General features: G+C 71.4%; 53 protein-coding genes, 1 tRNA gene and 1 pseudogene (2 of these 55 cut by a window edge). 26 read left to right on the forward strand and 29 right to left on the reverse strand.

Annotated features, from left to right (window positions below; translation table 11 throughout):
- The 3 genes from HCU73_RS16425 to HCU73_RS16435 form a co-directional block, all read right to left on the reverse strand.
- Positions 1-145: the 5' portion of a carboxypeptidase M32 gene (locus tag HCU73_RS16425; protein ID WP_168624564.1), read on the reverse strand. Its footprint begins 1,325 nt before the window's first position; 145 of the gene's 1,470 nt are visible here — the first part of the coding sequence; the start codon lies at positions 143-145; its stop codon lies beyond the left edge, outside the window.
- Positions 142-1,284, reverse strand: coding sequence for a heme A synthase (ctaA, locus tag HCU73_RS16430; RefSeq protein WP_168624565.1), 1,143 nt, complete (start codon positions 1,282-1,284; stop codon positions 142-144). The genes HCU73_RS16425 and ctaA overlap by 4 nt, the downstream gene beginning before the upstream one ends.
- Before the next feature lie 256 nt (positions 1,285-1,540).
- Complete coding sequence (locus HCU73_RS16435) at positions 1,541-2,302, reverse strand: RNA methyltransferase (protein ID WP_168624566.1); 762 nt, start codon at positions 2,300-2,302, stop codon at positions 1,541-1,543.
- A gap of 161 nt (positions 2,303-2,463) precedes the next feature.
- On the opposite strand from HCU73_RS16435, the gene HCU73_RS16440 reads away from it, so the two are divergent.
- Both HCU73_RS16440 and HCU73_RS16445 read left to right on the forward strand, forming a co-directional pair.
- Positions 2,464-3,084 carry a thiamine phosphate synthase gene (locus HCU73_RS16440; protein ID WP_168624567.1) on the forward strand — a complete coding sequence of 207 codons (621 nt, stop codon included), beginning with the start codon at positions 2,464-2,466 and terminating at the stop codon, positions 3,082-3,084.
- Between the two features lie 60 nt (positions 3,085-3,144).
- Positions 3,145-4,179, forward strand: coding sequence for a patatin-like phospholipase family protein (locus tag HCU73_RS16445; RefSeq protein WP_168624568.1), 1,035 nt, complete (start codon positions 3,145-3,147; stop codon positions 4,177-4,179).
- A gap of 12 nt (positions 4,180-4,191) precedes the next feature.
- Here HCU73_RS16445 and HCU73_RS16450 read toward each other — a convergent pair whose 3' ends face one another.
- Both HCU73_RS16450 and HCU73_RS16455 read right to left on the reverse strand, forming a co-directional pair.
- Positions 4,192-4,518, reverse strand: a complete 327-nt coding sequence (locus HCU73_RS16450; RefSeq protein WP_168624569.1) for a hypothetical protein — start codon at positions 4,516-4,518, stop codon at positions 4,192-4,194.
- A gap of 96 nt (positions 4,519-4,614) precedes the next feature.
- The gene (locus tag HCU73_RS16455; RefSeq protein ID WP_168624570.1) at positions 4,615-5,232 is read right to left on the reverse strand and encodes a helix-turn-helix domain-containing protein; all 618 of its coding nucleotides are present in this window, start codon (positions 5,230-5,232) and stop codon (positions 4,615-4,617) included.
- A gap of 66 nt (positions 5,233-5,298) precedes the next feature.
- On the opposite strand from HCU73_RS16455, the gene HCU73_RS16460 reads away from it, so the two are divergent.
- The 3 genes from HCU73_RS16460 to HCU73_RS16470 all read left to right on the forward strand — a co-directional run bounded on the left by HCU73_RS16460 (position 5,299) and on the right by HCU73_RS16470 (position 8,691).
- Positions 5,299-6,780 (forward strand): class I adenylate-forming enzyme family protein, encoded by a 1,482-nt coding sequence (locus tag HCU73_RS16460; RefSeq protein ID WP_168624571.1) that lies wholly within the window; start codon positions 5,299-5,301, stop codon positions 6,778-6,780.
- Entirely contained in the window at positions 6,777-7,421 is a 645-nt protein-coding gene (locus tag HCU73_RS16465) for a DsbA family oxidoreductase (protein WP_168624572.1), read from the forward strand. Before HCU73_RS16460 ends, HCU73_RS16465 begins: the two co-directional genes overlap by 4 nt.
- A 61-nt stretch (positions 7,422-7,482) precedes the next feature.
- On the forward strand, positions 7,483-8,691 hold the full coding sequence (locus HCU73_RS16470) for a multidrug effflux MFS transporter (RefSeq protein ID WP_168624573.1): 1,209 nt from the start codon (positions 7,483-7,485) through the stop codon (positions 8,689-8,691).
- Positions 8,692-8,790: 99 nt separating this feature from the next.
- Here the strand turns inward: HCU73_RS16470 and mfd are convergent, their stop codons facing one another.
- Both mfd and HCU73_RS16480 read right to left on the reverse strand, forming a co-directional pair.
- The gene (gene mfd / locus HCU73_RS16475) at positions 8,791-12,243 is read right to left on the reverse strand and encodes a transcription-repair coupling factor (RefSeq protein WP_168624574.1); all 3,453 of its coding nucleotides are present in this window, start codon (positions 12,241-12,243) and stop codon (positions 8,791-8,793) included.
- Between the two features lie 40 nt (positions 12,244-12,283).
- On the reverse strand, positions 12,284-12,802 hold the full coding sequence (locus HCU73_RS16480) for a component of SufBCD complex (RefSeq protein WP_168624575.1): 519 nt from the start codon (positions 12,800-12,802) through the stop codon (positions 12,284-12,286).
- A 352-nt stretch (positions 12,803-13,154) separates the two neighbouring features.
- On the opposite strand from HCU73_RS16480, the gene hemB reads away from it, so the two are divergent.
- From hemB to HCU73_RS18785, 10 genes and pseudogenes are all read left to right on the forward strand, one after another.
- Positions 13,155-14,147 carry a porphobilinogen synthase gene (gene hemB, locus HCU73_RS16485; protein WP_168624576.1) on the forward strand — a complete coding sequence of 331 codons (993 nt, stop codon included), beginning with the start codon at positions 13,155-13,157 and terminating at the stop codon, positions 14,145-14,147.
- A 135-nt stretch (positions 14,148-14,282) separates the two neighbouring features.
- Positions 14,283-14,840, forward strand: a complete 558-nt coding sequence (locus HCU73_RS16490) for a lipid-binding SYLF domain-containing protein (protein ID WP_168624577.1) — start codon at positions 14,283-14,285, stop codon at positions 14,838-14,840.
- Between the two features lie 85 nt (positions 14,841-14,925).
- Positions 14,926-17,409 carry a penicillin acylase family protein gene (locus HCU73_RS16495; RefSeq protein ID WP_168624578.1) on the forward strand — a complete coding sequence of 828 codons (2,484 nt, stop codon included), beginning with the start codon at positions 14,926-14,928 and terminating at the stop codon, positions 17,407-17,409.
- 177 nt (positions 17,410-17,586) lie between these two features.
- Positions 17,587-18,465, forward strand: a complete 879-nt coding sequence (locus HCU73_RS16500; protein ID WP_168624579.1) for an ATPase — start codon at positions 17,587-17,589, stop codon at positions 18,463-18,465.
- A 30-nt stretch (positions 18,466-18,495) separates the two neighbouring features.
- A complete protein-coding gene (locus HCU73_RS16505; protein WP_168624580.1) occupies positions 18,496-19,440 on the forward strand; it encodes a homoserine O-succinyltransferase in 945 nt (314 codons plus the stop codon).
- Positions 19,437-20,384: an alpha/beta fold hydrolase gene (locus HCU73_RS16510; protein WP_168624581.1), complete on the forward strand. Its 948-nt coding sequence runs from the start codon at positions 19,437-19,439 to the stop codon at positions 20,382-20,384. The genes HCU73_RS16505 and HCU73_RS16510 overlap by 4 nt, the downstream gene beginning before the upstream one ends.
- Before the next feature lie 51 nt (positions 20,385-20,435).
- Positions 20,436-21,326 (forward strand): polyphosphate kinase 2, encoded by an 891-nt coding sequence (gene ppk2, locus HCU73_RS16515; protein WP_168624582.1) that lies wholly within the window; start codon positions 20,436-20,438, stop codon positions 21,324-21,326.
- 6 nt (positions 21,327-21,332) lie between these two features.
- Positions 21,333-21,950 (forward strand): TetR/AcrR family transcriptional regulator, encoded by a 618-nt coding sequence (locus tag HCU73_RS16520; RefSeq protein WP_168624583.1) that lies wholly within the window; start codon positions 21,333-21,335, stop codon positions 21,948-21,950.
- A 207-nt stretch (positions 21,951-22,157) separates the two neighbouring features.
- Entirely contained in the window at positions 22,158-22,772 is a 615-nt protein-coding gene (locus HCU73_RS16525) for an outer membrane protein (RefSeq protein WP_168624584.1), read from the forward strand.
- A 101-nt stretch (positions 22,773-22,873) separates the two neighbouring features.
- Positions 22,874-22,978, forward strand: a pseudogene (locus tag HCU73_RS18785) (TetR/AcrR family transcriptional regulator); the annotation flags it as partial.
- A gap of 145 nt (positions 22,979-23,123) precedes the next feature.
- On the opposite strand, the gene HCU73_RS16535 reads toward HCU73_RS18785, so the two are convergent.
- On the reverse strand, positions 23,124-24,683 hold the full coding sequence (locus HCU73_RS16535; RefSeq protein ID WP_168624585.1) for a helicase HerA-like domain-containing protein: 1,560 nt from the start codon (positions 24,681-24,683) through the stop codon (positions 23,124-23,126).
- Between the two features lie 481 nt (positions 24,684-25,164).
- On the opposite strand from HCU73_RS16535, the gene HCU73_RS16540 reads away from it, so the two are divergent.
- Positions 25,165-25,818: an invasion associated locus B family protein gene (locus HCU73_RS16540; protein ID WP_168624586.1), complete on the forward strand. Its 654-nt coding sequence runs from the start codon at positions 25,165-25,167 to the stop codon at positions 25,816-25,818.
- Between the two features lie 82 nt (positions 25,819-25,900).
- On the opposite strand, the gene HCU73_RS16545 is transcribed toward HCU73_RS16540, so the two are convergent.
- The 5 genes from HCU73_RS16545 to HCU73_RS16565 form a co-directional block, all read right to left on the reverse strand.
- Positions 25,901-26,365 carry a hypothetical protein gene (locus HCU73_RS16545; RefSeq protein ID WP_168624587.1) on the reverse strand — a complete coding sequence of 155 codons (465 nt, stop codon included), beginning with the start codon at positions 26,363-26,365 and terminating at the stop codon, positions 25,901-25,903.
- Between the two features lie 80 nt (positions 26,366-26,445).
- Positions 26,446-27,657: a beta-ketoacyl-[acyl-carrier-protein] synthase family protein gene (locus HCU73_RS16550; RefSeq protein WP_168624588.1), complete on the reverse strand. Its 1,212-nt coding sequence runs from the start codon at positions 27,655-27,657 to the stop codon at positions 26,446-26,448.
- 6 nt (positions 27,658-27,663) lie between these two features.
- On the reverse strand, positions 27,664-27,933 hold the full coding sequence (locus tag HCU73_RS16555) for an acyl carrier protein (RefSeq protein WP_168624589.1): 270 nt from the start codon (positions 27,931-27,933) through the stop codon (positions 27,664-27,666).
- Positions 27,934-27,991: 58 nt separating this feature from the next.
- Positions 27,992-29,089 (reverse strand): UDP-3-O-(3-hydroxymyristoyl)glucosamine N-acyltransferase, encoded by a 1,098-nt coding sequence (gene lpxD, locus HCU73_RS16560; protein WP_168624590.1) that lies wholly within the window; start codon positions 29,087-29,089, stop codon positions 27,992-27,994.
- A 38-nt stretch (positions 29,090-29,127) separates the two neighbouring features.
- The gene (locus tag HCU73_RS16565; RefSeq protein WP_168624591.1) at positions 29,128-30,726 is read right to left on the reverse strand and encodes a L,D-transpeptidase family protein; all 1,599 of its coding nucleotides are present in this window, start codon (positions 30,724-30,726) and stop codon (positions 29,128-29,130) included.
- Between the two features lie 407 nt (positions 30,727-31,133).
- Between HCU73_RS16565 and mepK the strand changes: the two genes are divergently transcribed.
- The 3 genes from mepK to msrA all read left to right on the forward strand — a co-directional run bounded on the left by mepK (position 31,134) and on the right by msrA (position 32,789).
- Complete coding sequence (mepK, locus tag HCU73_RS16570; RefSeq protein WP_168624592.1) at positions 31,134-31,694, forward strand: peptidoglycan L,D-endopeptidase MepK; 561 nt, start codon at positions 31,134-31,136, stop codon at positions 31,692-31,694.
- Between the two features lie 139 nt (positions 31,695-31,833).
- Complete coding sequence (gene msrB / locus HCU73_RS16575; protein ID WP_168624593.1) at positions 31,834-32,283, forward strand: peptide-methionine (R)-S-oxide reductase MsrB; 450 nt, start codon at positions 31,834-31,836, stop codon at positions 32,281-32,283.
- Positions 32,280-32,789, forward strand: a complete 510-nt coding sequence (gene msrA / locus HCU73_RS16580) for a peptide-methionine (S)-S-oxide reductase MsrA (RefSeq protein ID WP_168624594.1) — start codon at positions 32,280-32,282, stop codon at positions 32,787-32,789. The genes msrB and msrA overlap by 4 nt, the downstream gene beginning before the upstream one ends.
- 73 nt (positions 32,790-32,862) lie before the next feature.
- On the opposite strand, the gene HCU73_RS16585 is transcribed toward msrA, so the two are convergent.
- The 10 genes from HCU73_RS16585 to HCU73_RS16630 all read right to left on the reverse strand — a co-directional run bounded on the left by HCU73_RS16585 (position 32,863) and on the right by HCU73_RS16630 (position 41,700).
- Entirely contained in the window at positions 32,863-33,540 is a 678-nt protein-coding gene (locus HCU73_RS16585) for a hypothetical protein (RefSeq protein ID WP_168624595.1), read from the reverse strand.
- Positions 33,512-35,023 (reverse strand): PucC family protein, encoded by a 1,512-nt coding sequence (locus tag HCU73_RS16590; protein WP_168624596.1) that lies wholly within the window; start codon positions 35,021-35,023, stop codon positions 33,512-33,514. The genes HCU73_RS16585 and HCU73_RS16590 overlap by 29 nt, the downstream gene beginning before the upstream one ends.
- 123 nt (positions 35,024-35,146) lie before the next feature.
- The gene (locus HCU73_RS16595; RefSeq protein ID WP_168624597.1) at positions 35,147-35,488 is read right to left on the reverse strand and encodes a light-harvesting protein; all 342 of its coding nucleotides are present in this window, start codon (positions 35,486-35,488) and stop codon (positions 35,147-35,149) included.
- Between the two features lie 12 nt (positions 35,489-35,500).
- Positions 35,501-35,656, reverse strand: a complete 156-nt coding sequence (gene pufB / locus HCU73_RS16600) for a light-harvesting antenna LH1, beta subunit (protein ID WP_168624598.1) — start codon at positions 35,654-35,656, stop codon at positions 35,501-35,503.
- Between the two features lie 258 nt (positions 35,657-35,914).
- Entirely contained in the window at positions 35,915-36,856 is a 942-nt protein-coding gene (locus tag HCU73_RS16605; RefSeq protein ID WP_168624599.1) for a 1-phosphofructokinase family hexose kinase, read from the reverse strand.
- A gap of 124 nt (positions 36,857-36,980) precedes the next feature.
- Positions 36,981-37,057 (reverse strand) — tRNA-Arg (locus tag HCU73_RS16610).
- Between the two features lie 54 nt (positions 37,058-37,111).
- On the reverse strand, positions 37,112-38,245 hold the full coding sequence (gene ispG / locus HCU73_RS16615) for a flavodoxin-dependent (E)-4-hydroxy-3-methylbut-2-enyl-diphosphate synthase (protein WP_168624600.1): 1,134 nt from the start codon (positions 38,243-38,245) through the stop codon (positions 37,112-37,114).
- An 85-nt stretch (positions 38,246-38,330) separates the two neighbouring features.
- Positions 38,331-39,599, reverse strand: coding sequence for a helix-turn-helix domain-containing protein (locus HCU73_RS16620; protein WP_239025608.1), 1,269 nt, complete (start codon positions 39,597-39,599; stop codon positions 38,331-38,333).
- 145 nt (positions 39,600-39,744) lie between these two features.
- Complete coding sequence (hemA, locus tag HCU73_RS16625) at positions 39,745-40,968, reverse strand: 5-aminolevulinate synthase (RefSeq protein ID WP_168624601.1); 1,224 nt, start codon at positions 40,966-40,968, stop codon at positions 39,745-39,747.
- Positions 40,969-41,130: 162 nt separating this feature from the next.
- The gene (locus HCU73_RS16630; RefSeq protein ID WP_168624602.1) at positions 41,131-41,700 is read right to left on the reverse strand and encodes a 5-aminolevulic acid synthase; all 570 of its coding nucleotides are present in this window, start codon (positions 41,698-41,700) and stop codon (positions 41,131-41,133) included.
- 135 nt (positions 41,701-41,835) lie between these two features.
- On the opposite strand from HCU73_RS16630, the gene HCU73_RS16635 reads away from it, so the two are divergent.
- Positions 41,836-43,212: a M20/M25/M40 family metallo-hydrolase gene (locus HCU73_RS16635; RefSeq protein WP_168624603.1), complete on the forward strand. Its 1,377-nt coding sequence runs from the start codon at positions 41,836-41,838 to the stop codon at positions 43,210-43,212.
- A 142-nt stretch (positions 43,213-43,354) separates the two neighbouring features.
- On the opposite strand, the gene HCU73_RS16640 is transcribed toward HCU73_RS16635, so the two are convergent.
- The 3 genes from HCU73_RS16640 to HCU73_RS16650 are packed head-to-tail and all read right to left on the reverse strand — an operon-like array spanning position 43,355 to position 46,293.
- Positions 43,355-44,719 (reverse strand): MATE family efflux transporter, encoded by a 1,365-nt coding sequence (locus tag HCU73_RS16640; protein WP_168624604.1) that lies wholly within the window; start codon positions 44,717-44,719, stop codon positions 43,355-43,357.
- A 45-nt stretch (positions 44,720-44,764) separates the two neighbouring features.
- Positions 44,765-45,658, reverse strand: a complete 894-nt coding sequence (locus HCU73_RS16645) for a nickel/cobalt transporter (RefSeq protein WP_168624605.1) — start codon at positions 45,656-45,658, stop codon at positions 44,765-44,767.
- Complete coding sequence (locus tag HCU73_RS16650) at positions 45,646-46,293, reverse strand: DUF1007 family protein (protein ID WP_168624606.1); 648 nt, start codon at positions 46,291-46,293, stop codon at positions 45,646-45,648. Before HCU73_RS16650 ends, HCU73_RS16645 begins: the two co-directional genes overlap by 13 nt.
- A gap of 186 nt (positions 46,294-46,479) precedes the next feature.
- Here HCU73_RS16650 and HCU73_RS16655 point away from each other — a divergent pair, with 186 nt between their 5' ends.
- Positions 46,480-46,956 carry a Flp family type IVb pilin gene (locus HCU73_RS16655; RefSeq protein WP_168624607.1) on the forward strand — a complete coding sequence of 159 codons (477 nt, stop codon included), beginning with the start codon at positions 46,480-46,482 and terminating at the stop codon, positions 46,954-46,956.
- A gap of 18 nt (positions 46,957-46,974) precedes the next feature.
- Here HCU73_RS16655 and ppk2 (HCU73_RS16660) read toward each other — a convergent pair whose 3' ends face one another.
- On the reverse strand, positions 46,975-47,937 hold the full coding sequence (ppk2, locus tag HCU73_RS16660) for a polyphosphate kinase 2 (RefSeq protein WP_420853591.1): 963 nt from the start codon (positions 47,935-47,937) through the stop codon (positions 46,975-46,977).
- A gap of 313 nt (positions 47,938-48,250) precedes the next feature.
- Here ppk2 (HCU73_RS16660) and parE point away from each other — a divergent pair, with 313 nt between their 5' ends.
- The 4 genes from parE to HCU73_RS16680 all read left to right on the forward strand — a co-directional run bounded on the left by parE (position 48,251) and on the right by HCU73_RS16680 (position 52,632).
- Complete coding sequence (gene parE, locus HCU73_RS16665) at positions 48,251-50,212, forward strand: DNA topoisomerase IV subunit B (RefSeq protein WP_168624609.1); 1,962 nt, start codon at positions 48,251-48,253, stop codon at positions 50,210-50,212.
- 2 nt (positions 50,213-50,214) lie between these two features.
- On the forward strand, positions 50,215-51,201 hold the full coding sequence (locus tag HCU73_RS16670; protein WP_168624610.1) for a hypothetical protein: 987 nt from the start codon (positions 50,215-50,217) through the stop codon (positions 51,199-51,201).
- 136 nt (positions 51,202-51,337) lie between these two features.
- Positions 51,338-51,772, forward strand: a complete 435-nt coding sequence (locus HCU73_RS16675) for a hypothetical protein (protein ID WP_168624611.1) — start codon at positions 51,338-51,340, stop codon at positions 51,770-51,772.
- A 137-nt stretch (positions 51,773-51,909) separates the two neighbouring features.
- Entirely contained in the window at positions 51,910-52,632 is a 723-nt protein-coding gene (locus tag HCU73_RS16680) for a DUF5765 domain-containing protein (protein WP_168624612.1), read from the forward strand.
- Here the strand turns inward: HCU73_RS16680 and HCU73_RS16685 are convergent.
- Together HCU73_RS16685 and HCU73_RS16690 are read right to left on the reverse strand one after the other, a co-directional pair.
- A complete protein-coding gene (locus HCU73_RS16685; RefSeq protein ID WP_168624613.1) occupies positions 52,607-53,050 on the reverse strand; it encodes a DMT family transporter in 444 nt (147 codons plus the stop codon). The genes HCU73_RS16680 and HCU73_RS16685 overlap by 26 nt on opposite strands.
- A 17-nt stretch (positions 53,051-53,067) precedes the next feature.
- Positions 53,068-53,757, reverse strand: coding sequence for a hypothetical protein (locus HCU73_RS16690; RefSeq protein ID WP_168624614.1), 690 nt, complete (start codon positions 53,755-53,757; stop codon positions 53,068-53,070).
- Between the two features lie 118 nt (positions 53,758-53,875).
- Here HCU73_RS16690 and HCU73_RS16695 point away from each other — a divergent pair, with 118 nt between their 5' ends.
- A protein-coding gene (locus tag HCU73_RS16695) for a c-type cytochrome (protein ID WP_168624615.1) crosses the window boundary here: on the forward strand, positions 53,876-54,224 show its 5' portion. The gene runs 50 nt beyond the window's last position; 349 of the gene's 399 nt are visible here — the first part of the coding sequence; its start codon is at positions 53,876-53,878; its stop codon lies off the right edge, out of view.

Genomic DNA, 54,224 nt, shown 5'->3' on the forward strand with positions numbered 1-54,224 from the left:
CCTCCAGCGCCGCCATCTCCTCGCCGCGCTGCTCGGCCGCGCCGCGGGGCATCATCGTTTCCTGGTCCCAGCCCAGCCGGCCCATGACCTGCGACAGCGCTTCCGTCTCGCGCTGGAACGCCAGCAGCTCCTGCACCGCGCTCATGCCTTGGCCCCCTTCACACTCTGCGGCAACGGGTACATCGACAGGAACCGTGCGCGCAGCACCAGCACCAGCACCGCCACCGCGCCCAGCTGGTGCCAGATCGCGATGTACCAGGGCGAGGAATGCATCACCGTCACGATCCCCAGCACCACCTGCCCGAAGACCATCACCGCCACCCAGTCGAAGGCCCGCTTCGTCGCCACCCGCGCCGTCCGGCGCGAGGCGACCCACGCCCCGATGGCCAGAAGGAACACCAGGTAGCCCACCATCCGGTGGATGAACTGCACCGTGCCGTCATTCTCGAACAGGTTGCGCCAGCCGGGCTCCAGCACCCAGAAATTGGGCGGCAGGAAGCCCCCCGCCATCAGCGGCCAGTCGATGTAGTTGCGGCCCGCGTCGATGCCGGCGACCAGCGCGCCGATCACGATCTGCAGGAAGGACAGGTGCAACAGGCCCGTGGCCATCCCCTTCAGCTTGCGGTCCCCGTCGCGGCGGGCCTGCATCAGCTGCGCCTCCTCGCGGCCGAGCTTGAAGATGTACCAGGCGATCAGCCCCAGGATCAGGAAGGCAAGGCCCAGGTGCGTCGCCAGCCGGTAGGACGCCACGTCCAGCATCCCCTCCTGCAGCCCCGAATGCACCATCCACCAGCCGATGGCGCCTTGCGCCCCGCCCAGCACGCCCAAGAGGAACAGCCGCCCGGTCCAGCCCGGCGGGATGTTCCTCGTCGCCAGCAGCCCGAAGAACCCGATCGCCCAGACCAGCCCGATCACCCGGCCCAGCTGTCGGTGCCCCCATTCCCACCAGTAGATCACCTTGAACTCGTCCAGGCTCATGCCCCGGTTCTGCAGCTGGTATTCCGGGATCTGGCGGTAGGCGTCGAACTCGCGCGCCCAGTCCTCGGCACTCAGCGGCGGGATCGCGCCCGACAAGGGCGCCCATTCCGTGATCGACAGCCCCGAATCCGTCAGCCGCGTCAGCCCGCCCACGGCGACCATCGTCACCACCAGCGCGAACAGCACCATCAGCCAGCCCCGCACGCGCGCCCGCGCCCGCCCCCGGTCCCGCGTCACGCCGCCCGGCGTCGCCGCCGGCCGCTGCGTCTCGCCGACCTCTTCGAAGATGCTGCGCTTCTGTGCCATGGGCTGCTCCCCGTCTCTCGTCCGCGCCCAGACCTATCCCGCCACCCCCACCCCTTCAAGCGACCGCGGCATCCTGCCCATCCGCGCGCGACGCCCCCTCATCTTTGCTTGGCAAATACTCCGGGGGTCCGGGGGCTGGCCCCCGGGCGCTCTCCGCCAATCCCTCCGCCTGCGCCATCACGCTGCAAGATACGGGGGGTCCGGGGGCAAAGCCCCCGGCGGGTCGCCCGCGCAGCGGGCGAAACACGCCGAAGCTTCAGCGCCCGCGCCGCTTCCCCTCGGCCCAGCGGACCATCTGGCGCAGCATCCCGTGAAAGGTCTGCACGTCCGCCTCGGTCAGGGGCAGCCGGCTCCAGACCTGCCGCAGGTTCCGCCGCATCCGCTCGGCCTTGTCTTCGGGAAAGAAGAACCCGGCCTCCTCCAGCCGCGCCTCGGCATGGTCGGCCAGCGCCGTCACCTCGGCGTGGGTGGCCAGCCGCGTGCGCGCCATCTCCAGCACCTCGGGCGGCGTGGCGTCCTCGGCCCGGCGGAACTCGTAGGCGCAGAGCAGCACGCATTGCGCCAGGTTGATCGACGGGAACTCCGGGTTCACCGGCACCGTGATGATCGCGTTCGCCCGCGCGATGTCCTCGTTCTCCAGCCCCGACCGCTCGGGCCCGAACAGCACGCCCACGCGCCCCCCCTCGGCCAGCATGGCGCGGGCTTGTTGCATCGCGCGCTCGGGCGTGACCACCGGCAGGGTGATCCCCCGCGGCCGCGCCGTGGTGGCGAAGACATAGGTGCAGTCGGCCACCGCCGCGGACACGTCGTCGAACATCCCCGCGTGGTCCAGAAGCCGCCCGGCCCCCGAGGCCAGCGCCACCGCGCGCTCGTTCGGCCAGCCGTCGCGGGGCGCGACGACCCGCATCCGGTCGAGGCCGAAGTTCCACATCCCCCGCGCGGCCGCGCCGATGTTCTCGCCCATCTGCGGGCGGACGAGGATGAAGTTCGGCTGGCGGGTCTCGGGCGTATCTGTCATGGCCGCGGCGATAGCGCAGGCCCGGCGCGGCGGCAAGCGCCCCCCCGCCCGCGCCCGCCCCGGCAAGCGCCCCCCAGCCCGCGCCCGCCCAGGCAAGCGCCCCATTGCCCCGCCCGCCCCCGGCCGCTATCAGGCGCGCCAAGCCCGAGGAAGCCCCGCCCATGTCCGACACCGACCAGCCGAACCTCTACCTCGTCACCCCCGCCGCCTTCGATCTCGACGCCTTCCTGCCGCGCCTCGCGGCCGTGATCGACGCCGAGCCCGTCGCCTGCCTGCGCCTCGCGCTGGTGGCCGACGACGAGGACGACCTTGCCCGCGCCGCCGACGCGCTGCGCGAGGTGGCCCATGCCCGCGACGTGCCGCTGGTCGTGACCGGCCATGCCGGGCTGGTGGAGCGCCTCGGCCTCGACGGCGTGCACCTGACCGACGGCGCCCGCAGCGTGCGGGCGACGCGCAAGGCGCTCGGGGCAGACGCCATCGTCGGCGCCTTCTGCGGCGCCTCGCGCCACGACGGCATGAACGCGGGCGAGGCGGGCGCGGATTACATCGCCTTCGGGCCCATCGGCGACAGCCCGCTGGCGCAGGGCCCACGGGCCGAGCACGACCTCTTCGCCTGGTGGTCGCAGATGATCGAGCTGCCCGTGGTGGCCGAGGGCGCGCTCGACACCGCGCTGATCGAAGCCTTCGCCCCGGTGACCGATTTCTTCGCGATCGGCCCGGAAATCTGGCGCGAGGACGACGCGGTGGCCGCGCTCCGTCGCCTGATCGCGCCCATCCGCTAGGACAGCCCGGCCCGGGCCCCTATCTCTGGTCCCGTGCAGACGGCGCAAGGAGACCGGCCCATGCCCAGCCCGAAACCGATCACGCTCGCGCTGCAGGGCGGCGGCGCGCACGGCGCCTTCACCTGGGGCGTGCTCGACCGGCTGCTGGAAACCGACGAGCTGGAGATCGCGGGCCTGTCCGGCACCTCGGCCGGCGCGCTGAACGGCGCGGCGCTCAAGGCGGGCCTCGTCACCGGCGGGCGCAGCGCCGCGCGCGACAACCTCGCCTGGGTCTGGGAACAGGTCGGCGCGATCACCGACGACCGCCTCGCGCCCTGGCTCGCGGCCGTGTCCCCCATGGCCGTCAGCGCCGCGATCGAGGCGTCCTGGCCCTTCGCGGTCGGCGACGGGCTGTCACGGGTGGTCAGCCCCTACGCCTCGGGGCCCTTCTACAGCAATCCGCTGGAGCGCGTGGTTCGCAAGCTGCGCTACGACGCCGTCTGCGGGCAGCCCGGCCCCGCCTTCTCGATCTGCGCGACCAACGTGCGCACCGGCAAGATCCGCGTCTTTTCCGGCCCCGAGATCACGCCCGACGCGATCCTCGCCTCGGCCTGCCTGCCGACCCTGTTCCGCGCGGTCGAGATCGAGGACCCTGAACCCGGCCGCGTCGAGGCCTACTGGGATGGCGGCTACACCGGCAACCCGGCCCTGTTCCCGCTCTTCGCGCCCGAACTGCCGTCCGACATCGTGGTGGTGAACATCAACCCGCTCCTGCGCGAGGAGCTGCCGACCTCGGCGCGCGCGATCCAGAACCGGATCAACGAGATCAGCTTCAACTCCTCGCTCCTGCGCGAGCTGCGCGCCATCGACTTCGTGCAGCGCCTCTTGTCCGAGGGCCGCATCGGCGAGGGCCAGATGAAGCGGATCCACGTGCACATGATCGCCGACGACGCGCTGATGCGGCAGCTGTCGGTGGCGACCAAGATCGTGCCGGTGCCCGCCGTGCTGCACCAGCTGTTCGAAGCCGGCCGCGCGGCGGCGGACGGGTTCCTCGACGCCCATCTCGGGCAGGTGGGCGTCGGCAGCAGCGTCGATCTCAGGGCGATGTTCGGCTAGCGGCCGGACCGCTCACTCCTCGGTGTCGACGTAGCCGAAGCTCATCACCGGCGTGCCCTGCACGAGGTCGTAGCCGAGGCCGAACACGCTGTGATCCATCAGGTAGCCGGCGAACACGTCGATGCCGACGGTGTTGCTCTGCGGGAAATAGGTCACGCCGGCGCCCAGCGTGCTCTCGTCGCGCCGGTTGTTCTCGAGGAGCCGGAGCGACACGCCCAGCTCGGTGCCGCGGTTGGCGCCGAAGGTGACGGTGCCGCCGAGCATCACGTTGACATCGGCTGCGGCGGGGGTGGCGACGGCCGCGAGGGCGCCGACGGCGAGGACGGGGATGTATTTCATGGACCTGCTCGTTCTTGTGATGATTTTGGCCGTGATTGTAGCAGGATCGCGGCAGGACACAACCGGTTGCGTGCTCACCCAGAGCCCGCCCCCCCCTCAGCCCAGCGAGGTCACCCACAGGATCGTCGCGTCATCCTCGGAGAGCGAGATCACGTTGTGCCCCATCGAGGCGTCGTAATAGGCGCTGTCGCCGCGGCGCAGGTCGACGGGGGCGTAGAATTCGGTCATCAGACGCACCACCCCGGTCAGGACGTAGAGGAACTCCTCCCCGTCGTGGCGCACCCAGCCGTCGAATTCCTCGAAGCTGCGGGCGCGGATGCGGGCGCGGTAGGGCAGCATCGCCTTGCGGGTCAGGGCGCCGGCCAGCAACTCGTGCTCGTAGGTGGCGGTCGGGTGCGCCTGCCCCTCGCCGCCGCGCGTCACCGCCATGCGGCCGTTGACCTGCGCCTGCGAGGGCGGCGTGAACAGCTGCGGCACCGTGATGCCCAGCCCCTGCGCCAGCTTCTTGAGCGCCTCGTAGGTGGGCGACATCTGCCCGTTCTCGATCTTGGACAGGGTCGACCGCGCCAGCCCCGCGTGGCTCGCCGCCTGCTCCAGCGTCCAGTCCCGCGCGCGGCGCAGCTCGCGCACCCGCAGCCCCAGGTCCACGGGCTGCGGCGGGGCGCTGTCGCCGCTTTCGCGGGCAAGGCGGATCAGGCTCGGCTCGTCCTTCATGGCTCGGCGATGTAGCAAGCGCCCCCGTGCCTTGCAACCTGCGCGGGCGCCGCTTAAGCGAAGGGGATGGAGCCCTGCCCCACCCCCTTCAACCTCGCCGACACCGTGCTGGCGGCGGGCCGCGCCACGCCCGACAAGATCGCGCTGGCCGTGCTCGGCCCGGCGCGCGCCGAACGCTGGAGCTTCGCCCGGCTCGAGGCGGCGGTGCGCGGGCTGGCGGGCGGGCTCCTGGCGCGCGGGCTCCGGCCCGGCGACCGGGTGCTCCTGCGGATCGGCAACACGCCGGCCTTTCCGGTGGCCTTCCTCGGCTGCGTGACGGCGGGGCTAATCCCGGTCCCGACCGCCGAGGGGCTGACCGTGCCCGAGCTCGACCGGATCACGCCGCTGGTCGCGCCCGCCGCGATCCTCGCCGCCCCGGGCGTCACCCTGCCCTCCGCCCCGCCCTGCCCGGTCATGACCGACCTCGACGCGCTGATGGATCACGCGCCGGCCGACTACGCGATGGGCGACCCCGACCGGCTGGCCTACCTCGTGTTCACCTCCGGCTCCTCGGGCGCGCCCAAGCCCGTGGCCCACGCCCACCGCGCGGTCTGGGCGCGGCGGATGATGTGGGACGGCTGGTACGGCCTCCGGCCCGCCGACCGGGTGCTGCACGCGGGGGCCTTCAACTGGACCTTCACGCTGGGCACCGGGCTGCTCGACCCCTGGGCGATCGGCGCGACCGCCCTGATCCCCGCCCCGGGCACCGCGCCCGAGGCGCTGGGGCTCCTGCTCCGGCGCCACGACGCGACCCTGTTCGCCGCCGCGCCCGGCGTGTTCCGCAAGTTGCTGCACGGCGACACCCCCCTCGCCCTGCCGAAACTCCGCCACGCGCTGGCCGCGGGCGAGAAACTGCCCGAGAGCCTCCGCGCCCGCTGGCAGGACGCGACCGGCACCGCGATCCACGAGGCGCTCGGGATGTCGGAATGCTCCACCTTCGTCTCGGGCAGCCCCGGCCGCCCCGCGCCCGCGGGCACGCTCGGCTACCCCCAGCCCGGCCGCCGCGTGGCGATCCTGGCCGAGGACGGCACGCCGGTGGCGCAGGGCGAGACCGGCATCCTCGCCATCCACCGCGGCGACCCGGGCCTGATGCTGGGCTACCTGACGGACGGCGCCCCGGCGCTGCCCCTCACCGGCGACTGGTTCCTGACCGGCGACCTGGTGTCCGCCGACCCCGACGGCGCGCTGCGCTACCACGGCCGGCGCGACGACCTGCTGACCACCGGCGGCTTCCGCGTCTCGCCACTCGAGATCGAGGCCGCGCTCCAGTCCGCCCCGGGCCTAGCCGACTGCGCGGCCTGCGCCGTCGCGGTCAAGGCACACACGGAGGTCATCGCGCTGGCCTTCACCGGCCCGGCCGACCCCGCCGCGCTCGCGGCGCTGGCCGAGGCCCGCCTCGCCCGCTACAAGCAGCCCCGCCTCTACATCCCGCTGCCCGCCCTGCCCCGCTCGCCCAACGGCAAGCTCGACCGCCGGGCGCTGGCCCGCCTCCTGAAGGACCGGACATGATCAAGCTCGACATCCTCTCCGACCCGATCTGCCCCTGGTGCTACATCGGCTGGACCAACCTCGCCCGCGCGCTCGAGGCCCGGCCCGAGCACCCGCTGGCGATCGAGTGGCACCCGTTCCAGCTCAACCCCGACATGCCCCCCGGCGGCATTGACCGCCGCGCCTACCTCGAGGCCAAGTTCGGCGGGCAGGAGGGCGCGGTGCGCGCCTACCTCCCCGTGGCACAGCACGCCGAGGCGGCGGGTCTCACCCTCCACCTCGACCGGATCCCGCGCACGCCCAACACGCTGGACGCCCACCGCCTGATCCACTGGGCCGGGATCGAGGGGCGCCAGACCCCCGTCGCCCTCGCGCTGTTCAAGGCCTATTTCGTCGACGGGCAGGACATCGGCGACCCCGCCACGCTGGCCGACATCGCCGCCGGCGCGGGCCTCGACCGCGCGATGATCGAGACGCTGCTGGCGGGCGACGCCGACGCCGCCGACATCGCCGCCCGCGACGCCCACGCCCGCCGCCGCGGCGTCACCGGCGTTCCGACCTTCGTGCTCGCCAACCAGCACGTGCTCAGCGGCGCCCAGCCCACGCAGCTGTGGCTCGACGTCATCGACGAGATCGCGGGCCAGCTGGCCGACCAGTCGTGACCCCTTCATCTTTCCCCAAATACGCCCTTCGGGGGCAACGCCCGCCGCGGGGCGCGCGCGCATGAGCGGGGCGGCGCAGCCCCGGCTGTCGCGCGCCGAGTTCATCGCCCTGATGGGCATGATCTTCGCCACGGTCGCCTTCTCCATCGACGCGATGCTGCCGGCCCTGCCCGAGATCGCGGCCGCGCTGACCCCCGCCGCGCCGAACCTCGCCCAGCTCGTGCTGACGAGCTTCGTGCTCGGCCTCGGCGTCGGCACGCTGTTCACCGGCCCGCTGTCCGACACCTTCGGCCGCAAGCCGGTGATGCTGGGGGGCGCCGCGCTCTACGTCACCGGCGCGGTGCTGGCCTGGGCCGCGCCCTCGCTCGAGCTCCTGCTCGCCGCGCGGCTCCTGCAGGGCCTTGGCGCCGCGGGCCCGCGGGTGGTGGCGACCGCGATCATCCGCGACCTCTATTCGGGCCGGCAGATGGCGCAGATCGTCAGCTTCGCCATGCTGATCTTCACGATCTTCCCCGCCGTGGCGCCGATGATCGGGGCGGCGATCATCTGGGGCTTCGGCTGGCGCGCGATCTTCCTCGCCTTCCTTGCCTTCTCGGTCGTCTCGGTCGGCTGGCTGATGCTGCGCCAGCCCGAGACCCTGCCGCCGGACGCGCGCCGCCCCTTCCGCCTCGCGCCCCTGCGCGCGGCGCTGGCCGAAACCCTGCGGCTGCGGCAGATGCAGCTGTCGATCCTGGTGCAGACGCTGGTCTTCGGCATCCTGTTCGGCACCATCTCGTCGATCCAGCCGATCTTCGACGAGACCTACGGCCGCGCCGACAGCTTCCCCTACTGGTTCGCGCTGATCGCGGCGGTGGCCGCGCCGGCCGCGCCGATCAACGGCACGCTGGTGGTCCGGCTGGGGATGCGGCCGCTGGTGCGGCGCGCGCTGGCGACGCAGATGGCGGGCTCGGTCGCGGTGGCCACGCTGCTGGCCAAGGGCGCCCTCGGGCCGGCGGAATTCTGGGTGGTGTTCCTGTGGTCCTGCACGGTTTTCGCGCTGGCCGGCTTCACCATCGGCAACCTCAACGCGCTGGCGCTGGAGCCGCTGGGCCACATCGCCGGCATGGCCGCCTCGGTCATGGGCGCGCTTGCCACGGTGGGGGGCGCGGCGCTCGGCGCGCTCATCGGCCAGTTCTTCGACGGCACGCCCCTGCCGCTGGTGGCCAGCGCCGCGGCGCTTTCGGCCACCGGCGCGCTGGTGATGCGGTGGATGCCGCGCGACCCGGCCTGACCCGCGCAAGCCTCTTGCAAGAGGCTTGCCCGCGATTTGCAAATCGCGGGGCACCGCCTTGCAAGGCGGTGGCAAGGCTCTTGCAAGAGCCTTGCGCCCTCAGGCCGCCGCCTTGCCCTCGGCCTGCAGCGCGAGGTCGCGGGCGATGGCGAAGGCGCCCTTGATCTTGTCGGCCTCGCTCGCCCAGTCGTGGCGGACCACGATCTTGTTGTCCTTCACCTTGGCCAGCCCTTTCTGGTTCTGCACGAAGGCCACCAGCCCCGCGGGGTTGGGGAACTTGTCCATGTGGAACTGCACCGTCGCCCCCTTCGGCCCGGCATCGAGCCGCGCGATATGGGCGCGCTTGCACATCGCCTTGATCCGCACGACGAGGAGCAGCGTGTTCACCTCCTTCGGCAGCGACCCGAACCGGTCGATCAGCTCGGCGGCAAAGCCCTCCAACTCCACCTTGGTCTCCAGCTGCGACAGCCGGCGATAGAGCCCCAGCCGCACGTCGAGGTCCGGCACGTAGTCCTCGGGGATCAGCACCGGAACCCCGAGGTTGATCGTCGGCGACCACTGCCCGTCCTCGGGCAGCCCCTCGGCCTCGCCCGATCGGATCCGCGCGATCGCCTCCTCCAGCATCGACTGGTACAGCTCGAAGCCCACCTCGCGGACATGCCCCGACTGCTCCTCGCCCACGATGTTGCCCGCGCCCCGGATGTCGAGGTCCTGGCTGGCGATGGTGAACCCCGCCCCGAGGCTGTCGAGGCTGCCCAGCACGCGCAGCCGCTTCTCCGCCGCCGGCGTCAGCTTGGCCCGCGGCTTGGTCGTCAGGTAGGCATAGGCCCGCGTCTTGGCGCGGCCCACGCGGCCCCGGATCTGGTAGAGCTGCGCCAGCCCGAACATGTCGGCGCGGTGGATGACCATCGTGTTCGCGGTCGGGATGTCGATGCCGGATTCCACGATGGTCGTGGCCAGCAGCACGTCGTATTTCCCGTCGTAGAAGGCGTTCATCCGGTCGTCGAGCTCGCCGGCCGCCATCTGGCCATGGGCGACGACGAAGGTCACCTCGGGCACCTGCGCGCGCAGGAATTCCTCGATCTCGGGCAGGTCCTCGATCCGCGGCACCACGTAGAAGGACTGCCCGCCGCGGTAATGCTCGCGCAGGAGCGCCTCGCGGATCGTCACCGCGTCGAACTCGGACACGTAGGTGCGGATCGCCAGCCGGTCGACCGGCGGCGTGCCGATCATCGACAGGTCGCGCACGCCCGACAGCGACATCTGCAGCGTGCGCGGGATCGGCGTCGCCGACAGGGTCAGGACATGCACGTCCGAGCGCATCTCCTTCAGCCGTTCCTTGTGGGTCACGCCGAAGCGCTGTTCCTCGTCCACGATCAGCAGGCCCAGCGACTTGAACCGCACCCCCTTGGCCAGCAGCGCATGGGTGCCGATCACGATGTCGACCGACCCGTCCGCCAGCCCCGCCCGCGTCTCGTTGGCCTGTTTCTGGGGCACGAAACGGCTCAGCTGCCGGACCACCACGGGAAAGCCGCGGAAGCGGTCGGCGAAGGTCTTGGCGTGCTGGCGCGCGAGCAGCGTGGTCGGCGCGATCACGGCCACCTGCAGCCCCTGCGCCGCCGCGACGAAGGCCGCGCGCATGGCGACCTCGGTCTTGCCGAAGCCCACGTCGCCCACCACCAGCCGGTCCATCGGCCGGCCCACCTCGAGGTCGGTCAGCACGTCGGCGATGGCCGCCAGCTGGTCGTCGGTCTCCTCGTAGGGAAACCGCGCGCAGAAGGCCTCCCACATGTCGCCGGGGGGTTCGAGGATGGGCGCCGCGCGCAGTTCCCGCTCGGCCGCGATGCGGATCAGCTTGTCCGCGATCTGGCGCAGCCGTTCCTTCAGCCGCGCCTTCTTGGCCTGCCACGCGCCCCCGCCGAGCTTGTCGAGCAGCCCCTCGTCATGGCCGTAGCGGCTGAGAAGCTCGATGTTCTCGACCGGCAGGTACAGCCGGTCGCCGCCCGCATACTCCAGCAACAGGCACTCGTGCGGCGCGCCCATCGCGGTGACGGTCTCGAGGCCCTTGTAGCGCCCGACCCCGTGGTCGACATGGACAACGAGGTCGCCCGGTGACAGCGACTGCGCCTCGGTCAGGTAGTTCTCGGCGCGCTTGGTCTTGCGCTTGGGCCGGATCAGCCGGTCGCCCAGCACGTCCTGCTCCGAGATCACGGTCAGCCCGCCGCCGGTGAACCCCTCCTCCAGCGGCCAGACCGCCAGCGACAGCGTCCCCTTGCCGCCGATGTCGCGCGCGTCGTCGATCAGCCGGGCATCGGCGAGGCCCTGGTCCTCCAGCAGCCCGTGCAGCCGTTCCCGCGCGCCCTCGGACCAGGACGCGATGATCACGGCGCTGTCTTCGCGCATTGCCTTCACGTGGTCGGCCAAGGCCCCGAACAGGCTCAGGTTCTCGTTCTGGCGCTCGGGCGCGAAGCTGCGCCCGATGCGCCCGCCCGCGTTGATGACGCCCGGCCCCGGCGCGGCGGCGATGGGCGAGAACTGCACCACGCGGTGATCGGCCGTGGCGCGGCCCCAGGCGGCATCGTCGAGATACAGCAGCTGCGGCGGCACCGGCTTGTAGACCGTGTCCATCCGCCCCTTCTGGGTCAGGGCGGTCTTGCGGGTGTCGTACTGGTCGGCGATCGCGTCCCACCGCGACAGGCGCTGCGGTGTCGCCTGGTCGTCCAGCGTGATCCGCGCGCCGGGCAGGTAGTCGAACAGCGTCTCCAGCCGCTCGTGGAAGAACGGCAGCCAGTGCTCCACCCCCTGGTGCTTGCGGCCCGCGCTGACCGCTTCATACAGCGGGTCGTCGGTGCCCGCCGCGCCGAATTCGATGCGGTAGTTCTGGCGGAACCGGGTGATCGACGCCTCGTCGAGGATCACCTCGGACACAGGCGCCAGCTCCACCCGGGTCAGCTTCTCGGTGGTGCGCTGGCTGACCGGGTCGAAGCGCCGCGCGCCGTCCAGCACGTCACCGAACAGGTCGAGCCGCACCGGCCCGCTCTCGCCCGGCGGCCAGACGTCGATGATGCCGCCGCGCACCGCGTAGTCGCCGGGTTCCGTCACCGTGGGCGCCTGCACGAAGCCCATGCGCACCAGGAAATCCTTGAGCCCCGCCTCGTCGACCTGCCCGCCCACCGTGGCGACGAAGGCCGACCGGCGCAGCAGGTCGCGCGCGGGCACGTATTGCGTGGCGGCGTTCAGCGTCGTCAGCAGGACGAAGGGCCCGGTCACGCCCGCCGCCAGCCCCGCGAGCGTCGCCATGCGCATGGCCGAGATCTCGGGGTTGGGCGACACGCGGTCGTAGGACAGGCAATCCCAGCCCGGGAAGGTCAGGACCGGCACGGTCGGGTCGAAGAAGGCCAGCGCGCGGGCCATCGCGGCCAGCCGCTTGTCGTCGCGGGCGACATGCACCACGGGCACGCCGCCGCCCTGCGCCAGTTCCTTGAGCACCAGCGTGGCGTCGAAGCCCTCGGGCGCGCCCGAGGCGAGGATGTGGGTGGGCGTCTGGACCATGGCCGCGTGACCTACGCCGCGGGGGCCCGGTGTCAAGACACTAGCGCAGCGGGGTGAAGGTGACGTTCGTGTACATGCCCCAGAAGGCGGTGACGAAGATGAACACGATTCCCATGCCCTGCACCATCAGCCGGTGGTTGCGCAGCCGGATCTCCAGCCGCTCGAAGCCGCTGTCGTGCAGCCGGCGCGCGGTGTGCACGGTCAGCGCCGTCACCAGGATCAGCGGCATGAGGAGCAGGATCACGGCCTGCGCGAATTCCACCCGGTAGCCCCAGCCCAGCACGGCCAGCGAGGACAGCACGAAGGCCGAGGCCGCGACGAAGCCCGTGCCCGACAGGTCCGCGAAGCCCAGGATGCGGCGGCTGTTGATCTCGGCCAGCGCGTAGAGGTCGCGCAGGCTTTCGGCGTCGCCGCGGCGGGCGCGCTGGACCAGATGATAGGGGATGCCCAGCACCCAGTGCGACAGGGTCGACCACAGGATGGCGAGCACGATCCAGTACCACAGGTTCGAGAACGACCTGAAATCGATCACCTCTGTGACGAGATCGAAGAAATCCAAGATGGGCCGCCCGACTGCTCCGGTTTCGTGGCGGGCACCCTAGCGGCGGGGTGCGGGGGTTTCCAGCCCAGAAGCGCACCCGCGCGCCGCGGCCATGGGGCGCGGCCCGACCGGCCCCCGGGCGGCCCCTGGCGGTCGGGGAAACACGGCCCTGCGCCGTCCTCCGGGCAAGCCGGGACACGTCCGCCCCATGCCCCCCGGCAAGCCGGGACACGCCCCCCGTTGTCGTCCCGGCAAGCCGGGACACGCCCCCCAGTTGTCATCCCGGCAAGCCGGGACAACCTGCGCCCTTGTCCTTGGCCGCCCCCCATGTCACCGCTATCCCCCGAGAGACGACACGAAAGACCCCGCCATGCCCCAGGCCCCCTTTCCCATGACCCGCCACCGCCGCGTCCGCGCCAGCGCCGCGCTGCGCAACCTGGTGCGGGAGAACGAGCTCAGCGTGAACGACCTGATCTGGCCGGTCTTCGTGCGCGACGGGCAGGGCATCGAGGAACCCGTGGCCTCCATGCCGGGCGTGGTGCGGCGCAGCGTCGACAGGATCGTCGAGGCGGCGCGCGAGGCGGCCTCGCTCGGCATCCCGGCGATCTGCCTGTTTCCCTACACCGACCCCGCGCTGAAGACCGAGCTCTGCGAAGAGGCGTGGAACCCCGACAACCTGTCGAACCGCGCGATCAAGGCGATCCGCGACGCCGGCATCGAGATCGCGATCATGACCGACATCGCGCTCGACCCCTACAACATCAACGGCCACGACGGGATCGTCCGCGACGGCGTGATCGTGAACGACGAAACCGTCGAGGCGCTGGTGAAGATGGCGCTGGCGCAGGCCGAGGCGGGTGCCGACATCCTCGGCCCGTCCGACATGATGGACGGCCGCATCGGCGCGATCCGGGCGGCGCTGGAGGAGAACGGCCACTCCAACGTGACGATCATGTCCTACGCGGCCAAGTTCGCCAGCGCCTTCTACGGGCCGTTCCGCGACGCGGTGGGCGCGTCCGGCGCGCTCAAGGGCGACAAGTTCACCTACCAGATCGACCCGGCCAACCGGCTGGCCGCGCTCCGTTGCGTCGAACGCGACCTGATGGAAGGCGCCGACATGGTGATGGTCAAGCCCGGCCTGCCCTACCTCGACATGGTGCGCGAGGTGAAGGACCGCTTCGGCGCGCCGACCTACGCCTACCAGGTCAGCGGCGAATACGCGATGATCGAGGCCGCCGCCGCCAATGGCTGGATCCAGGGCGAAAAGGTGATGCTGGAAAGCCTGATGTGCTTCCGCCGGGCGGGCTGCGACGGGGTGCTGACCTATTTCGCGCCGCGCGTCGCCAGGATCCTCAACGGGTAGCGGGCGGATCGGCGGCAGACCGCCAAGTGTGGTGCTTTGCCGGGTGACAGGGCGGCCGGATCGGCGTATCCTGTGACATAATCCGCGGGCGTGAAACGACCCGCCCCCCTGAGGCAACCCGGCATGAGGCCCCCGATGAGCAAGCTCACCCGTCGTCATTTCGTGATCACCGGCACGTCCCTGCCGCTGCTCGCCGCCTGCGGCAACGGCATCAACTCCGGCGGTGCCGCCCGGATCGACGGCCGCGTCGATTCCGCGATCGAGTTCATGTACACCGAGGTGCCCGGCACCCGCGACCTGGCCATGGACGCCGCCGGCATCCTCGTGATGCCGCTGGTGACCGAGGCGGGCTTCGGCTTCGGCGGCTCCTACGGGCGCGGCGCGCTGCGCATCAACGGGGTCACGGTGGACTACTACTCGGCCGTGTCCGGCACCTTCGGCCTGCAGATCGGTGCGCAGCAATACGCCCACACCCTGTTCTTCATGACCGAGGCCGCGCTGCGCGAGTTCCGCACCTCGCCCGGCTGGGCGGTGGGCGGCGACGTGCGCTACGCGATCAACGACCGCGGCGCCAACCTGGGCGCGGACACCACCACCCTGTCGGACCCGGTGATCGCTGTGATCTACGGCCAGGCCGGCCTGATCGTGGGCGCCACGCTGGACGGCACGCGCTACACCCGCATCATTCCCTGACCGGGGCGCCGACCCCACGGCAGAGGTTTGCATTCCCGCGGGCCTGCGGTAGCTGTGCCCCGGTGAATCGCGCACCCGAGGGACCATGGCTCTCCTGCTCCGCTGGCTCGTCCGACTGGTCTCGGTCGCCGTCGCCCTGACGGTTGCCGTGGTGCTGGCGGCCTGGTGGATCGGGTCGCGCTCGATCCCCGACTACGACGCCGAGTGGACGGTGCCGGGGCTGGCCGCGCCGGTCGAGATCGTGCGCAACACCGCCGCGGTGCCGCACATCTTCGGGCAGACCGACGCCGACGTGTTCTACGGCCTCGGCGTCGCCCATGCGCAGGACCGGCTGTGGCAGATGCTGATGATGCGGCGCACCGCGCAGGGGCAGCTGTCGGAGCTGTTCGGCGAGCCGACGCTGCAGATCGACGACCTGATCCGGCGGCTCGACGTCTACCAGCTCGCCACCGACTCGGTCGCGGTGCTGGAGCCCGAGACGCTGGCCGCGCTCGAGGCCTACGCGGCGGGGGTGAACGCGTGGCTCCGGCTGGTGGGCGAGGAGGCGCTGGGGCGCGGCGCGCCGGAACTGTTCCTGTTCGAGCCCGATATCGCGCCCTGGCGGCCCGCCGACAGCGTCGCGGTGACCTTCATGATGGCGCTGCAGGTGGCGTTCCACCACGAGGACGAGGTGCTGCGCGCGCGCCTGTCGCTGGCTCTCGACGATCCCGACCGGCTGCGCGACCTGATGCCCGACGCGCCGGGCGCGGGCGTGGCCGAGATCGCCGGGCTGACCGACTATCGCGGCCTGTTCGACAGCGCCCTGCCCCGCTTTGCCGAGACCGGGACGGCCCCGCGCCACCCGCTGCACCCCAACGTGCTGGGCCGGACGGGCGCCGGGGCCTCCAACGTCTTCGCCGCCACCCCGGCCCGCGCGGCCGCCTCCGGGGCGCTCCTGGCCAATGACCCGCACCTGGGCCTGACCGCGCCCTCGATCTGGTATCTCGCGCGGCTGGAGCTGGAAACCGGCGGGGTGATCGGCGCCACGATCCCGGGGATGCCGGTGATCCTCGCGGGGCGGTCCGAGCGGCTGGCCTGGGGGATCACCTCGGCCTACCTCGACGACATCGACCTCTACGTCGAGGAGCTGAACCCCGACGACGTCACCCAGTACCGCACGCCCGACGGCTGGGCCGAGTTCCGCACCGACCGCCGGGTGATCGAGGTCGCCGGAGCCGAGCCCGTCACCATCACCCGCCGCTGGACCGAGAACGGCCCGGTGATCCCCGGCAGCCACTACGGCTTCGGCACCGTCACCCCGCCCGGTCATGTCATGGCGATGGCCTGGACCGCGCTGACCGACGAGAACACCTCGATCCAGACCGGGCTGCGCCTTATGCGGGCGGGCACGATCGAGGAGGCGCTGGAGGCGGGCGAGGATTTCGTGGCCCCGGCGCAGAACCTGATGCTGGCCTCGGCCGACGGGCGCATCGCGATGCAGGTGATCGGCCACATGCCCTGGCGCATGACGGCGCACCAGACGCAGGCGCGGATGCCCTCACCCGGCTGGATCGACACCAACCGCTGGCAGGGCGTGACGCAGTATTTCGCCAATCCCACCTTCCTCGACCCCGAAAGCGGCATCCTGGGCAACACCAACAACAAGACGGTGGACCGCGACTTCCCGCTGCACGTGTCCTTCGCCTGGGGCGACACCCAGCGCATCACCCGGCTGACCCGGCTGATGGAGGCGCGCGACGTCCACACCCGCGACAGCTTCATCGAGGCGCAGCTCGACACCGTGTCGGCGGCGGCGCGCAACATCCTGCCGCTGGTGGCGCGCGACCTGTGGTTCACCGGCGAGACCGCCGCGGCCGGCACGCCCGAGCGGCGCCGGCAGCGGGCGCTGGCGCTGCTCGCCGAGTGGAACGGCGAGATGAACGAGCACCTGCCGGAACCGCTGATCTACGCCGCCTGGATGCGCGAGCTGCAGCAGCGCCTGATCCGCGACGAGATCGGCCCGCTCGCCGACGAGTTCCAGTCGGTCGAGCCGATCTTCCTCGAGCGCGTCTTCCGCGACATCGGCGGCGCGAGCGCCTGGTGCGACGTCGCCCCCTCGACCGCCGAGGAGACCTGCACCGACATCGCGCGGCTTGCGCTCGACGACGCGCTGCAGGCGCTGGAGGAACGCTACGGCAGCGACCTGGAAAGCTGGCGCTGGGGCGCGGCGCACGAGGCCCGCCACGACCACCCGGTGCTGGGTCAGACGCGGCTGTTCTCGTGGCTGGTGAACATCCGCCAGCCGACCTCGGGCGGCGACTTCACCCTGAACCGCGGTGCGACGCCGGGCACGATGCCCGACCCGTTCCTCAACATCCACGCGGCGGGCTACCGCGGCGTCTACGACTTCGCCGACCCCGACAGCTCGGTCTTCGTGATCGCCACGGGGCAGTCGGGCAATCCCCTGTCGCGCCACTACGACGACCTGGGCGAGCTGTGGCGGCGGGGCGACTACATCCCGATGTCGCTCGACCCCGAGCTGGCGCGGGCCGGCAACATCGGCGTCACGGTCCTGACCCCGCAGGAGTGAGGCACGGCAGATCCTTGCAAGGATCTGCCGGAAGGACCTTGCAAGGTCCTTCCGCCGGTCTTGCAAGACCGGCCCCAGCCTTTTGCAAAAGGCTGGCAAAAGCCTTGCAAGGCTTTTGCACCCCACCGCCAGCTGCGCTATCAGCACCCCCGAGACATCCCTCGCCCGAGGCCGCCCATGCCCCTTCTCTACGACAGCCCCGCCGCCTGGGAGGCGGCCCCCGACAAGCGCCTCGCCGTGTTCGGCATGTCGGGCCTCGGCAAAACCCGGCTGGCCGCGCTCCTGCGCGGGGCGGGCGACTGGTATCACTACTCGATCGACTACCGCATCGGCACCGCCTACATGGGCGAGCACATCAACGACAACCTCAAGCGGCAGGCGATGCAGGTGCCGTTCCTCGCGGAACTGCTCAGGTCGGATTCGATCTACATCTCGTCCAACATCTCCTTCGGCAACCTCGCGCCGCTCTCGACCTTCCTCGGCAAGCCCGGCGATCCGGCCAGGGGCGGCCTGCCCTTCGACGAATACATGCGCCGGCAGGCCCTGCACCGCCGGGCCGAGATCAACGCGCTTCTGGATACACCCTCCTTCATCGCGCGGGCCCGCGACCTCTACGGCTACCCGCATTTCATCGCCGACACCGGCGGTTCGATCTGCGAGGTGGTGGACCCCGACGACCCGGCCGACGAGGTGCTGCGCACCCTGTCGGGCACCTGCCTGATGGTCTGGATCGAGGGCCCCGAAAGCCACACCGCCGAGCTGATCCGCCGCTTCGAGCGCGACCCCAAGCCGATGTACTACAAGCCCGAGTTCCTGCTGCCCCTGTGGCAGGCCTGGCTCGACGCGCAGGGCGTGACCGCCGAGACCGCCGACCCCGACGCCTTCATCCGCCACGCCTACCGCCGCGCCATGGCGCACCGGGCGCCGCTCTATGCCGCGATGGCGCGGAACTGGGGCGTGACCGTCACCGCGGCCGAGGTCGAGGCGGTGCGCGACGCGGCCGATGCCGTCGCCATGGTCGCCGCCGCCCTTGGCAGGGCCGCCGCGCGCCCCTAACTCCGGCTTTCCAGCGACAAGGATCCCCCGATGCCGATCAAGCTGCCCACGACGCTGCCCGCCTTCACCGTGCTCCGGCGCGAGGGCGTGATGGTGATGGGCGCCGACGCGGCCGACCGGCAGGACATCCGGCCGATCCGCATCGGGCTGCTGAACCTGATGCCCAAGAAGATCCAGACCGAGACGCAGTTCGCGCGCCTGATCGGCGCCACGCCGCTGCAGGTCGAGCTGTCGCTGATCCGCATGACGGACCACGAGACCCGCAACACCGCCGCCGAGCACATGGAGGAATTCTACCGCCCCTTCGCCGAGGTGGCCGACAGCGGCGAGAAGTTCGACGGCCTGATCATCACCGGCGCGCCGATCGAGCACCTGCCCTTCGAGGCCGTCACCTACTGGGACGAGCTGACCCAGGTCTTCGACTGGACGCAGGCCCATGTCCATTCGACCTTCGGCGTCTGCTGGGGCGGGATGGCGATGATCAACCACTTCCACGGCGTCGAGAAGCACATGCTGGACCACAAGGCGTTCGGCTGTTTCCGCCACAAGGTGCTGGAGCCCGCCTCGCCCTACCTGCGCGGCTTTTCCGACGAGTTCATCATCCCCGTCAGCCGCTGGACCGAGATGCGCCAGGCCGAGATCGACGCGGTGCCGGGGCTGACCACGCTGATCGGCTCGCCCGAGGTGGGGCCCTGCCTGGTCGAGGACCGGGCGCACCGGGCGCTCTACATCTTCAACCACTTCGAATACGACAGCGATACGCTGAAACAGGAATACGACCGCGACGTGGCGGGCGGCACGCCCATCAACGTGCCGCGCAACTACTACCCCGATGACGACCCCTCGCGGATGCCGCTGAACCGCTGGCGCAGCCACGCGCATCTGCTCTACGGCAACTGGGTCTCCGAGGTGTACCTGACCACGCCCTTCGACATGGCCGAGATCGGGCAGCGCTCGACCGACTGGCGGGCATGAAGATCGCGCTGATCCTGCTCGGGCTGCTGGCGGCCTTCTGGGGCGTGACCCTGTGGAAGGCCGCCCGCCACGAGGCACGCGCGGTGGTGCAGCATCCGCCGCTGGGCCGGTTCGTCACCGTCGACGGCGTGCGGCTGCACATCCTGCAGGCGGGCACGGGCCCCGACCTCGTGCTGATCCACGGCGCCAGCGGCAACATGCGGGATTTCACGCTGGACCTGGTGGGCCGCCTGACCGACCGCTACCGCGTCACCGTGGTGGACCGCCCGGGCCTCGGCCATTCCGACCGGCTCGACCGCGACGGGGCGACGATCTTCGAGCAGGCCGACATCCTGGTGCGGGCGGTGGCGCAGCTGGGCGTCGAGCGCCCGCTGGTGCTGGGCCATTCCTACGGCGGCGCCGTCGCGCTGGCCTGGGCCACGCGCCACTCCGAGGCGACGGCTGGGCTGATCCTGCTCGCCGCCGCGTCGAACCCCTGGGACACGCCGCTCTCCACCTATTACCGCGTCCTGTCGCACCCGCTGGGGCAGGTCTTCGCGGTGCCGGTCCTGACCGCCTGGGTGCCCGACCACGTCGTCACCGACACCATCGCCAGCGTCTTCGCCCCGCAGCCGACGCCGCCGGGCTATGTCGACTACATCGGCGCCGGCCTGACGCTGCAGCGGCGCGCGCTGCGCGAGAACGCGCTGCAGCGCGCGGGAATCCTGGCCGAGGTCACGCGGATGGTGCCCGACTACGCCGCCCTCGACCTGCCGGTGGAGATCCTGCACGGCGACCGCGACACGACCGTGTGGCTGACGATCCATTCCGAGCCGCTGTCGCGCCAGATCGCGGGCGCGAACCTGGTGGTGATGGAGGGTGTCGGCCATTCGCCGCACTTCGCCGAGCCCGACATCGTGGTCGCCGCCATCGACCGGGCCGCCGCGCGGGCCGGATTGCGCTGAGCCGGGCGGGGGCCTAGTGTGAAGGGCCATAACATGACGGGGCCGAGCGGCATGTCCAAACCCTTCGACGGCGCGATCACCGCCTTCTACGAGACCGGGGCGCCCGAGGACGTGCGCACCGCCATCCGCGACGCGAAGAAGGACAGCGTGCTGAGTGCGTCCTTTCCCTACCGCCACCGGATGGACAAGGACGACTACGAGGACCAGCTGGCCGCGCTGCAGATCGAGCTGGTCAAGTTCCACGCCTGGGTCCGCGACAGCCGCCAGCGCATCGCCGTGGTGTTCGAGGGCCGCGACGCCGCCGGCAAGGGCGGCTGCATCGCGCGGGTGCGCCAGAACCTGAACCCGCGGGTCGCGGGCGTGGTGGCGCTGCAGAAACCGACCGAGCGCGAGGCCGCGCAGTGGTATTTCCAGCGCTACATCCACCACCTGCCCGCCCGCGGCGAGATCCGGCTGTTCGACCGAAGCTGGTACAACCGCGGCGTGGTCGAGCATGTGTTCGGCTTCTGCACGCCCGAGGAACGGCGGACCTTCTTCCGCCAGCTGCCCGACTACGAGCAGATGCTGGTCGACGACGGCATCCGGCTGACCAAGATCTGGCTCAACGTCGGCCGGGCCGAGCAGCTGCGCCGGTTCCTCGACCGCGAAAGCGACCCGCTCAAGCAGTGGAAGCTGTCGGCGATCGACGTCGAGGGGCTGAAGAAATGGGACGCCTACTCCGACGCCATCTCCGAGACGCTGGCGCTGGGGCACACCGCCCACGCGCCCTGGACGGTGATCCGGTCGGACGACAAGCGCCGGGCGCGGCTGGCGGTGATCCGGGCGATCCTGTGCGACGTCGACTATGACGGCAAGGACCTCGCCGTGGTCGGCCGGCCCGACCCCGCCATCTGCGGCGGGCCCGAGATGTGGACCGACCACACCGCGCCCGCGGCCGGCTGAGCGGCGATGCAGAAACGCGGCTACCATCACGGCAACCTCAGGCAGGCGCTGGTCGACGCGGCGCTGGAGCTGATCGAGGAGAAGGGGCCGACGGGCTTCACCCTGTCCGAGGCCGCCAAGAACGCCGGCGTGACGCCGGCGGCCGTCTACCGCCATTTCGAGGGGCGCGACGAGCTGATCGCGGAATGCGCGCGGCAGGGGCACGAGATCTTTGCCGAGCTGATGGCCCATGCCTATGCCGACGGCCAGCCCTCGGCGCTGGCGGCCTTCGAGGCGACGGGGCGGGCCTACCTCGCCTTTGCGCGGAGATATCCCGGCCATTACATGGCGATGTTCGAAAGCGGCACCTCGGTGAACGCCACGCCCGAGCTGGCGGCGGCGGCGGGCAAGTCGCGGGCGGTGCTGGAACGGGCCGCCGAGGCGCTGTCGCAGCAACTGCCCCCCGACCGGCGGCCGCCGCCGGCGATGTTCTCGGCCCATATCTGGGCGATGAGCCACGGGGTGGTGGAGCTGTTCGCGCGCGGGCGTCCCGGGGCGAACGCGCCGTTTCCGCCCGAGGACCTGCTGGAAGCGGGGATCGGGATCTACCTGCGCGGGCTGGGGCTGATCCGGCCGGACAGCTGAGGCGCCCGGCCTCGACGCGCGCCGCCCCCATCGGCCGCCGTGGATCCCTCGCCGGTCGAGGAAACGGCGCGGGCCGCGATGCATCATTTTTGTGACAATTCCCGCGAAAAGATCGATCCGCGGAATCATTCGTTGAAGCATCGCGCCGCCCGGATAACGTTACGCTATTCTCCATTGGCGTTGCCAATCAGTTGTCGCGAGGACCACATGCGCAATCTCCTTCTCGCCGCCACTTTGACCGTCGCCTCGGCGACGACAGCAATCGCTGGGGGCGTAGCTCCGACCACCACTCCGCCGCCCGCCGTCACGCCGGCGGCGCCGGTCTACAACTGGGGCGGCTTCTACGCCGGTCTGAGCTACGGCGAGGTGTCGGGCGGCATCACCAGGAACTCCGCGGTTCCCACCCAGCTTCCGGATCTGGTCGGCACGGGCGCCGGCGGTGGCTTCGTCGGCTACAACTGGCAGACGGCCAACAACCTCGTCTTCGGTGGCGAACTGAACATCACGTCGTTCGACACCCCCTACGTGGGCTTCCCGATTTCCATCCAGAGCGATAGCACCGAACTGCGCGGCCGCGTCGGGATGGCGCTGAACCGGGCGCTGTTCTACGGATTCGTCGGCTATGCGGAAACCGAGTTAAGCAATGGCGGGACAATCTTCGAGATGGACGGGGTGGTCTACGGCCTCGGCGTCGACGTGATGATCACCGAACGCTTCTTCGGCGGCATCGAGGTGGCTCGCCGGGACGTCTCGGGCGCGAATGGATTTGAACTGGACGTCGAAATCGATACGGTTGCGCTGCGGCTCGGCGTGCGCTTCTAGGCTGCGCCAAGGAGACGGATTGATCGGGCGGGCGGCTTACGGCCGCCCGTTTCCTTTTCGCAAGGACGTGTCAGAGCCGGCCGTGCATCCGCGACGTCGCGCGCGGCCAGCCCGGGGCGAACGTGCCCTTCCCGTCCGAAGACCTGCTCAAGGCGGGGATCGGGATATACCTCCGGGGGCTGGGGCTCATCCCGCCGGATTCCTGAAAAGGGTTTGCGCCGCCATTGGCGTAGCGGGCGGGCGCGCCGCGTGCGCGGCGCGGTCGGGGGTTTCACCCCGTCGCCATTGTCGCTCGGACCAATGGCGCGCCAATGGCGACCCCCGGAGTATTTTAGAAGCAAAGATGAGGGCTTAGCGGCTCCGAAACAGGCCGCCGAGAACACCCCGGACGATGGCGCGGCCCGACTGGGTGCCGAGCTGGCGGGCGAAGCTTTTCGCGAAAGCCTCGCCGACCGAGTCCGAGCGGGAGGAGGAGGACCGCCGCGTCGTCGGTGCGGGCTGCGTGCTCCCCGTGCGGCTGCCGCTGTAGCGGCGGGCGGCCTTGAACTCGCGCTCCTCCTCGGCGGCCCTTTCCTCGGCGCGCTCCGCCTCGGCGGCCTCGCGGGCGGCGTCGGCGGCGCGGGCCTGCAGGATCTCGAAGGCGCTTTCGCGGTCGAGGAGCGTATCGTACTTGCCCGCCAGCGGCGACATGCCGATCAGCGCGGCGCGGGTCGCCTCCGCGATCGGGCCCAGATGCGACGAGGGCGGCCGGATCAGCGTGCGTTCCGCGACACCCGGCGCGCCCTTGCGCTCCAGCATCGAGGTCACGGCCTCGCCGGTGCCGACCTCGCGGATCGCGTCCTCGATCACGAAGCGCGGGTTGTCGCGGTAGGTCATCGCGGCCTGCCGCAGGTCCTGCCGGTCCTTGGCGGTGAAGGCGCGCAGCGCGTGCTGCACCCGGTTGCCGAGCTGGCCGAGGATGTCCTCGGGAACGTCGGCGGGGTTCTGGGTGACGAAGTAGACGCCGACGCCCTTGGACCGGATCAGGCGGGCGACCTGTTCCACCTTGTCGACCAGCGCCTTGGGGGCGTCGTCGAACAGCAGGTGCGCCTCGTCGAAGAAGAAGACCAGCTTGGGCTTGTCGGGGTCGCCCACCTCGGGGAGTTCCTCGAAGAGCTCGGACAGGAGCCAGAGGAGGAAGGTCGCGTAGAGCCGCGGCGACTGCATCAGGCGGTCGGCGGCGAGGATGTTGACGCGGCCCGCGCCGCTGGCGTCGGTCAGGAACAGGTCGGCGAGGTCGAGCGCCGGTTCCCCGAACAGGCGGTCGCCGCCTTGCCCCTCCAGCACGAGGAGCCGGCGCTGGATCGCGCCGATCGAGGCCGGGGCCACGTTGCCGTAGCGCAAGGAGAGCGCGGCCCGCGCCTCGCCCACGAAGGTCAGGAGCGCCTGCAGGTCCTTGAGGTCCAGAAGCGCCATCCCCTCCTCGTCGGCGACGCGGAAGGCGATGTTCAGCACGCCCTCCTGCGCCTCGGTCAGTTCGAGGAGACGGGCGAGCAGGAGCGGCCCCATCTCGGACACGGTGGTGCGGATCGGGTGGCCCTGCGCGCCGTAGAGGTCCCAGAAGGTGACCGGGAAGGCGCGATAGGCGAAATCGGCAAATCCGATCTTCGCCGCGCGCTCGGTGAACGGGCCGTGCAGCTTGCCCTCGGGGCTGCCCGCCTGCGCGAGCCCCGCGAGGTCGCCCTTCACGTCGGACAGGAACACCGGCACGCCCCGGGCCGAGAAGCTTTCGGCGAGGATCTGCAGCGTCACCGTCTTGCCGGTGCCGGTCGCCCCCGCGATCAGCCCGTGCCGGTTGGCGTATTTCAGCAGAAGCTGCTGCGGCACCGCGTAGTCCTCGCCGCCGCCGCCGATGAAGATGCCCTCGTCCATGCCTGCCTCCGCACAATTCCCGTCTGGGAACAATACATTGTTAACCTTCCTGCGCCAGAGTGTACCGGCGCCGGCCGCTCCCTTGGCCGGCGCGGACTTCCTCCCTGTCAACTGGCCGCGCCCGACCCGGGCGCGGTTCTTTCCGCCCCCGGCAAAAAGCCCGGAGCGCCGCGATTTGGGCTGTTGACGGATGGGATCGCGTGTCATAGCGTCCCCCCAGAAAGTCGGCCAGTCCGACAGGGAGAGAAAAAAAGATGCAAAGGGTCCGGTCTCCGGGCCCTTTCGCTTTTTGGCCTGCGGCGGCCCCGCGCAGGCCCGTGCCGGACCCCGGCGCGGCGCACCCTCGCCCGGCCCGGCGCCGACCCCGCCGACCGGCAAGGCGGTGCCGGTGGCCCGGCGCGGCGCCGATTTTGCCCCTGACAGCGCCGCGCCGACATGGTAGCGAACCGCCGAGACAAGACCGCGAAAGGAGACCCCTCGCATGTCGTTTCAGATCGTCCTCCGTGCCGGCCTGATCGCCGGGCTGACCGCCCTGCCCGTCGCCGCCCTCGCGCAGACCGCGACCGAGGCGCCGGTGACCGAGGAGGATGGCCTGCCCGTGGGTCAGACGCCGGTCGGCCAGACCTATGTCGCCGAGACCCACGGCGACTGGGAGATCCGCTGCATCCGCGCCGAGGAAGGCCAGCCCGAACCCTGCCAGCTGTACCAGCTGCTGGTCGACCAGAACGGCGGCCCGGTGGCCGAATTCAACGTGTTCGACCTGCCCGACGAGGGTCAGGTGATCGCGGGCGCCACCATCGTGACGCCGCTCGACACGCTGCTGACGCCGGGCATCCGGGTGCGGGTGGATGACGGCCAGTGGTCGGAGTATCCCTTCGCCTTCTGCCAGCAGATCGGCTGCTTTGCCCGGCTCGGCCTGACCGCGGCGAACGTCGACGCGCTGCGCGCGGGCGGCAGCGCCAACGTCGCGCTGGTGCCGCTGCCGGCGCCCGACCAGGTGGTGCAGCTGACCGCCTCGCTCAGCGGCTTCACCGCCGGTTTCGCGGCGCTCGAGGCCCGCAACGAGGCCGCCATCGCCCTGTTCGAGCAGCTGCGCGCGGCGCAGGGCGCGGGCGAAGGCGCCGCCAGCGACTGACCGGCCGCACCTCGCCGTCCCGGACAACAGGCCCGCACCGTCCCCCGGCGCGGGCCTTTTCCTTCCGCGCGGGCCCGGCCCGTCACGCCCCGCCGGGGAACCCCGCCGCCGCCATCCGGCGCAGCCGCGCCTGCCGGTGCCGGTAGAACACCCGCGCGAAGCCCGCCACCAGCGGCGTCAGCCACCCCGCCTCGATGCGGATGGCGTCGGTGTAGCGGCTGCCGTCGCCCTCGGGCAGCACGGTGATGCGGTGGTCCCAGACCCGCGCCAGCCCGCCATGCCCCGCGTCGTGGAGCGCGAAGCCGCCCGGCGGGGGCGCGGGGAAACTGACCGAGATGACCTGCCGGCCCAGCGGCAGCACGCCGAACAGCCGCATCGTGACCAGATGGTCGCCGGCGGCCCAGACCTCGGGAAAGCGCGGCGGATCGACCGGCCGGATCTCCAGCAGCGGGCGCGACACCTGCACCAGCGTCGCGGGGCGGCGCAGCGCGGCCGCCACCGCGGCGGGCGGCGCGGCGAGGTGCGTGGCGAGGCGGAGGTCGGCCATGGCGTCCCCGAACCGATGCTGGACGGAGGCCGCCAGCCTAGCGCGGCGCGGCCGGGCCCGTCCAGCGGCGGCGCGGGCCGTCAGGGGGCGCGGCGGAGCGCGATCACGGCGTTGAAGCCGCCGAAGGCGAAGGCGTTGGACAGGCAGGCCTCGACCCTCGCCTCGCGGGCCACGTTCGGCACCACGTCCAGCGCGCATTCGGGGTCGGGTTCCTCGTAGCCGATCGTCGGCGCGATGATCCCGTCGCGCAGCGCCATGATGCAGGCGAGCAGTTCCACCGCTCCGGTGCCGCCGATCAGGTGGCCGTGCATCGACTTGGTGGACGAGATCATCAGGTCGTCGGCGTGGTGGCCGAAGGCATCGGCCACGGCCGCGCATTCCACCTTGTCGTTGGCCGCCGTCCCGGTGCCGTGGGCGTTGATGTAGCACACGTCCGAGGGGTTCAGCCGGGCGTCCTTGAGCGCGCCCGAGATGGTGCGCGCGGCGCCCTGTTTCGACGGCATCACGATGTCGGCCGCGTCCGAGGTCATGGCGAAGCCCACCACCTCGGCAAGGATGTCGGCCCCGCGTTTCTTCGCGTGCTCGTATTCCTCGAAGATGAACACCGCCGCGCCCTCGCCCTGCACCATCCCGTTGCGGTTGGCGCTGAAGGGGCGGCAGGCGTCCTTGGACATGACGCGCAGCCCCTCCCAGGCCTTGACGCCGCCGAAGGACAGCATCGCCTCGGAGCCGCCCGTGACCATCACGTCGGCCGCGCCGCCGCGGATCAGCTGGAAGGCGAGGCCCATGGCGTGGTTCGAGGACGCGCAGGCGGTGGCGACGGAGAAGGACGGCCCTTTGAGGTTCCACTCCATCGACACGTGGCTGGCCGCCGCGTTGTTCATCAGCTTCGGCACGACGAAGGGATGGACGCGGTTCTTCCCCTCCTCGTAGACGGTGCGGTAATTCTCGTCCCAGGTGTTCACGCCGCCGCCCGCGGTGCCCAGCACCACGCCCGAGCGCACCGACAGCTCGCCCGCGAAGGTCAGGCCCGAGGCGTCCAGCGCCTGGTGCGCGGCGATCAGCGTGAACTGGGTGAAGCGGTCGTAGAGCGCGATCTGCTGGCGGTTGAACAGCGCCTCGGGGTCGTAGTTCTTGACCTGCCCGCCTATCCTGACGCTCAGCCGGTCGAGGTCGCGCAGCTCCAGCTCGGCGATGCCGCAGCGGCCCTCGCGCATCGCCTCGAGCGTCTGCGGCACGTCATGCCCCAGCGCGTTGATCGTGCCCTGCCCGGTGATGACGACGCGGCGCATGGGGGCTCAGGCGCCCTTCTGCTCGGCCACCAGCGCCTCGACCGCCGCGATGATGGCGGCGACCGACGAGATGTCGAACTCGCTCGCCTCGGGCTCGTTGGCGTTGAAGGGGACCTGGATGTCGAAGGCTTCCTCGATGGCGAAGATCGACTCGACGAGGCCGAGGCTGTCGATGCCGAGATCCTCCAGCGTGGCCTCGGGCGCCACGTCGCCGGGCTCCAGCACCGCCTGCTCGGCGATGATCGCGATCACCTTGTCCCTGACACTGTCGGCCATGGCCTCAACCCCGCTCTCGTTTGCCGGTCACTTACGGTGTGTTGACCCCGCGGGTCACTTACGGCGTCTCATCCGACTTGAAAACGGCTTTCTGCAGCTCCGCGACAGCCTGCGCCAGCCGCGGGAGGCGGCGGAGGCCCTTGTACATCTCGACCTGCGTTTCCATGCGCACGGCGGGGTAGCCCAGCAGCGCCCGGCCGGGCGGGACGGTCGACAGGATGATGGTCGAGGCCCCCGTCACCACGTCCGATCCGATCTCGAGATTGTCCGCCACGCCGGTCTGCCCGCCCAGCACCACGCGGTCGCCGACCTTGACCGACCCGGCGATGCCGACCTGCCCGCACAGCAGGCAGTCGCGCCCGATCCGGCAGTTGTGGCCGACATGGACCATGTTGTCGAGCTTGCTGCCGTCGCCGATCACGGTGTCGGCCACGGTGCCCCGGTCGACGGTGGCGTTCGCCCCGATCTCCACGTCGTGGCCGATGCGGACGGAGCCGAGCGAATGGATGCGGGTCCAGCTTTGCGGGGTCACGGCGGCGTCGGCGCGGCCGAGGCTGGCGCGGGTGCGTTCCACCTGGCTGGTCTCGGGGGTGACGAAGCTGAAGCCGTCGGCGCCGATCACGCAATTGGGGTGCAGGATAGCCCGGTCGCCGATCACCACCCGCGCACCGATGCGGGCGCCCTGCAGGATCAGCGCGTCGTCGCCCAGATGGGCGCCCTCGGCGATGGAGACATGGCTCGCGATCCGCGCCCGCGCGCCGATGCGCGCGCCGGGGCCGATCACCACGAAGGGGCCGATGGCCGCCCCGATGCCGACCTGCGCCGCAGGGTCGATCACCGCGGTCGGGTGGATGCCCGGCGCGATCTGCGGCCCCGGGTCCAGCGCGCGCGTCACGCCCGCCATGGCCAGCCGCGGGCGGGCGACGACCAGCGCGGCCCGCAGCCCCAGCGCCTGCCAGTCCATGCCGGCGCCAAGCACGGCGGCGCGGGCCTGCCCCTCGGCCAGCTGGTCGGCGTATTTCGGGCTCATCGCCATGGCGAGGTCGGCGGGGCCGGCGTGGCGCGGCTCGGCCACGCCCGTCACAACGAGGTCTGCGTCGCCCAGGGGCTCCACCCCGAGCGCCGCCGCGATGTCCCTGATGCTGTGGCCCGGCATGGCCGCCCCCCTTGAGATGCCTCTCGCGGGGGACAGCCTTAGCTGGATGCCTCGGGCATGACCACCCCGGCCTGCTGGATCGCGCGGCTGAGGATGGCGTTGCGCCCGTAGATGTCGGCCCGCGTCTGCAGGCGCCCGTCCGATTCCACCCAGGCCGTCCAGTAGACGAGGTGCACCGGGATGTAGGTCTCGAGGTCCACCTGCGTCTCGTTGCCCGTGGCCAGGATGCCCTGGAACAGCCCGACCGGGTCGTCGGTCTGGCGGGCGAGCAGGTGATAGGCGAACTCGTGCGGGTCGGCGAGGCGGATGCAGCCCGAGGAATAGGCCCGCACCTCGCGGTCCATCAGGTGCTGCTCGGGCGTGTCGTGCAGGTAGATGGCGTGGCGGTTGGGGAACATGAACTTGACCGTCCCCAGCGCGTTGCGCGGCCCCGGGGGCTGGCGCAGGTCGAAGGGGAAGTTCGACACGGTGTAGCGGCTCATGTCGACGCTGGCGGGGTTCACCGGCCGGCCGTTCGCCATTAGCTGCAGGTAGGTGCCGCCGCCCGCCAGGATGTTGGGGATGTAGCTGCGCATCGCGATCGAGCGCGGCACCCACCAGGACGGGTTGATGACCATGTGCTCCATCTCGTCCGAGAACTCGGGCGTCTGGCGGTCGCGGGCGCCGATCACCGAGCGGGTCTCGAAAGTGACCTCGCCGTCGTCGATCACGCGGGTGCGGAAATCGGTCAGGTTGACGAAGATCAGCCGGTCATGGACCTGCCCGTCGTTCAGCCAGCGGTGCCGCTCCATCGCCAGCACCACCTCGTTCCAGTGGTCCTCGACCGAGCGGTTCACCGCCGCGATGGTGTCGGCGCCGGCGATCCCGTCGGCCGAGATGCCGTTGCTGGCCTGGAAGGCGACCACGGCCGCCTGCAGCCGGCTGTCGTATTCCGCCGTGGCCGACCGCTCCAGGTAGCCCATCCGCATCAGCCGGTTGCGCAGCTGCACGACCGCGGGGCCGGTGTCGCCGGGGCGCAGGCTGCCGGCCTGCACGGTCGGGCCGTAGCCGCCGTTGGCCGCCAGCTCCTCCAGCTCGAACTTCATCCGCATCAGGCGGACGTAGCCCGGGCTCTGCGGCGGCAGGTCGGCCATGAAGCGGTGCGGGTTGCTGTCCAGGAACTCCGTCATCAGCGCGTAGGGGTCGCGGTGCGGCTGGTCCTGGAAGATGTCGGGGATGATCGCCGAGGGGTCGAGGAAGCCGCCGTGCACGTCCTGCGCGTATTGCAGGAAGATGCGGCTCGCCATCACGTCGGCCTGCCCGCGTGCCCAGGGGTTGGTCGCCGCGCGGAAGGCCGCGCGCAGCCCCTCGATGCCGTAGCTGGCCACCGGAAGGCCGTGGTTGCCCGCCTCCTCCAGCGCGCGGATCAGCGCGGCGCGGCGGTCGGCGGCCTCGGACACGGTCCAGACCGGCTCGAAATCGCGGTCGCGGTAGAAGGCCACCAGCGCCTCGTCTGCGGCCGCGGCCTCTGCGATGGACTGGCGCAGCGTCGAGAAGGCCTGCGCCTCGGCCGGGGCGGGGGCGACCAGCGTCACCGCGACGGGCGCCAGCGCGAGCGCGGCGGCCACGAGCGAGAGGCGGGCGATACGAAGGGGCATTTTGAAACGTCCTCGATCAGGCATGTCTGAAATTCGGGCACTCACGCGTCCGTGAGGCAGGGTGCGCGGGGAATCGCGCGCTGTCCATTCACATTTTCGCAAGTGTTTTCCGGTATCTTCCAGATCGCAACGGAGGTTTTGCCGCCCTGTTGCACCCGCGCCGCGGTGGTCGCACGGCCCCCGCCCCGCCCGCCGCGGCGCGGGATTTGGCCGGCGACGGCCGCCGCAAGCGGCGGAAATTCGCCGAAATCCGGGGCTTATGCACAAGGACGACAACGGCCTCTTCCAGATTTATGTCGTTTGTGTCATTCCTCACACAGCGCCTGTGGGGACAGCACGCACGACAAGGCTCCGGGAAACGGGGCCGCGGCTTGATGGAACGGGCAAGACATGGGGCAACCTGATCAATGACTGAAATGACGTTTTCGCGTCGTGCGCTTCTGCGCGCGTTCGCTGCGACTGCCGTGGCTGCGGCTCCCGTGATGGCAAATGCCACGGGCCTGCTGCGCGGCGCGGGCGATGTTCGCCGGATCCGCATGTACAACGGCCGCGCCGGCGAAAGCATCGACATGATCTACTGGATCGAGGGCGAATACATCGCCCCGGCGCTCGAGGAAATCACCTACTTCATGCGCGACTGGCGCAACGATGCCGTCCACAGCATCGACGCCCGCACCATTGACATCCTGACGGCCGCCCACGGCCTGCTGGACACCTCCGAGCCCTACATGCTCCTGTCGGGCTACCGCAGCCCCGAAACCAACGCCATGCTGCGCAGCCGGTCCTCCGGCGTCGCGCGCAACTCGCTGCACATGCAGGGCGAGGCCGCCGATGTCCGCGTCACCTCGCGCTCGGTCGGGCAGGTGTTCGAGGCCGCCCGCGCCTGCAACGCCGGCGGTGTCGGCCGCTACTCGCGCTCGAACTTCGTGCACATGGATTGCGGCCCGGTCCGCACCTGGGGCGGCTGACACAGGCCCTGCCCCGGCACACCCCCTTTCAGGCGCCCCGCGATGCCCCCGCGGGGCGCTTTTTCGTGAACGGCGCAGGGTTGGACAGGGCAAGGCCCCGGCCCCATATTGTGCGGCACGAGACGAAGCAGGATATCCCATGACCCGCTATTTCAAGGACCCCGACGCGATTGCCCGGCTGACGCCCGAGCAGTATCGCGTGACCCAGGCCTCGGGCACCGAGCGGCCCGGCACCGGGACCTACCTCTACAATAAGGAACCCGGCATCTACGTCGACATCGTGTCGGGCGAGCCGCTGTTCGCGTCGTCGGACAAGTATGAGTCCGGCTGCGGCTGGCCGAGCTTCACCAAGCCGATCGAGCCCGCCAACGTCGCCGAGCTGCGCGACCTCAGCCACGGCATGATCCGCACCGAGGTGCGCTCGGCCCATGGCGACAGCCACCTCGGCCACGTGTTCCCCGATGGCCCCCGCGACCGCGGCGGCCTGCGCTACTGCATCAATTCCGCGGCGCTCCGCTTCGTCCACCGCGACGACATGGAGGCCGAGGGCTACGGCGCCTATCTCGACCAGGTGGAGGATATCGCATGAGCATCGAACGGGCCGTTCTGGCCGGCGGCTGTTTCTGGGGAATGCAGGAGCTGATCCGGCACAAGCCCGGCGTGGTGGGCACCCGCGTGGGCTACACCGGCGGCGACGTGCCGAACGCGACCTACCGCAACCACGGCACCCATGCCGAGGGGATCGAGATCCTGTTCGACCCCGCGGTCATCAGCTACCGCGAGATCCTGGAGTTCTTCTTCCAGATCCACGACCCGACCACGCGGAACCGGCAGGGCAACGACATCGGCATGTCCTACCGCTCAGCGATCTACTACGTGGACGAGGCGCAGAAGGCCTGCGCGCTGGACACGATCGCCGACGTGGAGGCCTCGGGCCTCTGGCCGGGCAAGGTCGTGACCGAGGTGGAGCCGGTCGGCCCCTTCTGGGAGGCCGAGCCCGAGCACCAGGATTACCTGCAGCGCTTCCCCAACGGCTACACCTGCCACTACCCGCGGAAGGGCTGGGTCCTGCCCCGGCGGACCGCGGCCGAGTGATCTGATCGGCCGGGAGACCAACGAAAAAGGCCGGGCGCGATGCCCGGCCTTTCCAATTCGGGGGCCCGAGGCGTCAGCGGTGCTCGGACAGGCTGCGGAAGCCCATGCGCTCGAAGATGCGCGGGTGGCCGGTCATCACCGAGCGCTTGGTCGGCGCCGACACCGACCGCGCCGAGGTCAGGATCAGCTTGCCGCCCGGCATCACGTGCGACTTGCGCGGCTTGGAGCTGAGCAGCGGCCGCGGCCAGAAGCCCTGCGACATGTAGCGGTTGCGCAGCACCTTGAGCTTGTAGTCGCGGCGGCGCGAGAAGGTCGGCCAGCCGAACACGCCCGAGAAGGTCCAGTTCGCCCAGCCCGAGCCGACATAGTCGTCGCGCGTCATCATCAGCGGGTGGTTCTCGAGGATGCGCGGCGTGTGCATGTCGAGATCCGCTTCCTCGCGGATGTACTCGCTGCCGTTGGCGCCGCTTACCGCGATCGCCGGCTCGCTGTCGGCGGCCATCATCGCCACGCGCGCGGCCCCGAAGGGCGTGAAGGGCGCGCGGCAGACGAACACCGCCTGCCCGTCCTTCATCGCGCGCAGGTAGGCCGCCGCGGTGCCTTCGCCGAGGCGGGCCTTGGCCAGCGCCTTGGCGTCCGCGCTGGTCACGATGGACAGCGTGCTGTCGGGAAAGCCCTCCGCGCGCAGCTGGTCCGCGACGCGGGTGGCGGTGTCGACCGAGTCATAAAGCCGTGAGACGACCGTCGTCATGGGGCTCTCCTCCGATGGGCCGCGCCTCGCGCGGGCTGGGGTCACTGGGTGCAGCGGTCAGATCCGGTCGATCCTGTCTGCGACTATAGCTCATGGTCTGGGAAAGTCGTGCCTGTTTGCGCCTGACCGCCACGAGGACGACCAGCGCCGCGACGAGGAGCGCAAGCTCCAGGCCGAAGACGGGGGTATAGGGGGCCTCGGGGCGGAACGCCTCGGACCCGGGCAGCGCCACGACGAGGTCGCGTATGATGCCGCCGAGCGCGACCGCGATGCCTGCCGCCGTGGCCTGCACCGCGCCCCAGGCGCCGAGCGCGAGGCCCACCTGCGCCCGCGGCGCCGCGCGCATCGTGGCCGTCAGCGTGCCGTGCCCGAACAGGCCCGCGCCGAGGCCCGCCAGTGCCGTGCCGATCACGAACATCGGCGGCTCGCCCAGCGGCCCGGCCGCGATGATGAGCGCGAAGGCCGGCACGCCGATCAGGGTGCCCCACCAGGCCACCTGCTCGGGCGCGGCCCCGTCGAGCAGCACCTTGGAGGCGACGGCGAAGCCGATCAGGCTGCCGCCCGCCAGCACCGCGGTCAGCCGCGTGGTCACCGCGACCGACAGGTCCAGCACCTGCCCGCCGTAGGGTTCCAGCAGCACGTCGGCCATGCCGAAGCCCATGGTGCCGAGCGCGATGACGACCAGCAGGCCCACCGCCGTGCGGCCCTTCACGAACAGCCGCCAGGCGTCGATGAACTCGGGGTGGGTCTCCACCCGGCTGGCGCGGGCGCGGTCGCGGGGTTCCTGCTTCCACAGGGCGAGGATGTTCAGCGCCACGGTCACGACGGCCGCCCCCTGCACCACCTGCACCAGCTTGCCCGGCGCGTAGGGGTCGAGAAGCCAGCCGAACACCAGCGCCGACACGATCATGCCGACCAGCAGCATGACATACATGAGGCCCACGACCTTGGGCTGGTCCTCGACCTCGACGAGATCGGTGGCCAGCGCGAGGCCCACGGTCTGCACCGTGTGCACGCCGGCGCCGACCAGCAGGAACGCCAGCGCCGCCGAGGCCTGCCCGATCCAGGCCGGCGCATGGGCCGCCTGCTCGAAGCCCGACAGCACCAGCAGCGCGAAGGGCATGATCGCGAAGCCGCCGAACTGCAGCATCGTGCCCTTCCAGATGTAGGGCACGCGCCGCCAGCCGAGCGCGGATCTGTGGATGTCGGAGCGGTAGCCGATGAAGGCGCGGAAGGGCGCGAACAGGAGCGGCAGGGAAATCATCACCGCGACCAGCGTCGCGGGCACGCCGAGTTCCACGATCATCACGCGGTTCAGCGTGCCGACCAGCAGCACCAGCGCCATGCCCACGGTCACCTGGAACAGCGACAGCCGCAGCAGGCGCGACAGCGGCACCGCCTCGGTGGCGACGTCGGCGAAGGGCAGGAAGCGCGGCGCGATGCCCTGGATCTTGCGAAGCGCGGTGTCACGCAGGCCGGTCATGGGATCTGGTCTATCTGGCGTCCGGGCGCGCGGCCGCGGGGGCTGCGCGGGGTCGGACCGGGGGCGCACGGAACGCGCCGCCTCCGGCCCGGTTCTCACGGTCGTTCGTCACTGGCCCGGCCCCTATTGCCGGAGCGCGGCCTGCGTCAGGTCGTCCACCACCAGCGTGGCGGTGCGGCCGTCGGGCAGGATGACCCGCAGCGACTGGGTGCCGTCGGCATTGGCCTCGATGTACGTCGGCAGCGCGCCGGCGGCATCGGCCGAGGCCGGCAGCACCGGCTGTTCGGTCTGCAGCGACGCCGAGCCCTCGGCCCCGCCCCCGGTGACGTAGGGGCCGTACCACGAGCCCACACCGGCACCGATCACCGACAGGTGCACGGCGAGCGAGGTCACGGCCACGGCGCCGAGGAACAGGGGCACGCCCACCGTCGGTTTCACCACGAGCCACATTTTCGCGTTGTTCATGCTGTCGTCTCCTCAGCCGAGCCACGGCGTGGCAACCGCCACGAGCACATGGGCCAGAAGCGCGATCGCGCCGAACACGCGGGTGCCGTCGATGAGGTAGCTGTGTACCTCCTCGGCTTCTTTCAGGGTCAGGCCCGTCGGCCAGACCTTATCGGGATCGTCGGACATCCTCCGCCCCTCCTTTCTCCGGTTTGCACACGGCGGGCGGGATGCCACGCCACTCAGGACACCGCCCGCCCACGGACAGACAGGAGGTGCCCCAGGGACAGAGTGTCACGCAAACTTGACATTTTCAACTGTAAATCGGAACGACCGGCGGGCGGGGGCAACGCCATAATTTCCCTGTGAAATAGGGCGCCCGCCCAACCCTGGGTTGTCAGATTTTCCTGACACATCGCCTCTGCCACGATTCGACGCCGCCGGGCGTCAGAGCGCCCGCGCCCGGCACTGCGGGCGCAGCCGGTCCATCGTCGCGCGGTCGCACAGCGCGGTCGCGGGGGTGGTGACGGCGGCGCTGGCGGCGGCGCAGCCGTCCTGCAGCACCTCGGGCAAGGTCGCCCCGCGGGCCAGCGCCATCACCGCCGCCGCGACGAAGCTGTCGCCCGCCCCGGTGCGCGAGACCACGGGCACATCGGCCACCGGCGCGGTCCAGCACCCCTCGGCCGCGGCCAGCACCGAGCCCTCTGCGCCGCGGGCCACGATCACCACCCCGGCGGCCCCGCGGGCGACGAGACCGGCGGCAAAGGCCGCGCTGTCGGCGGGGCCGGGTAGCGGATGGCCGGCCAGCGCCTCGGCCTCCTCGCGGTTCATGCGCAGGGCGGCCAGCCCGGCCCGGCCTTCGGCCAGCGCGGTCAGCCCCTCGCCCGAGGTGTCGGCCACCACCCGCGCCCCCTGCCCCGCCAGCGCGCGCGCAAGGTCGCACAGCGCGTCGGGCGCCATCCCCGGCGGCAGCGAGCCCGACAGCACGACCCAGTCGCCGGGCGCCACGGCGGCGCGCAGGGCCGCCGCCATGGCCTCGACATCGGCCGGCGCCCAGGACGGCCCGGGCAGGATGAAGCGGAACTGCTGGCCGGTGGCCAGGTCGCGCACCGCGAGGTTGTGGCGCACGACGCCCGGCGCCGGCAGCCGGCCCACCGGCACCTCGAGCGCGTCGAGCATGGCCGCAAGCTCGGCCCCGGGCACGCCCCCCGCCGCCACCAGCGCGGTCGCCGCGCCGCCCAGCTGGTGGATCGCGCGGGCGACGTTGATGCCGCCCCCGCCCGGGTCGCGGCTGGGCTCGGCGCAGCGCAGCTTCTCGCCCGGACGGACGGCCTCGGTCACCGTCTCCAGGTCGATGGCAGGGTTCAGCGTGACGGTCAGGATCGCCATGCGCGGAGTAAGTCAGAGAAGGGGTCGACGCTCAAGGGCGGCGCCGGGGTCGCGGCGCGCGGGATGGCACATGGCCGGGCCCGGCGCAGAGGCGGCCCGAGGGGTGGGTTTCATGCTGGGGGGCTGGCGCACCCGACAGGATTCGAACCTGTGACCTCTGCCTTCGGAGGGCAGCGCTCTATCCAGCTGAGCTACGGGTGCGTTGCCCGCGCGGTATAGCCGTGCACCCCGGCCCCCGCAACGGGAAATGCTGGGTCACTCGGCGGCGCTGGCCTCGGCGGTGCGGGCGGCCTCCAGCTCGGCGGCCTTGCGTTCCACCTGCTCGACGATATGGTCGATCATCTTGTCGTTCGACAGCTTGTGGCTCTGCTTGCCGGCCAGGTAGACCATCCCCGACCCCGCGCCGCCGCCGGTGAAGCCCACGTCGGTCAGCAGCGCCTCGCCCGGCCCGTTCACCACGCAGCCGATGATCGACAGGGACATCGGCGTCTTGATGTGCTCCAGCCGCTTTTCCAGCGCCTCCACCGTCTTGATGACGTCGAAGCCCTGCCGCGCGCAGGACGGGCAGGAGATGATGTTCACGCCGCGGTGGCGCAGGCCCAGCGACTTGAGGATCTCGAAGCCGACCTTCACCTCCTCGACCGGATCGGCGGACAGCGACACCCGGATCGTGTCGCCGATGCCCATCCACAACAGGTTGCCGAGGCCGATGGCCGACTTGATCGTGCCCGACATGAGCCCACCCGCCTCGGTGATGCCGAGGTGGATCGGCGCCTCGGTCGCCTCGGCCAGCCCCTGGTAGGCGGCAGCGGCCAGGAACACGTCGGAGGCCTTGCAGCTGATCTTGAACTCGAAGAAGTCGTTGTCCTCGAGGATGCGGATGTGGTCGAGGCCGCTCTCGATCATCGCCTCGGGGCAGGGTTCGCCGTATTTCTCCAGCAGGTGCTTTTCCAGCGACCCGGCATTAACCCCGATGCGGATGGAACAGCCGTGGTCGCGGGCGGCCTTGATGACCTCCTTCACCCGCGTCTGGTCGCCGATGTTGCCGGGGTTGATCCGCAGGCAGGCGGCGCCCGCCTCGGCGCTCTCGATGGCGCGCTTGTAGTGGAAATGGATGTCCGCGACGATCGGCACGGGGCTTTCGCGCACGATCTCCTTCAGCGCGCGGGAACTGGCCTCATCGGGGACCGAGACGCGGACGATGTCGGCGCCGGCCTCCGCGCAGCGCTGGATCTGCGCGACGGTGGCCGCCACGTCGGTCGTCAGCGTGTTGGTCATGGTCTGCACGCTGATCGGCGCGTCGCCCCCGACCGGCACCGGGCCGACATGGATCTTGCGGCTGTTGCGGCGCGCGATGGAGCGCCAGGGGCGGACGGGGTTGTGGGACATGGGGGCCTTCTCGGTCGTCGCGGAGCGTTCGCGGGCAGGATAGACCTGTCAGGCGCGCTGGACAACGGGGCCCTGCGCCCCTGCGCTAGTCGGTCCCGTCGGACAGCACCAGTTCCGCCACCTCGGGCAGGTCCGGGTCGGCGGCTGCGTCGGCCATGGCATAGCCCGTCGTGATCGCGTCGGCCGACAGTTCCACGTCGCGGGCGATGGTGGCGCCGGGGCCGGCGGGGCCGAAGGTGACGCCGTTCACCACGAAATAGACCGAACCCGCGTTGCCCGAGCGCAGCCGCGGCGCGACCTCGGCATCGGCCACGGTGTAGCTGTCGCCGCGGTTCAGCGTGCCCTCGAACAGCGTCGCGCCCGAGGCCGAGGTGACGCGGATCCAGGACGGCCGCACCGCGAAGATCACCAGGTCGTCGCTGCGCGCCTCGGTGACCTGCACGGTGGCGGCGGCCGGGGCCTCCTCGGTCGGCTGGGCGCCGGGGGCGACGCCGGCCAGTTGCCGGGGCGCGGCGCGGTCGGGCGCGCTCTCGAAGCCGCCCAGCGTGCCGACCTCGTCGGGGTCGAGGGTGGCCAGCGCCCCGTCGCGCGGGGTCAGCACCGGGGCCTCCAGCGCCTCGGGGCGGTAGAGCCGCTCGAGCCGGTCGGAGCTGGGCATGGCGATGTCGAAGTCCTGCGCCACGTCGAAGGCGCCCTCGGTCGCGCCGGCCAGCGGGTCGAGCTGCGCCAGCGGCACCGGCGCCTCGTCGACCGGGGCGATCTGCAGGCGCTGGATGTCGTGCAGCACCGCCCAAGCGCCGTAGCCGAGGCCGACGACCAGCGCGATCAGCACCGCCGCCGAGCCGAGCGCGCCCGGCTCGATCCCCGAGAAGAAGCTTTCGCGCGAGGGGGCGAAGCTGATGCGCGCGCCCTGGATCACCTCGTTGGGGTCGAGCCGCCGGGGCGCCTCGCCCATGCTGCGCTTGGCGGCCTGGGCCTGCTGCCCGCTGCCGCCATGCACGCCCTGGAACCCGGTCTCGGCGCAGAAGCGGCGGAAGGTCCAGTCGGGGTCGATGCCGAGGTAGCGCGCGTAGGACCGCACGTAGCCCGCGATGAAGCCGGGGCTGGCGAAGGCGCCCACGTCGCCGTTCTCGATCGCGGCGATGTAGGCGGCGCGGATCTTGAGTTCGCGTTCGACGTCGAGAAGGGATTTGCCGAGCGTCGCGCGCTCGCCGCGCATCAGGTCGCCCAGGGGCACGTCGGTGACGTCGTATCCGTCGAAGGCGCCCGGCGCGGCAGCCGAGAGGCCGCCGTCGGCGTTGACCTCTCCCGTAAACTGGCCGTGGTCCTGGACCATCGAGCGCCTGCCCCTCATGCGGCTGCGCCTGGAACCCCACGATCTAGTGGTTCGGCAGCAACCATTAACGAGATGTTACCCCAACACGGAGTGATTCCCCAAACCCTCCGTCGCTTGGTCCCGCTTACCATGGCGGCCGGGGCGGTTGCACCCGCAGAAATCGTCAGGCGGACATCTCGGCACGATTCAGCGCACAGTGGCTCCAGAGCGCATCCATCGCGCGCACCAGCGCGTCGATCGCCTTGGGATCGTGCACCGGCGAGGGGGTGAAGCGCAGCCGCTCGGTGCCGCGCGGCACGGTGGGAAAGTTGATCGGCTGCACGTAGATGCCGAACTCCGACAACAGCATGTCCGAGATCTTCTTGGTGTGCACCGGGTCGCCCACGATCACCGGCACGATGTGCGACCCGTGGTCGATGATCGGCAGGCCGAGGCCCTTGAGCCGCAGCTTCAGCACCGCGGCGCGTTCCTGGTGCAGGTCGCGCAGGGCCTGGTCGGTCTTGAGGTGCCGCACGCTGGCGGCCGCCCCCGCGGCCACCGCCGGCGGGATCGAGGTGGTGAAGATGAAGCCCGGCGCGTAGCTGCGGACCGCGTCGCACATCTTCGCGCTGGCCGCGATGTAGCCGCCCATCACGCCGAAGGCCTTGCCCAGCGTGCCGTTGATGATGTCGATGCGGTGCGCGAGGCCCAGCTTCTCGGCCACGCCGCCGCCGCGGGGGCCGTACATGCCGACCGCGTGCACCTCGTCGAGATAGGTCAGCGCGCCGAATTCCTCGGCCAGCGCCACGATCTCGGCGATCGGGCCGAAATCGCCGTCCATCGAGTAGACGGATTCGAACGCGATCAGCTTCGGCGCGGCCGGGTCGTCGGCGGCCAGAAGCTCGCGCAGGTGCGCCACGTCGTTGTGGCGGAAGATGCGCTTGGCGCCGCCGTTGCGGCGCACGCCCTCGATCATCGAGGCGTGGTTCAACGCGTCGGAATAGATGATGAGGCCCGGGAACAGCTTGGGCAGGGTCGACAGCGTGGCGTCGTTGGCGATGTAGGCCGAGGTGAAGACCAGCGCCGCCTCCTTGCCGTGCAGGTCGGCCAGCTCGGCCTCGAGCCGCTTGTGGTAGACGGTGGTGCCCGAGATGTTGCGCGTGCCGCCCGAGCCCGCGCCGGTGGCGTCCAGCGCCTCGTGCATCGCGGCCAGCACCACCGGGTGCTGCCCCATCCCGAGGTAGTCGTTGCCGCACCAGACGGTGATGTCCTTCTGGCTGCCGTCGGGGCGGGTCCAGACGGCATGGGGGAACTGGCCCTTCCGGCGCTCGATGTCGATGAAGGTCCGGTAGCGGCCTTCCTCGTGCAGGCGGTTGATCGCGGCGTCGAGCGCGGTGTCGTAATTCACTGGCTGTCTCCCCTTCCCCGTCGCCCCGATGGCGGGGCCTCGGCTGTCAAGACGCTGGCGTTCCTGTGTCTCCGGGCGGACATAGGCGGGACCGGCGCAGGGGCCAAGTTACAAATTGCCGCGCGCGGAACATTGACCTGAGTCAAGCCGGCGGGGCGGCGGTCAGCCCTCGACCACGGCCCGGCAGTCGGGCGCGCCGCAGGCGGCGACGGCGGCCTCGCGGTCGGCGCCGATGCCCCATTGCCCGGTGGACGGGCTGATCGCCATGGCGCGCGCGCGCCGCGGCAGGGCGCGGTAGTCGCCGCGCAGCGCCGCGGTGGCCTCGGCCGACAGCTGCAGCGGGCGGCCGGGCTGCCAGCCCTCGGGCCGGATGACCAGCACCACCACGCAGCCCTCGCCGCAGGCGGCGAGCGCGGCGGCGCGGGCGTTGTCCTCGTCGTGGTAGTTGGCGGCGAGCGCGCTGCGGTCCGAGGCCAGCCCCGAGCCCGGGTGGATCGCCATGGCGGCATAGTAGGGCTGCGGCTGGATGCGGTTGATCTGGTCCAGCGTGGCCAGGTCCTCGGGCGTCAGGCTTTCGTGCGGGATCACCTCCCACGCGATCGCGCCGCGCTCGGCAAAGACGAGGTCGCGCGCCTCGCGCAAGCCCGGCAGCTCCTGCGCCGCGGCGGGCGCCGCCAGACCCAGTGCCAGCGCCAGCGCGCTCCAGACCTGCCTTGCCGTTCCCTGTTGCATCGGGTGTCCCTTCCCTGCCGGCGGTTGCCGCCGCCCTGATTACAGCCGGCGGCGGCGGCCGGCAACCGCTGGACATTCCGGCGCGGCCGGGGTCAACCTCGCGCCGAACCCCATTTTCGAACCCGGGAGACCCCCATGTCGCTGGACGCCGTCCTCGCCCGCATCGACGCCGACCTTGAGGCCGCCACCGGGCGGTTGTTCGAGCTCTTGCGCATCCCCTCGATCTCGACCGACCCGGCCTTTGCCGGCGACGTGCGCCGCGCGGCGGAATGGTTGCGCGACGACCTCGCCGCGATGGGCTTCGCCGCCGAGGTCCACGACACGCCCGGCCACCCGATGGTGGTGGGGCACATGGACGGGCCGGGGCCGCACCTCCTGTTCTACGGGCACTACGACGTGCAGCCGGTCGACCCGCTGTCGCTGTGGGACCGCGACCCGTTCGACCCCGAAATCCAGGACACACCGAAGGGCCGCGTCATCCGCGGCCGCGGGGCGGCGGACGACAAGGGGCAGCTGATGACCTTCCTCGAGGCCTGCCGGGCGATCCTGGCGGTCGAGGGCGCCCTGCCCTGCAAGGTGACGGTGTTCCTGGAGGGCGAGGAGGAATCGGGCTCGCCCTCCCTGGTGCCCTACCTGAAGGAGCGGGGGGAGGCGCTGAAGGCCGACCTCGCGCTGATCTGCGACACCGGGCTGTTCTCGGACGACGTGCCGGCGATCGTGACCCAGCTGCGCGGGCTGCTCGGCGAGGAGCTGACGATCACCGGGCCTCGGATCGACCTGCATTCGGGCAGCTACGGCGGCATGGCGATGAACCCGATCCGGGTGCTGTCGCGGATCCTCGGCAACCTGCACGACGCCGACGGGCGGGTTCAGGTGCCGGGCTTCTACGACGACGTGGAGGAGCTGGCCCCCGAGCTGAAGGCGCAGTGGGACGGGCTGGGCTTCGACGAAGCCGCGTTCCTGGGCGAGGTGGGCCTGTCGGTGCCGTCGGGCGAGGCGGGCCGGACCGGGCTGGAGCGGCTCTGGTCGCGGCCGACGGCCGAGGTCAACGGCATCTGGGGCGGCTACACCGGCGCGGGCTTCAAGACGGTGCTGCCGTCGAAGGCGTCGGCCAAGGTGTCGTTCCGGCTGGTGGCGAAGCAGGACCCGCTGAAGCTGCGGGAGGCGTTCCGGGCCTGGGTGCGGGCGCAGCTGCCCGCCGACTGCACGGTCGAGTTCCACGGCCACGGCGCGAGCCCGGCGAGCCGGATGGACATTTCCCACCCGGCCTTCGAGATCGCGCGCCGCGCGCTGTCGCAGGAATGGCCCGGCGAGGCGGCGTTTACCGGCGCCGGCGGGTCGATCCCCGTGGCGGGGTATTTCAAGGAGATCCTGGGCATGGATTCGATGCTGGCCGGCTTCGGCAAGGACGACGACGCGATCCACAGCCCGAACGAGAAGTACGATTTGTCGAGCTTTCATCGCGGGATGAGGGCCTGGGCGCGGGTGCTCGACGGGGTCGCGCAAGGCTGAGCAGGGGTTGCGCCGGCTTCGCCGTCGCCGGGGGGCGCGCCGCTGGCGCGGCGCGGGCCTCTGGCGGTCGTCCTGCCCCATCCCGGCGGGGTGCCGCGTGGCCGGCCGGGCTTGCGTATTTGGGGAAAGATGAAGGGGGCGGTCAGGCCGGGGCGGCGGCGGCGGGGCGCCGGGCGGGGCCGCGCCAGAAGCGGGTCATCATGAGGCCGGCGGCGGCGGCGAGGCCGACGACGAGGCCGGCCCAGATGCCCGGCCCCTCGAAGCCCAGCGGGAAGCCGATGACCCAGGCCGCGGGCAGGCCGAGGCCCCAGTAGGCGACGACCGCGTAGAGCATCGGCACGCGGGTGTCCTGCACGCCGCGCAGGAGCCCGAGCGCCATCACCTGGCCCGCATCGGCCAGCTGGAAGAAGGCGGCGACGACGAGGAGGCTGGCACCGAGGGCGATGATCTCGGGGCGGAGCGGGTCGGCGGGATCGACGAAGAGGCCGACGAGGAGGCCGGGCACCAGGAGGAAGGCTGCGATGGTCAGCGCCACCATGGCGCCCGACAGAATCAGCGCGGCCGCGGCGGCGAGGCGCAGGTTGGCGATGTCGCGCGTGCCCCAGGCGCGGCCGGCGCGGACCGTGGCGGCCTGGCTGAGGCCGATGTGGACCATGAAGGTGGCCGAGCAGATCTGCAGCGCGATGCCGTGGGCGGCGAGCGGGTTGGGCCCGAGCCAGCCCATCATCACCATGGTCGCCATGAACAGCCCCGATTCCGACAGGAGCGTCAGGGCGATCGGCCAGCCGAGGCGGAAGACGGCGCCCATCGCCTCCCAGTCGGGGTTCCAGAAGCGGGCAAACAGCGTGTCCTGCCGCAGGTCCGGGTGCAGGGCCGCATAGAGCGCCAGCACCCCGGTGATCAGCAGGTAGGTGCCGAGCGAGGCCAGCGCCGCGCCGGCGACGCCCATCTCGGGCGCGCCGAGGTTGCCGAAGATCAGCACCCAGTTGAGGCCCGCGTTCAGAACCGCGCCCGCCATGGTCGCCCAGAGCACCACGCGGGGTTTCTCCAGCGCCGAGAGGTGGCTGCGGAACACCGTCATCAGGACCGCGGGCGCGATGCCGAAGCCCGCGATGCGCAGGTAGGTCTGGCCGAGCGCCGCGACGGCCGGGTCCTGCCCCAGCGCCAGCAGGATCGCGCCCGACCACCAGAACAGCGGCAGCGCCAGCGCCGAGAAGCCGAGCCCGATCCAGAGCCCCATCCGTGTGACCCGCCGCACCTGCCGCCGGTCGCCGTTGGCCGCGGCGGCCGCGACCATGGGCATGACGGCCAGGCCGAAGCCCATGCCGAGGATCAGGATGACGTGGAAATAGCTGCCCCCCAGCGCCACGGCGGCCAGCTCCTCGACCCCGTACCAGCCCATCATCACCGTGTCGGTCAGGGTGATCGCGGTCTGTGCCAGCATCCCCCCGATCAGCGGCGTGCCGAGGGTGAGCGTGGCGCGGAGATGGCTGGCGAGCGTGGTCATGACCCCCCTGCCCTTAGACCCGGGCCGACGCCCCGGCAAGCCGCGTCAGAGGGCGGCGAGCGCGAGCTCGGTGGCGAGCACGGCGACCAGCGCGCCGACCGCGATCTCGAGCGCGGGCTGGGCGCGGGCGAGCACGGCGCTGTCGGACAGCCCGGCCAGCGCGCCCCGGCGCAGCGTGACAGCGGCCAGCGCCACCGCGACGGTGACCGCGGCGGTGCCCATCGCCATGGCGAGGGTGCCCGCGACGCCGACGGCAAAGATGCCCATCTGCGCGGTCAGGATCAGCACGAAGAGCGCCCCGGTGCAGGGCCGGATCGCCACCGCGCCGACCAGCACCGCGATGTCGCGCCAGCCGGTCGCCCGCGCCAGCGCGGCGGGGTCGGGGCCATGGGCGTGGCCGCAGGCGTGGTCGTGATCGTGGTCGTGTGTGTGCGCCGGCGCGGCGCGGAGCCGCCACAGGGCCCGCGCGCCGCGGGCGACCAGCCACAGACCGATCAGCGCGATGGCGCCGAAGCTGAGCGGCGCGAGCCAGCGGTCGGCGAGGTCGGTCATCTGCGCGCGCCCGAGCTGCCAGAGCCACAGCCCCGCCCCCACCAGCGCCACCGCCGTGGCGCCCTGGGCGAGGCTGGAGACCACCGCCACCGCCGACAGCCGCAGCGCGCCGACGGACCGCGCCGCGCCGTAGCCGCCGATCAGGAGCTTACCGTGCCCCGGCCCGACCGCGTGGAACACGCCGTAGCCGAAGCACACCGCGAGGAACCCCGCCAGCGCCGCGGGCTCGCCGGCCTGCAGCGCGCGCAGCCCGCGGGCCATCGCGCCCTGCGCGTCGCGTTGCCCGTCGAGCGCCCAGGCCTCCAGCACCCGGTCCGCCCCGCTCCAGTAGAGGAGCGCCAGCCCGGCGATCACCGCAAGGCTCAGCGCCGCGATCAGCCGGGACATGCGATCACCGCCCGGTCGGCGAACAGCGCGCCGACCGCCGGGAAGTTGTCCTCGGCGGCCACGGCGCCGCCGATCTCCTCCAGCGCGGCCTCGAGGCCGGCGTAGGCCGCGTCGAGATCGGCGCGGATCAGGTCGGTCGCGCAGTCGGGGGCGCCCGCCACGCCGATGGGCAGGATCATCTCGAAGGCGACGTAGAACTCGGGGTCGTAGACCTGCGCCTCGATGGCAGCGCCCGGGGCAGCGCCGGCGACGGGGCGGCGGTGGGTGGTCTCGATCTGCCCGGTGTCCAGCATCCGCAGCGACACCGGCTCGGGCGGCCCCAGCGCCAGCTCGGCCCCATCCTGCCGGAGCACCAGCCCGCCCTCGAACCCGTCCGACCAGTTCAGGTCGAAGCCGAGCGTCCCGGCCACCTCGGCCTCGGTCAGCTGCAGGTCGTAGTCGGCGTCGAGCCCGTAATCCTGCGCGAGAATCATCGAGTAGAGCTCGTCGTAGCGCCAGGTGACCTCGACCGCGACGACCCGGCCGGCGGCGTCGCGCAGCAGTTGCAGCCCCGCGTCGACGAAGATGTGCGGATGCGCGCCCGCCGGGGCGGCGGCCAGCGCGGTCAGCAGGGCAAGGGCGGCGGGGCGCAGCATGGCGCCGTGATAGGGCGGCGCGGGCCGCCGGTGCAAGGCCCGGCCGCGCGGCGCCGGCGGCGGTCCGCCGGTGCGCATTGTTGACGGCCGCGCCCGAACTGTTGCCGAAACCCCCGGAAATGCGCCATATTCCCGCCCCCTTTCGACCGTAGAAAGGTCATCCGAGCAGAGGAATGATTGACGGTCATGAAATCGCTAACCGCCCACTTCCTGCGTGATGAATCCGGCGTCGTCTCGGTCGACTGGACCGTGCTGAGCGCCGCGACGGTGGCGATGTCGCTGGCGACGGTGGCCGTGCTGAGCGGGGCCATCCAGGGGCTGATCTCGCGGCTCGACGCCGAGCTGCGCGCCCAGCAGATGAGCGACAATTTCGTGGTCTTCACCTCGGCCCATTTCGAGCCGCTCTACGAGGGCAACCACATCACCGCCGAGGCGGCCGAGGGCCTGTTCGCCCTCGCCAACGAGATGATGAACCAGGAAGTCCTCGACGCGCTGGAATACGGCCTGCAGGCGCTGGAAAACGGCGAGCTGTCGCCCGACGATATCGCGGTGCTGATCGCCATCGGCTCGGTCGCGGCCCAGCGGAACCTCGTGCCCGACGAGATCCTCGACTACTACTTCGGCTTCTACGGCGGCACCGCACGCGTCTACGACGCGCTCTGAGCGCCGCCGCAGCCCCGGTCAGGCCCCGGGCTTCACCCGCCGCGTGTCGGGATGCAGCGAGGTGCCGAGGATATGCTCGGCCCGGTGAATCACGTGCCCCGCCTGCCCCACGATCAGCGGATCGGGCGCCTGCACGATCTTGTGGTCCTTGCCGGGGTAGTCGAGGCTGTCGAGGAAGTGCCGCATGCAGTTCAGCCGCGCGCGCTTCTTGTCATCCGACTTGATCACCGTCCAGGGCGCGTCGGCGGTGTCGGTGTAGAAGAACATCGCCTCCTTCGCCTCGGTGTAGTCGTCCCACTTGTCGAGGCTGGCGCGGTCGATGGGGCTGAGCTTCCACTGCTTGAGCGGGTCGGTCTCGCGCGCGGCGAAGCGGCGGCGCTGCTCCTCGCGGGTCACCGAGAACCAGTACTTGTAGAGCCGGATGCCCGAGCGCACGAACATCTGTTCCAGCTGCGGGGTCTGGCGCATGAATTCCAGGTAGTCGTTCGGCTCGCAGAAGCCCATCACCCGCTCGACCCCCGCCCGGTTGTACCAGGAGCGGTCGAAGAACACGATCTCGCCGGTCGTCGGCAGGTGCTGCACGTAGCGCTGGAAGAACCACTGGCCCTTTTCCAGCTCGGTCGGCTTGTTCAGCGCGACCACGCGCGCCTCGCGGGGGTTCAGGTGTTCCATGAAGCGCTTGATGGTGCCGCCCTTGCCGGCCGCGTCGCGCCCCTCGAACAGGATCACGATCTTCTGCCCGGTCTCGGACACCCAGCGCTGCACCTTCAGCAGCTCGGCCTGCAGCTTGGCCTTCTGCGCCTCGTAGGCGGCGCGGCGCAGGCGCGTCTCGTAGGGGTAGGCGCCGGTCTCGAAGGCCTGCCGGATCTCGGCCGGGGTCGGATTCGCGCGGCGGCGCGCGCCGGTCTTGGCCGCGGGCGCCGCCGGGGACGCGGGCACGGGCGCCGCCGCCGCGGGGGCCTCGGGCGCGGGCGCGGGCATGGCAAGGGCGTCGGTCTCGGCCGCGGCGGTCGCCGCGCCGTCTTCGGCGGTCATGTCTTTCACGGGCTCGGTCCCTTCCTGGCAGGAGAAATTCTTGCCACCGACCCTTATCGCAGAGGCGCCTGCCGCGCCTTGAGGCATGTCAAGAAACCGTCACATTCGGCGCAGCGATAGGGCCGCCCGGGCGCGGCGCATGGCCCCGGCGGGCGCGCCGGCCCGCACATCGGGTCGATGCACGGTGCGGGTTTCCCCCCGCCACCAAACCTGCCATGATGCATCGCCAAGGCCACAAGATAGAGCAGCACCCGAGACCATGGCGGACGACCTCCTGAGCAACACCCCGGATCCGAACGCCTACGACGCCTCCTCCATCGAGGTGCTCGAGGGCCTCGAACCCGTGCGCAAGCGTCCCGGCATGTACATCGGGGGCACCGACGAGCGCGCCCTGCACCACCTGGTGGCCGAGGTGCTCGACAACGCGATGGACGAGGCCGTCGCGGGCCACGCCACCCGGATCGAGGTGGAGCTGCACGAGGACCACAGCGTCACCATCCGCGACAACGGCCGCGGCATCCCGGTCGACCCGCACCCGAAGTTCCCCGACAAGTCCGCGCTCGAGGTGATCCTGTGCACCCTGCACGCCGGGGGCAAGTTCTCGGGCAAGGCCTACCAGACCTCGGGCGGCCTGCACGGCGTGGGCGTCTCGGTGGTCAACGCCCTGTCGGACCACCTGCGCGTCGAGGTCGCCCGCAACCGCGAGCTTTTCGTGCAGGAGTTCTCGCGCGGGCACCCACAGGGGCCGATCCGCGCCGCGGGCCACGTCGCCAACCGCCGCGGCACGGCCGTGACCTTCCACGCCGACGAGCAGATCTTCGGCCACCACCGGTTCCGGCCCGCGCGGCTGCTCAAGATGGTGCGCTCCAAGGCCTACCTGTTCTCGGGCGTCGAGATCCGCTGGAAGACCGCCATCGACGACGGCGAGACCCCGGCCGAGGCCGTGTTCCACTTTCCCGGCGGCCTGTCCGACTACCTGAAGGAGACCCTCGGGTCGGCCGCCACCTACGCGGACACCCCCTTCGCGGGCAAGGTCGAGTTCCAGCCGCGCTTCGGCCAGCCGGGCTCGGTCGAATGGGCGATCAACTGGACGCCGTCGCGTGACGGCTTCATCCAGTCCTACTGCAACACCATCCCCACCCCCGAGGGCGGCACCCACGAGGCCGGGTTCTGGGCCGCGATCCTCAAGGGCATCCGCGGCTACGGCGAACTGGCCGGCAACCGCAAGGCGCAGAACATCACCCGCGACGACATCGTCTCGGGCGCCGGCGCGCTGGTGTCGTGCTTCATCGCGGAACCCGAGTTCGTCGGCCAGACCAAGGACCGGCTGGCCACCACCGAGGCCGCCCGCATGGTCGAGGGCGCGGTGCGCGACCACTTCGACAACTGGCTGGCCGCCAACACGAAATCCGCGGGCGCGATCCTCGATTTCCTGGTGCTGCGGGCCGAGGAACGGCTGCGGCGCAAGGCCGAGAAGGAAACGGCGCGCAAGTCGGCCACGAAAAAGCTGCGCCTGCCCGGCAAGCTGGTCGACTGCTCGCAATCCAACCGCGACGGCACCGAGCTGTTCATCGTCGAGGGCGACAGCGCCGGCGGCTCGGCCAAGATGGCCCGCGACCGCACCACCCAGGCGCTGCTGCCCTTGCGCGGCAAGATCCTGAACGTGCTGGGCGCCGCGTCGTCGAAACTGGGCCAGAACGCCGAGATCAACGATCTCTGCCAGGCGCTCGGCGTCGGGATGGGCACCAAGTTCAACATCGAGGACCTGCGCTACGACAAGGTCATCATCATGACCGACGCCGACGTCGACGGGGCGCATATCGCCTCGCTCCTGATGACCTTCTTCTTCACGCAGATGCGGCCGATGATCGACCGCGGGCACCTCTACCTCGCCTGCCCGCCGCTGTTCCGCCTGACCCAGGGCGCGAAACGCGTCTACTGCCTCGACGAGGCGGAAAAGGACGCCTGGCTCAAGAAGGGGCTCGGCGGCAAGGGCAAGATCGACGTGTCCCGGTTCAAGGGCCTTGGCGAAATGGACGCCAAGGACTTGAAGGACACCACGATGGACCCAAGTTCCCGGAAACTCATCCGGGTGTCGGTGGATGAGGATGCGCCGGGCGAGACCGGCGATCTGGTTGAACGGTTGATGGGCAAGAAGCCCGAGCTGCGCTTCCAGTATATCCAGGAGAACGCGCGCTTCGTGGAGGAGCTCGACGTCTGAGCATGACCCGCCGCCTCTTCGTGCACGTGGGCCCGCCGAAAACGGGCACCACGGCGATCCAATCCCTGTTCCGCGACCTCGGCGACCCGCGCCTGGCCTATCCCACGGCCGGGCAGTGGCCCGACGGCGCGCACAACCTGCTCACCTTCGCGCTGCGCGGCGAGACCAGCTGGGGCGCCATCGTGATCCCGCCCGTGGCCGAGCTGATGCCGCAGGTGTCGGCCGAGCTTGACGCCGCGCCGGCCGACGCGCTGATCAGCTCCGAGGGCCTCGCCAACGTCGCGTCCTACCGCCAGCTCCTCGACGCGCTCGGCCCGACGGTGGCCCGCTTCGACGCGGTGATCCCGATCCTCACCCTGCGCCACCCGCTGGAACGCGCCGCCTCGGACTACAACCAGCGCGTCAAGGACGCCCAGCACGGCGAGCGCGCGCTGCCCGACGACGACCTCGCCCGCCGCATCGACGCGCTGCGCATCACGCCGATGATCGAGGCCTGGCGCCGGGTCTCGCCCGAGACGCGGCTCCTGTCCTACCACCCGGCCGAAAGCCTGCTGGCCCGCTTCTGCGCGCTGGTCGGACGCCCCGACCTGACCCCACCCGAGACGCCCTGGCGCAACCGGTCCCTCGGCGGCGTCGGCCTCGCGCTCCTGCTCCTCGGCAACCGCCTCCTGCCCGACCCGGCCGCCCGGCACCGCTTCCTCGCCGAGGACCTGAAAGACCAGCACGGGCTGCGGCTCTGGCGCGGCGCGAGCTTCCCCTACTCGGACGCCGCCGTGGACCGCGCGATGGCCACGACCGTGACCCCGGACCTCGAGGCCGCCCGCGACCGCCACGGCGTCGACCTCACCGCCTGGACGCGGCCGCCCCGCGCCACGCTGTCCGAGGCCGACCGCGCCCAGATCCGCCAGGTGGCCGAGGCGTTCCTGCCCGCCTCAGACCGCCGCGCGGCCGAGATCGAGGCGGTGATGGCGGCGTTTCCGGCGGCGTGAGGGCTGGCACTTGGCCCCGGTCGTCGGGTAGATGCACGCGCGGGACGGGCGCCGCGCCGATGGACGGCGGGGCGCGCGGCCCGGGGGCCCCGGGCCCGGTCACTGGTAAACACTGCACGGTTCGTGGAGAGATCTGATGTCCAAGGCACGCACCCCCGCCACGCTCGCCGCCGGCGCCGCCCTCGCCCTGGCCGCCTGCGGCCCCGACGCGCTGGTGATGAGCCGCACCACCGGGGTCACCGGCACCGGCGGCTTCTCGGGCGCGACGCTGCGCAATTCCGGCGAGATGGTGCTGGAACTGCCCCAGGAGACCTTCACCGGCCGCTGGGTCGCGGTGCGCGAGGGCGCGAACCAGAGCCTCGAACTGCTCAGCGCCTACGGAAGCGGCTCGATCCTGCGGTCCACGGCGAACCTGCTGTCCGAGACCGAGGCCGGCTTCGGCACGGCGATCCTGACCTCGGACAAGGGCCGCTCCATGCGCTGCGAGTTCCGATATTCCGGCGTCAACATCACCGCGATCGGGGTCTGCCAGACCACGAACGGCGAGATCTTCGATCTGCAGGTGTCGTAGCGGGACGCTGCGCCGGGCGCGCCTCGTCCCGCCACGCGCCACCCGGCCCGGCCGACGATCACGGCCCACCCCACAACCATTGACACCGTCACCCACCCCCGCGACACTGCCCCTCAGGGCAGCGGAGGACCCACCCCATGTGCTGGAGCGAACCGGCGAGCCTCGCCATGGCGGGCCTCGGCGCGGCGGCCGCGGTGGTGACCGCCCGGCGCGGCGACACGCCCGCCATCCCCGTCACGCTGGCCTTCTTCGCCGCGATGGAGGCGCTGCAGTTCTGGGGCTACCAGGCCATCGACCAGTGCGGCCTGCCCGGCAACCGATGGGCGACGATCCTGTCCTGGGTCCACATCGCGCTGCAGCCGACCTTCATCAACGCCTTCGCGCTGGCCGTCGTCGCCCCGGCGCTGGCGCCCGCCCGGCGCCGCCTCGTCCTCGCGCTGGCCGGCCTCGCCTCGGCGCTGCTGCTGCTGCGTCTGGCGCCCTTCGGCTGGGCGGGCGCCTGCCTGCCGGGCACCCATCTGTGCGGGCCCGACTGGTGCACCCGCAGCGGCACCTGGCACCTGGCCTGGGACATGCCGCTGAACGACCTGGCCGGCGCGCTGACCGGCGGGGTGCTGACGCGCTGGGGCGCCTACCCCGACTACATGCTGGCGGTGTTCGTGTTGCCGCTGGCCTATGGCGGCTGGCGCTTCGTGCTGATGCACGCGAGCCTCGGGCCGGTGCTGGCCACGCTGCTCACCGACGACCCGGGCGAGATGCCGGCGATCTGGTGCCTGTTCTCGGTCGGCCTGGTGCTGCTTGCCCTCAGCCCCTGGCTCAGGGCCCGCGTCGGCCCTACCCCCGCCCGGCCAGCTGGGTGAGCGCGACCCCCGCCGCCATCACCACGATCCCGGCCAGCCGGAGCGGCGACACCTCGGCCACCCGCGCCCCGAAGAGACCGAAATGGTCGATGAGGGCCGCCGACACCAGCTGCCCCAGCAGCACGAAGAACACCGCGTTGCCGACCCCGAAGCTCGGCGCGACATAGGTCACCGACAGCACGTAGAAGGCCACGAACAGCCCGCCGAGGAACAGGTGGCGCGGCTGCGCCGCCAGCGCCGCGAAGGCCCCTGTGCCGGTCGCCAGCACCGCGACCCCGGTGGCGCAGAAGGCCACCACGAACAGCACCAGCGCCGCCGCCGCGGGCGAGCCGATGTTGGCCCCCAGCCGCGCGTTCAGCGCCGCGAGGATCGGGATGCCGACCCCGGCCAGCAGCATCACCATCGCCTGGTATCCCATCGCCGGGCCCTTCCCTGTCACGAACACATGCCCCGCGGCTCGATCCCGTCCCAGGGCAGGTACAGCTCCACCGCGTCGGCCCGCGCGCGCCAGGGCGTGACCGGCATCGCCTGCCCGATCAGCCGTTCCAGCCGCGCCGTCCGCGCCCCCGCGGGGTCGAGCGCCCGGCAGCACACGTATTCCTCCACCAGCGACGCCTGCGCCTCGTACCCGTAGTCGAGGAAGCGCCGGTCGTCCTCGGTGTCGAACAGGTAGGGGTCCTCCACCGTCGCGTGCTCGCGCGCCGCGCGCCACGGGTGGTAGCCGGTCACCGCCCGGTTCTGCCACTGCCAGACATGGGTCATCTCGTGGGCGAAGAACATCGCCGCGTAGAGGTGCCGCCGCCCGTCCGCCATGACCGTGTAATCGGGCACATGCATGTCGGGCCGCACCATCAGCGTGTTGAACAGGACCATGCCGCCCGTCCGCCCCTCGACGACCGGGCCCTCGGGGGGCGGGGCCACCCGCTCGCGGCAGGTCACCTGCGGCCGCGCCGGGTAGCGCTGCACGATCAGCCCGAGGAACGGGTTGCGCGCGATCCGCACCGGCACCGGGTCGAAGCTGTCGGCCTGCAGGTCGGCCATGTAGGCCCGCTCGGCCTCGGTCAGGGGCCGGCCGCAGGCGGTCAGCAGGATCAGGCTCAGGCAAAGGACAAGGACGGCGCGCATGGGGGCACGATAGGCGGGCCGCCCCCGGCCCCGCAACGCCCTTGACGCCGATCAAGGCGGCGGGCGCGCCGCCGGCGCAGTGTGGCGCCATCCCCAGTCCCGGAGGAGGAGACCCCCCATGCGCACCCCCATCCAGACCCTCGCCGCGATCTGCCTTGCCGCGGCCCCCGCGCTGGCCCAGGACGCGGAGGCGGGGCGCGCGCTCTACCTCGAGTTCTGCGCCACCTGCCACGGGCTCGAGGCGCGCGGCGACGGGGTCATGGCCGAGGTCCTGACCATCGCGCCGCCCGACCTGACGGGGCTTGCCGGCGGGGGCGCCTTTCCCACGCTGCAGGTGGCCCAGCAGGTCGACGGCCGCCACCCGCTGCTGGCCCACGGGGGCGACATGCCGCTGTTCGGCCGCTGGTTCGAGGGCGACGGCGCCGACGTGGCGCTGGCAGGCCCCGGCGGCCAGCCGATCCTGATGG

This window comes from Roseicyclus persicicus (genome assembly GCF_012395815.1).
Lineage (GTDB): Bacteria > Pseudomonadota > Alphaproteobacteria > Rhodobacterales > Rhodobacteraceae > Roseicyclus > Roseicyclus persicicus.

What these genes read in the sequence shown, in the direction of transcription:
- HCU73_RS16460 (WP_168624571.1), top strand. Translation starts at nt 5,299, where the DNA reads ATGGAGCCCTGCCCCACCCCCTTCAACCTCGCCGACACCGTGCTGGCG.
- HCU73_RS16520 (WP_168624583.1), top strand. Translation starts at nt 21,333, where the DNA reads ATGCAGAAACGCGGCTACCATCACGGCAACCTCAGGCAGGCGCTGGTC.
- parE (WP_168624609.1), top strand. Translation starts at nt 48,251, where the DNA reads ATGGCGGACGACCTCCTGAGCAACACCCCGGATCCGAACGCCTACGAC.
- HCU73_RS16680 (WP_168624612.1), top strand. Translation starts at nt 51,910, where the DNA reads ATGTGCTGGAGCGAACCGGCGAGCCTCGCCATGGCGGGCCTCGGCGCG.
- HCU73_RS16645 (WP_168624605.1), bottom strand. Translation starts at nt 45,658, where the DNA reads ATGTCCCGGCTGATCGCGGCGCTGAGCCTTGCGGTGATCGCCGGGCTG.
- HCU73_RS16630 (WP_168624602.1), bottom strand. Translation starts at nt 41,700, where the DNA reads ATGCAACAGGGAACGGCAAGGCAGGTCTGGAGCGCGCTGGCGCTGGCA.
- HCU73_RS16495 (WP_168624578.1), top strand. Translation starts at nt 14,926, where the DNA reads ATGGCTCTCCTGCTCCGCTGGCTCGTCCGACTGGTCTCGGTCGCCGTC.
- HCU73_RS16690 (WP_168624614.1), bottom strand. Translation starts at nt 53,757, where the DNA reads ATGCGCGCCGTCCTTGTCCTTTGCCTGAGCCTGATCCTGCTGACCGCC.
- HCU73_RS16465 (WP_168624572.1), top strand. Translation starts at nt 6,777, where the DNA reads ATGATCAAGCTCGACATCCTCTCCGACCCGATCTGCCCCTGGTGCTAC.
- HCU73_RS16635 (WP_168624603.1), top strand. Translation starts at nt 41,836, where the DNA reads ATGTCGCTGGACGCCGTCCTCGCCCGCATCGACGCCGACCTTGAGGCC.
- ppk2 (WP_168624582.1), top strand. Translation starts at nt 20,436, where the DNA reads ATGTCCAAACCCTTCGACGGCGCGATCACCGCCTTCTACGAGACCGGG.
- lpxD (WP_168624590.1), bottom strand. Translation starts at nt 29,089, where the DNA reads ATGCCGGGCCACAGCATCAGGGACATCGCGGCGGCGCTCGGGGTGGAG.
- ispG (WP_168624600.1), bottom strand. Translation starts at nt 38,245, where the DNA reads ATGTCCCACAACCCCGTCCGCCCCTGGCGCTCCATCGCGCGCCGCAAC.
- HCU73_RS16440 (WP_168624567.1), top strand. Translation starts at nt 2,464, where the DNA reads ATGTCCGACACCGACCAGCCGAACCTCTACCTCGTCACCCCCGCCGCC.
- HCU73_RS16585 (WP_168624595.1), bottom strand. Translation starts at nt 33,540, where the DNA reads ATGACGACGGTCGTCTCACGGCTTTATGACTCGGTCGACACCGCCACC.
- HCU73_RS16505 (WP_168624580.1), top strand. Translation starts at nt 18,496, where the DNA reads ATGCCGATCAAGCTGCCCACGACGCTGCCCGCCTTCACCGTGCTCCGG.
- HCU73_RS16650 (WP_168624606.1), bottom strand. Translation starts at nt 46,293, where the DNA reads ATGCTGCGCCCCGCCGCCCTTGCCCTGCTGACCGCGCTGGCCGCCGCC.
- HCU73_RS16685 (WP_168624613.1), bottom strand. Translation starts at nt 53,050, where the DNA reads ATGGGATACCAGGCGATGGTGATGCTGCTGGCCGGGGTCGGCATCCCG.
- HCU73_RS16555 (WP_168624589.1), bottom strand. Translation starts at nt 27,933, where the DNA reads ATGGCCGACAGTGTCAGGGACAAGGTGATCGCGATCATCGCCGAGCAG.
- HCU73_RS16675 (WP_168624611.1), top strand. Translation starts at nt 51,338, where the DNA reads ATGTCCAAGGCACGCACCCCCGCCACGCTCGCCGCCGGCGCCGCCCTC.
- HCU73_RS16620 (WP_239025608.1), bottom strand. Translation starts at nt 39,599, where the DNA reads ATGAGGGGCAGGCGCTCGATGGTCCAGGACCACGGCCAGTTTACGGGA.
- pufB (WP_168624598.1), bottom strand. Translation starts at nt 35,656, where the DNA reads ATGTCCGACGATCCCGATAAGGTCTGGCCGACGGGCCTGACCCTGAAA.
- HCU73_RS16470 (WP_168624573.1), top strand. Translation starts at nt 7,483, where the DNA reads ATGAGCGGGGCGGCGCAGCCCCGGCTGTCGCGCGCCGAGTTCATCGCC.
- HCU73_RS16590 (WP_168624596.1), bottom strand. Translation starts at nt 35,023, where the DNA reads ATGACCGGCCTGCGTGACACCGCGCTTCGCAAGATCCAGGGCATCGCG.
- HCU73_RS16510 (WP_168624581.1), top strand. Translation starts at nt 19,437, where the DNA reads ATGAAGATCGCGCTGATCCTGCTCGGGCTGCTGGCGGCCTTCTGGGGC.
- HCU73_RS16670 (WP_168624610.1), top strand. Translation starts at nt 50,215, where the DNA reads ATGACCCGCCGCCTCTTCGTGCACGTGGGCCCGCCGAAAACGGGCACC.
- HCU73_RS16595 (WP_168624597.1), bottom strand. Translation starts at nt 35,488, where the DNA reads ATGAACAACGCGAAAATGTGGCTCGTGGTGAAACCGACGGTGGGCGTG.
- msrB (WP_168624593.1), top strand. Translation starts at nt 31,834, where the DNA reads ATGACCCGCTATTTCAAGGACCCCGACGCGATTGCCCGGCTGACGCCC.
- HCU73_RS16640 (WP_168624604.1), bottom strand. Translation starts at nt 44,719, where the DNA reads ATGACCACGCTCGCCAGCCATCTCCGCGCCACGCTCACCCTCGGCACG.
- HCU73_RS16455 (WP_168624570.1), bottom strand. Translation starts at nt 5,232, where the DNA reads ATGAAGGACGAGCCGAGCCTGATCCGCCTTGCCCGCGAAAGCGGCGAC.
- HCU73_RS16500 (WP_168624579.1), top strand. Translation starts at nt 17,587, where the DNA reads ATGCCCCTTCTCTACGACAGCCCCGCCGCCTGGGAGGCGGCCCCCGAC.
- mfd (WP_168624574.1), bottom strand. Translation starts at nt 12,243, where the DNA reads ATGGTCCAGACGCCCACCCACATCCTCGCCTCGGGCGCGCCCGAGGGC.
- HCU73_RS16450 (WP_168624569.1), bottom strand. Translation starts at nt 4,518, where the DNA reads ATGAAATACATCCCCGTCCTCGCCGTCGGCGCCCTCGCGGCCGTCGCC.
- HCU73_RS16565 (WP_168624591.1), bottom strand. Translation starts at nt 30,726, where the DNA reads ATGCCCCTTCGTATCGCCCGCCTCTCGCTCGTGGCCGCCGCGCTCGCG.
- msrA (WP_168624594.1), top strand. Translation starts at nt 32,280, where the DNA reads ATGAGCATCGAACGGGCCGTTCTGGCCGGCGGCTGTTTCTGGGGAATG.
- HCU73_RS16655 (WP_168624607.1), top strand. Translation starts at nt 46,480, where the DNA reads ATGAAATCGCTAACCGCCCACTTCCTGCGTGATGAATCCGGCGTCGTC.
- HCU73_RS16545 (WP_168624587.1), bottom strand. Translation starts at nt 26,365, where the DNA reads ATGGCCGACCTCCGCCTCGCCACGCACCTCGCCGCGCCGCCCGCCGCG.
- ctaA (WP_168624565.1), bottom strand. Translation starts at nt 1,284, where the DNA reads ATGGCACAGAAGCGCAGCATCTTCGAAGAGGTCGGCGAGACGCAGCGG.
- HCU73_RS16435 (WP_168624566.1), bottom strand. Translation starts at nt 2,302, where the DNA reads ATGACAGATACGCCCGAGACCCGCCAGCCGAACTTCATCCTCGTCCGC.
- HCU73_RS16540 (WP_168624586.1), top strand. Translation starts at nt 25,165, where the DNA reads ATGTCGTTTCAGATCGTCCTCCGTGCCGGCCTGATCGCCGGGCTGACC.
- HCU73_RS16525 (WP_168624584.1), top strand. Translation starts at nt 22,158, where the DNA reads ATGCGCAATCTCCTTCTCGCCGCCACTTTGACCGTCGCCTCGGCGACG.
- HCU73_RS16445 (WP_168624568.1), top strand. Translation starts at nt 3,145, where the DNA reads ATGCCCAGCCCGAAACCGATCACGCTCGCGCTGCAGGGCGGCGGCGCG.
- hemB (WP_168624576.1), top strand. Translation starts at nt 13,155, where the DNA reads ATGCCCCAGGCCCCCTTTCCCATGACCCGCCACCGCCGCGTCCGCGCC.
- mepK (WP_168624592.1), top strand. Translation starts at nt 31,134, where the DNA reads ATGACTGAAATGACGTTTTCGCGTCGTGCGCTTCTGCGCGCGTTCGCT.
- HCU73_RS16605 (WP_168624599.1), bottom strand. Translation starts at nt 36,856, where the DNA reads ATGGCGATCCTGACCGTCACGCTGAACCCTGCCATCGACCTGGAGACG.
- ppk2 (WP_420853591.1), bottom strand. Translation starts at nt 47,937, where the DNA reads ATGCCCGCGCCCGCGCCCGAGGCCCCCGCGGCGGCGGCGCCCGTGCCC.
- HCU73_RS16550 (WP_168624588.1), bottom strand. Translation starts at nt 27,657, where the DNA reads ATGCGCCGCGTCGTCATCACCGGGCAGGGCACGATCAACGCGCTGGGG.
- HCU73_RS16490 (WP_168624577.1), top strand. Translation starts at nt 14,283, where the DNA reads ATGAGCAAGCTCACCCGTCGTCATTTCGTGATCACCGGCACGTCCCTG.
- HCU73_RS16535 (WP_168624585.1), bottom strand. Translation starts at nt 24,683, where the DNA reads ATGGACGAGGGCATCTTCATCGGCGGCGGCGGCGAGGACTACGCGGTG.